Raw genomic sequence first — 55,606 nt, 5'->3', positions numbered from 1 at the left:
ATGACACGTAGTCGCTGTTTTCAGGAAGGGTCTCGGTGAAGTCGATGACCTCAACCTGGGCTGCAACGGCCTGGTCGCGGATCCGCTTGGTCTGTGGGCTTTCGGTCTGCGTGTTGTAGGCCAGCAAGTCGATGGATCCGTCCGAGAGGAGCTTGTCCATCTCGTTGTATGCCTGCGGGGAAACCTCGCCGCCGCCCTCAATGGATTCGCTCAGTCCCTTGGGGGTCGCATCCACCATCCCGGCAGCGTCCAGCAGGTGGAAGGAAACAGGTTCGGTCATGGAGAAGTGCTGTGCTTCCAGTGAACCGTGTAATACCGCGACCCTCGTTTCAAGGTCTTGCAGGTCGCTAGCCAGGGCAGCGGCATTCCCCTTGAACGACTCCGCGGACTCGGGCCTGAGAGTGGAAAGCCGCGTAGTGATCTCATCGCCCAGAAAACGCATCGACTCGAGATCGTACCAGATGTGCTCGTTGTAGCTGGCGTGGTCATGGCCTTCGTGCTCGTCGTGGCTCTCGTTCCCTGGGTGATCGTCCTCGTGGGCCACGGGTGAAAAGTCCACGGCGGTGATGACGGTCGCCTCGTCAAGCTTCAGATCCGTGGCCACTACGTCCATGAATGCGTCGTAGCCGCCGCCGTTGGCTACAACGAGACCTGCCTTGGACAATGCGAGCTTGTCACGCGAGGTTGCCTCGTAGGAATGCGGATCCTGTGAAAGTGAATCGATGACGGGCGAGACTGCGACTTGGTCTCCGCCGATCCTGCTGACAAGGTCGGCGTAGACGGTGGTGCTGGTGACCACCTGGATTCGGTCATCGGTTGGGCCTGCCTGGTCTCCGGACGCGCCGCCTGCGCATGCGCTCAGGGCAAGGATGACGGCAAGTGCCAGTGGTACGGAACGGAGAGGGAGACGATTCATGGTGCATTAGTCCTTTGGGGTGTGATGAAGTGCTGATAGTCATCACATTACCTTAAATGAGAATCATTAGCATTAAAGGTTGGCTTGGACTGTGTCCTCATAGTGCACCGAGCCGGACAGCTCGGCTCCGGGATCTTGCGTGCCTGGCATGGCCCGGCGACCCGATGGTTTTGCCTGCTTCCCGGAACCCGTCGCCTTGACCACTGCCACGGCGATTGCCGTGGTCACCGGGATGGCCAGCACCAGGCCGATGGATCCGACAAGGATGCGAATGACTTCCTCGGCCATCTGGCCGGTGGTGAGCGTATCGACAAGCGGGCGGTCATACAGGCTGACCAAGACCAGGATCGGCAGCGCGGCCCCGGTGTAGGCAAAGGCAATGGTGTAAACGGTTGAGGCGATGTGGTCGCGGCCGATGCGCATTCCGGAAGCGAAAAGCTGTCGAGCCGTGGAATGCGGGGCGATCTCCGCCAGCTGCCAGACAGCGGAGGACTGGGTGATTGTCACGTCGTTCAGCACGCCCATGCCGGCAATGAGGAGTCCGCACAACAAAAGTCCGGACAAGCTCAGTTCCGGAACCACGGTGCTCAAGGTCAGGGCGGAATCATCAGTCGCGCCGGTTAGTGCCGCCGCGTCGGTTGCCCAGCCGGCGATTGCGGCGGTGACCAAAAGCCCAAACAGCGTCCCGAGCAATGCCGTCGAGGTCCTGGCGGAAAAACCATGGGCGAAGTACAACGCGGCGAACATGATGACCGTTGCGCTGGTGAGCCCCACGAGCATGGGGGACTTGCCTTCGAGCAGCGCCGGGATCATGAAGGTGACGATGAAGAACAGGCCGCCTCCAAGACCAGCCAGGGCACGCAGCCCCCGCCAGCGCGCGACAAGGCATACGACAACGGCGTAGAGGATTCCCAGCAAGGCCAACGGGACGGTGCGCACGAAGTCGACGAACACGTAGGGGGCGGAGGAGGTCGTGGTGCTGTGTGACAAATCCAGGTACTTGATCCTGTCCCCGGGCTTCAGCGGGCGTGACTGGGTCGTTTCGGGCGGAACCTCCAGGGCGAAGGACGCGCCACCGGCGTCGGGTGACACATAGGAAACCTCGCAGGGCAGTTCCTTGCCGCCTACTTCATCCAGGCCTTCGGTGGAGGGGCAGGTCTCGCTTTCGGCACGGGTCACGACGCCGGTGGAGAGTTCAACCCCCTCGGCGGTGCCAAAGGGGTTGTCGAGCAGCTGCGCGTTGATCCCGCCACTGGGCCAGAGCACCAGTGTTGCCACGAATGCCAATACCCCCACGGGAGCCAACAGGATCCACAGGATCAGGTTGGCGCGTCTGCGCCTGGCGGGGTCGACGAGAACGTCGGCGTGGTGGTGTCCACCCATAGGGACTTCAGCTCCGGATCATCTGGCACCACGTGGAACCGTGGCTTGCCCAAGGTCATAGTGTACCGATCGCGAAGGAACGGAGGGTTTCGGGCACCAGGCAAAGCGCGGACTAAGTGCTGCCGAAAAACGTGTACTGCCATTGCTTGTGGGCGGCTATGCCATGGGAGATGAGCACGTGCTTGATGGTGGTGTAATCCTCGAAGAAGTAGGTGCTCATGTCCTTGCCGAAGCCCGAGGCCTTGTACCCGCCGTGCGGCATCTCCACGAGGATCGGGATGTGCTCATTGATCCGCACGCACCCCGCCTGGATCTCGGCGGCCGCAGGCACTGCCAGGTTCACGTTGCTGGTCCATGCCCAGGAGGCCAGTCCATAGGGGTGGGTGTCGTTGGCCATCTCGATTCCCCCGTCCGGGATTCCAGCGGCACCGGCGATGGACAACGAAGCACCCAGGAAAAGCGTGGCCTCCCGGCGCCCACGGGCCCATGGCCTGGGCCGCGAGGTCATCTTCGCGGCGTGCCTGGAACTTGCTGCAGCAACGGGGCCCGAGGGACTCTCTTTCGGGAAGATCGGCAGGCAGCCGGGAGCGGACCTGACCGCCGTATACCGCAACTTCGCAGACCCAGATGAGCTGTTGCTGGCGCTCGCCGACCGTGTCATGGCGATGGGGAGGGAAGGCTGCCTGCCCGATCCATGGTGGCGGTAATCCCTGCGTCACCCGCCAGGAAGGTGGGATCGGGTTTGTCAAGGCATTGCTTTCGGTCCTGGAACATGCCGGGTTCGCTCCTCCTCCCAAATGTCCGGGGAACGGTACCCGCTGGCCGTGGCGAGCGTGGGGCTGCTCGCCGAGGTCCACGACGAGGAGAGCTACCGATTTGCCGCTGGACCTGCTGTTGGGCGGGATCGATGCGCGATTGAAGGGCTGAAAGGCGGAAGACCCGCGGCGGGTGCGCAGGGATCAAATCCCTGCGCACCCGCCGCCGGTGGTGATGCCTGCTACCTAGGGCTGAGTGGTGATTCCCAAAGTGTTGCGCGCAGCGGCCAGCCGCAAACCAAGCCCGCAAAGCATGACCATCACCAGCTCCGCTGCCGCAACGGCCAGCATCGCCGCAGCCCCGGCGGTTGCCGAGGTGGCTAAGGTGTCCTCGCCGTGCGCATGTTCATGGACCCCCAAGGCCACGAACATGTGGACCAATGCCATGAGTGCGGACATCGCCAGCAACTCGACCAGGGCTTCGGGGCGGTTCCAGTCTCGGTGCGCGCACTTCAGGCACAGCAGGACCATCAGCCCCAGCAATGTCCCCACCCATGCGCCATGCGGGAACGCCACCATGATCCACACGTGTCCCACACCCAAGAGCGCAGCCAGCACGGCAACGAACCTGGCAAAGAACGGGCTCTCCTCCCGGGTGCCGGCGGTGCTGATGCCAACCGGGATCCGGGGTGCCGGCCAAGGCGCTGTACCCGCGGCTGCTTGGGTGCTCATGGGGCGAGGACTAGCTGTGGCAGGTGGAGCCCATGGCCGGGGCCGGGACATCCAGCACGGGCGAACGGTCGAAGAAGCCTTCCGGGCGCATCTTGAAGCCCGCGGTGTCAACGGGCATGATCGGCCAGTCCTCGGGGCGTGGGAAATGCGTGAGCCCGAAGGTGTGCCACACGACCAAGTCCTGGCCGTCGATGTCCCGGTCAGCCTTGACCCACTCGGGCAGCCCTGCGCCACCGCCATGCTGGTTAGGGAAATCGCCGGTCGGATAGCGCTGGTCCTCGGTGGCCGCGGTGACCCACAGGGCCTTGGTGGCGAAGGTGGCGCGGCGGTGGATCGAGGACCCTTCGTCGGCGAGCAACGTGGGCAGTGCCTGCGGGTGCAACTTGTATGCCACCGGGTGGCCCAGCCGGTTTTCCGATTCGGGGTTGGAGATCACCCAGGTGCGGCCAACGGAATTGTCGGCATCCCGGATAGCCTCGGATTCACGGGTGAACACGGTGCGCTTGCGTGAGAACGCATTTCCGCGCGGGTTCTTGGGCCCGGTGGGAATCCGTACTGCGTCCTCTTCCTCGACCCGTCCCGGCCCGCCGTCCAGTGCGAAGTCCAGCCGCGCGCTGAAGAGGTGCTGGTGGAACGGGGCGCCGAGGCCCGGAGCCAGTTCCGATGCATACGGTGTCTCGCCGTCGGTCAACGCCGAGGTGAAGACGATCCCGGTGGCCTTGGCCTCGAACTCGATGGTTCCATCGAGGTAGAGGTACCAGTAGAACCCGTAGTCGTAGTTTCCGACGGTGGTGAAGAAGGAAATCACCAGGCGGCGGTTGCGCCGGGTGTAGTTGACCCCGCTCCACAGATCCGAGTGCTTGGCCAGGATCGAGAAGTCCTCCTCGTGCATGCAGATGCCGTTGCGGATGGAACGGGCTTCGCCGCGGGCGTTGGAAACGGTGGGGGAGATGTAGTGGATTTCCCCCAGGCAGTCGCAGCCCAGCTCGAGTGAGTTGGCGAACTGGCCGACCAGGTACTCACCGGTGTCGAAGTAGTTCTGCCAGCTGCGCACCGGGGACGGGTCACCATAGGGGACCACCATCTCGGCAATCGAAGCGCGGTTCAGGATGCGACGCGGGGCGCCCTTGTCTTCGAAGGAGATGTTGTGCAGCACCAGGCCTTCGCGTACGTCGAAGCCCACATCCAGGCTCCACTTTTCCCATTCAACGTGGTTGCCCTCGGTGACGGTGAAGCTGGGACCCTCGGGCTGGGTGATGGAGATCGGCTTCTGCGTTGTGCGCAAGGGTCCTGTGAGCTCGGGGTCGGTGTAGTTCCCGTGTTCCGCAGGGATCGGCACGACGCCTAGGTCGATGACCTTATCAACGCTGCGGTTGCCCACATCCACGTAGCCCACCAGTCCGTCGATCGGGTGTGCCCAAGCCGAATCCCCGGGATGGTCCTGCACGAAAGCGAGGCCGCGCAGGATGCGCCGGCCCGATTCCTCCGGGTATTCAAAGACGCCGGCCGAAAGCGGTGCGACGCGGACCTTGGAGACATCAAGGTTCCGTTTGGCCAAGGCGTCGAGCCAGCGCTGGTCCTGGGCAAGGATCTCCTCGACGACCTCGAACTCCTCTTCTAGCACAGGAAGCTCACCGGTAACGGCGGTGTCGAGCTCGATGACGGTCTCCACCTTGTTGCGGGTCACCGAAACAACCATGTCCTTGGGTCGGGCGCCTTTCACATCCAGGGTGAAGATGCGGAAGCGGCGATCGACTTCAGAGCAGTCACGTCGGGGATCCTCAAGCCCAAGATAGGCGATGCGGGCTGATTCCGGGAAGTGGCCGTTATCAAGAAGGATAGAGCGTACGGCATCGATTTCCTCGCTGGTGGCCAGCGAGTAGGCTCCGATATCCGTCAACCGGTCGGTGGCGTTGTTGGGGGTCATGGCTTGGCCTTTCCATAGGTGAGTGCGCGAAGCGCCTGGTGGTACACGGTGACGTGCAGCACATTTATATTCTCTCGATGTAGAGAATAGCCGTGCTTGGCTGGCAAGGCAAGAGGTAGGGATGCAACCGGGGTCGGCCAGGGTGCGTGCGCCGATGCAAGTAGGATGGGCGATATGCCAAAGTTTGTTGACCATGACGCGCGCCGTTTCGAACTAGTAGAGGTCACCTGGCGGGTCATTGCCCGCAGGGGGTTTGACGGGGTGACCTTGCGTGACATCGCCGCTGAGGCCGGTTTTGCCAACGGCGCGCTGAAGCCCTACTTCCCGACCCGCGCGAGCTTGATACGGGCAACGTTCACCCACGTTTTCGGGCGAACCAACGGGCGCATCCAGGCCGCCACGAGGGAGCTCGAGGGGTTGGAGGCGTTGCGGGGCTTTGCCGGGGAAGTGTTGCCGCTGGACGCGGACCGGTTGGATGAAGCGCGCGTGGTGATCCCGTTTTGGCAGATCGCCATCCATGACGCAGCGTTCGCCGAGCTTAATGACCAGGCCATGGCGCAATGGCGGGAGTGGATCGATGGCTGGATCCTCCAAGGCGTCGAGCGCGGGGAGCTCCGGGCGGGGATCGATCGAGCAGCATCCGCGGAGGCGCTGTTGACCTTCCTCTTGGGTGCACAAATAGTGGCGGTACTCGACACCCGGTTCAATGGGCCGTTCCAGCTGCTGGAGCAGCTGGAAATGCAATTGCGGCTACTGGGTGCAGGTAGCGAACCAGGGACCGGAATCTAAAACCTCCAAGCAGAGAAAAACGTGACTTTGTTGGCTGTTTCGCGTACATTGACAGCAATGTGATGCTACTCACGCACCCCTTGGAATTGTTCATCCAGAGATGCGTGACGGAAAACGGGGAAAGGTCTGTCGCTGATGTATCAGGTGCAAAGTGTCGATTCCTTTGGTGATTGGAAGTCGTTGGTTTCCAACGCTTTCGTGCCACTTCATTCCGAGCCGGTTCGTCCGGGAAACTTTGCAGGCAGCATCGCCGGGACACAGCTGGGCCCGGTGGGAGTCATGGAAGTCGCAGCGACGGCGCACGTAATCCGGCGCACCGATGACCTGATGGCCTCGGGGGACGAACCCCAATTCAAGTTGAACCTGCAGCTGAGCGGACATGGCCTGTTGCTCCAAGAAGGACGAGAGACCTTGCTGCGTCCCGGTGAACTGGCCATCTATGACACGCAGCGGCCGTACACGCTCCTGTTCGAGAAGGACTTCCGGACGCTTGTGCTGATGTTTCCGCAGAAGCAGTTGGGGCTTCCCGTTTCAGAGGTGGGTGAGCTCACCGCGGTGGGTCTTGGCGCCCAGCACCCGGTGGGCAGGGCCATCACCCCGTTCCTGTCCCAGCTGGCCGGCATGCTGCCGCAGTTGCAGGGACCTGTCGGCCACCGCTTGGCTGCCAACGCCGTTGACCTGCTCAGCACGCTTTTGGCCTCTGAACTGCATGAACGCGACGAACATCTCGAAGGCGAGATACCGCGCCAGTTGCGCCGGATCCAAGGGCATATCGATGCCAACCTGGCCGATTTCGAACTGTGCCCACGATCGGTCGCCGCGGCCCACTACATGTCGCTGCGTTCCCTGCACATGATTTTCGAGGACTCCGGCCACACCGTCGCCGAATGGATTCGCACCCGACGCCTCGAACACTGCTGCCGCGACCTGCTTGACCCCTTCCAGCAGAAGGTCCTCGTCGGTTCCATCGGGGCACGTTGGGGACTTCCGGACGCCGCGCATTTCAGCCGGATTTTCCGGGCCGCCTACGGTTGTTCACCTTCGGCCTATCGCGTGCAAAACAGCTCGTCCTGACGCACATGGCACAAGAGTGCCAGATGTGACGCAGGTCAAAGAACTGCACGGTTAGCCAAGCTCCACTCACGCAAAGCCAAGCTTCCAGGGCCCCTCGGGGTGCAGGCTGGAGGTAAACACGGCTCAAGGAGGAATCTCGCATGACTACATCCAGCCAAACAACCACCAGCCAAAGCCCTAGCCTTGGTCGCCGCCGGCTTGGGGTGCCGGCGCTGGTCTTCATGATCATCGCCGCATCGGCGCCATTGACTGTCGTCGCCGGCGGAGTGACAAGCAACTACGCGGTCACCGGGGTTTTGGGGATCCCGCTGTCCTTTGTCGTCCTTGGCGTCGTCCTGCTGATTTTCGCCGTGGGTTACACCGCGATGAGCCAGCACGTGCAAAATGCCGGTGCCTTCTATGCCTACGTGTCTCGCGGCCTGGGAAAGCCTGCGGGAATCGGTGGCGCGTGGGTCGCACTGATCAGCTACAACGCCATGCAGATCGGCATCTACGGGCTCTTCGGTTTCGCACTGGGCGATTTCCTCGGGCTGACCTTTGGCCTTTCGGTTCCCTGGTGGGTCTGTGCCCTTGCCGGCTGGGCAGTCGTTGGATTGCTCGGGGTCAACAAGGTGGATTTCTCCGCCAAGGTCCTGGGCATCATTGTTGCCGCAGAATTCCTTGTCGTTATCATCTACGACGTACTCTCACTCAAGATTGCTCCCGAGGGCATCACCACCGAATCCCTGCAGCCAGCTAGCCTGTTCACCGCCGGGGTCGGTGCCGCGCTGGCGTTCAGCATTGCTGCCTTCATGGGTTTTGAATCCGGGGCCATCTACGGCGAGGAAGTCAAGAACCCCAAGACCACACCGCGCCGCGCGACACTGATCGCCGTGGCAATCATCGGGGTCTTCTACGCGTTTTCCGCTTGGGCCATGGCCGTTGGCGAGGGACACAGTGCTGTCATCGACAATTCCAGGGAACTGGGCCCTGGACTCATCTTCGAGTTCTTGGCCGGATATACCCCGGGCTGGTTCGTCACCCTGGGCAACCTGCTCTTCATCACCAGTCTGCTGGCCGCCCTGATCGCCTTCCACAACGTGGTTGCACGCTACCTCTTCTCGCTGGGGCGCGAAGGCGTGCTGCCCACAGCCCTGGGAACGACAAGCTCACGCACCCACGCCCCGGTTGCCGGATCGCTGACCCAGTCGGTGCTTGCACTGATCCTCCTGGTGGTCTTTGCCTTTGCCGGAGCAGGGGGCGACGAGTTGTTCCCTGTCCTTACCCTCTTCACTTGGCTGACCAACACCGGCGCGTTCGGCCTGGTGTTGCTCATGGCGTTGACATCCTTCGCCGTCATCGGATACTTCCGCCGTGAAGACCATGGACTGAGCCAGTGGACGACGATGATTGCCCCGCTGGTCTCCGGAATCGCGCTTGTTGTCCTGTTCGGGGCGATCGTCGTGAACTTCGATGTCCTCATCGGGCTGGAAGAAGCAAGCATCTTGAGTTGGCTGCTACCGGCAATCGTGGTTGTCCCGGGTGTGCTGGCGTTGCTTTGGGCCTTCAGGTTGCGCTCCGTCTATCCCGCCATTTACGCCGGCGTCGGCCGCGGCGGCGACTTGGATGAGATCGAGCTCGAACACGGGGAGAGCGGAAAGCACTCAGCGCACTGATCCGCAACAAGAAGCCACCGATCCCAAGGATTTTCGAGACAGTTCCCCGTTGGCAGGCTGCACGCTCCACCAGCAGTCAACCAAGGGGGAACGAACGGAAAACAAGAGTCATACACGAAGGAATGAGACATCAATGAGCACCGAAACCAACACCGTTGCCACTTACGCCGACGCCAAGGAACTGCTTGCCGTGATCCAGGCCCAAACCGGAGGCCGTGAAATCCTCGATCCCGCCACCGGCGAGCTCGTGGGCCGCGCACCGGAACACGGTGTGGCAGACCTTCAAAAGGCCATCGCCGCAGCGCGGAACGCCCAACGCCCATGGGACGCCAAGGGCCACGATGCGCGCCGGGCCTTGTTGAACAAGGCTGCCGATGCCATCGAGGCCAATGCCGAGGCCTTGGCACACCTGCTTTCACGCGAACAGGGCAAGCCGTTGAACGGGCCCAATGCGCGCTTCGAGGTCGGGGCCTGCTCCGCGTGGCTTCGTGCCGCTGCCGCGTTCGACCTGGAGCCAGAGGTCGTCGTCGACGACGGCGAGACCTACGCCGAGGTGCACTACCGCCCGTTCGGTGTGGTCGGGGCTATCGGGCCGTGGAACTGGCCGATGATGATTTCGGTGTGGCAGCTTGCCCCGGCGCTGCGCATGGGAAACACCGTGGTGATGAAGCCCAGTGAGTACACGCCGTTGAGTGTGCTCGCCCTCATCCACGTCATCAACCAGGTGCTCCCCGCCGGGGTGCTGAACGTAGTGGCCGGGGGCCGCGATGTCGGCGAGGCGTTGACCAGCCACGAGGGCATCGACAAGATCATGTTCACCGGCTCCACCGCTACCGGCCAGGCGATCATCCGCTCCTCGGCTGACACCGTGAAGCGCCTGACCTTGGAGCTGGGAGGAAACGATGCCGGAATCGTCCTTCCCGACGTGGACCCGAAGGCGATTGCCGAGGGATTGTTCTGGGGTGCGTTCATCAATACCGGCCAGACGTGTGCTGCGCTCAAGCGCCTCTACGTGCACCAGGATGTCTACGAAGAAATCTGCCAGGCGCTGACCGAAGTAGCAGGGAACATGCCGATGGGCGTGGGCCTGGAGGAGGCCAACGTCCTTGGCCCGCTGCAGAACAAGGCGCAGTACGACATTGTTGATTCACTGGTGCGTAGCGCCACGGATTCCGGGGCCCGCGTGCTGATGGGTGCCAACCCGCAGCATGACGCAACCGGGTACTTCTACCCGACCACGCTAATCGCGGACATCGACCCGCAGAACCCGTTGGTGCTCGAGGAGCAGTTCGGTCCGGCACTGCCGATCATCAAGGTCGAATCGATCGAGCAGGCGATCGAACTGGCGAACTCCTTGGATGTCGGGCTCGGCGCTTCGGTGTGGTCCGCTGACCGCGATGCGGCCCGCAAGGTGGCTGCACGGATTGAGGCCGGGACCGTGTGGATCAACAACCACGGCGCCGTGGATCCGCGCATCCCGTTCGGCGGTGCGAAGTCCTCGGGGTACGGCGTAGAGTTCGGCGTCGACGGGCTCAAGGCCTTGGGCCAGCCGCAGGTCATCAACGGCTAGGTGCATTCATGGCCATGGGGCCGGGGTGTGGTATACGCATGGTTGCGGATGCCTTCCCCGGCTCTTTGTGTCTCCCGGACACTGCGGGCGGCTGGTTTGCGCTGGGCCGCAGGGACGGGATCCAGCCAAGACACGGGCCCGGGGAAACTAGCGCAGCTCGAGGGAGTGTTCCACGGCGTGCTGGGGGTCCAACCCGTACTCCACGTCCCGCAGGAGCGGGGCTCCCACCGCGTTGAAGGAGACCTCGATTCCCTTGGCGGGTAAGCCCGTACCGTCTGTCAGGTCAACAGTGGCCGAGGAACCGTTCCATTTGGTCATCGCGACGTCACTGACTGCATAACGCGTTTCGATGTTTGCCACGAGATTGTTTGCCGATTGCTTCCAGCCCAGTCCGAAGGCCCCGACGCATATCAAAGCACCGATGAGTCCAAGGGCGGCAATGCCGGACTCTATGCCCAGGTCCCTGCGTTGGGCCCAGTTCTGCGAGCTGGAATTGTCCTTGCGGTATTTTCTCCAGCGCAGCAACGCATGGATCCCCATCGGCAACGCGAACACCGCCAGGACCCCTGCCACGGCGAGGTAGAGCTGCGGCGTCACGAAATCCACTGGCTGGTACATCCGTCCATGCTAGCAACGTGCTTCGAGAAGCGGCATCACCCTTGTGGAGTACTCCCGTGGAACAGCGTTTGGATCCAAGAGAGCGTTTTGGCATGCCCTGAAGCGCCGCACGACGCCGGCACGTGGCAGCGTGGAGGGTGCAAAACCATTTCTCTGTCCACTGGCCATCGTGCCGGGGTGGAATATGATCGCATCATGCATCGCATGAATTTCGATGATGCTGCAGGTCCGGACGAGGCAACACGGAGACATGGGATGGAACGGATGGCATGTTCTTATGGTGGGTTTGCCCGCAGGGCCCTGGCCCTAGTTGGTCTGGCGGGACTGCTTGCCGGATGCGTGGAACTGGGCGGGGAAAGCGCCGGTCCCCCTTCCGCTGACCAGGTGTCCCCGCCGCCGCCGGGATCTTCGGCATTCGCACCCGTGCCCGAGGTTCCGGAACTGCTGCCCGAGGACGGGGAAACCGTGCTTGGGCAGCTCTCGGGCGCCACGGGAGCCTCCGGTGGCCACGTCAAGCTGGGGCCAGGGGAGACATTTGTGACGTGGACATGCGAGGGCGCCGGACCCATCAGCGTGGAGTTCAGCGACGGGGTCGGGTACAAGATGGAATGTGAGGACCTCCAAGCCATGGGATCGAGCCGGAACAGCGATATGACAATGTCCGGGAAAGAGTTCGATGTCATGGTGCAGGCCGAGCCCGGCCAGGTGTGGCAATTGTTGGTTACCCAGAAAAACCCCTAGCGCCGCCAGGGACCGCCGGTCCTCCAGGAAGCGTGGACCGTGGTCCATGGATCCAGGAGGGCAGCAGTCCCTGGTGGGTATCAGGCCTCGACGAAACCGTCGGCGACCGAGAGCGCCTCATCGAGCATCGCCAGGCCGGTGCGCAGGTCCTCGTCGCTGATGTTCAGCGGCGGCACTACGTGGATGCGGTTGAAGTTCACGAACGGGAGCATGCCCGCTTTCTTCAAGGCTCCGGTCACTGCGGCCATGGCCGGCGAGGAACCCCCATAGGGTGCCATCGGTTCGCGGGTCTCGCGGTTGGTGACCAGTTCGAGGGCCCAGAAGCAACCGGTACCCCTCACATCACCCACAGAGGGGTGCTTGGCCTTCAGCTCTTCCAGCGCGGGGCCAATGATCTCGGCGCCGATGCGTGCGGAGTTCTCCACCATCGCCTCGTCCTTCATCGCCGTGATGGTGGCCACCGCCGCGGCGCAGGCCAAGGGATGGCCTGAATACGTCAGCCCGCCGGGATACGCCCGCTCACGGAACGTCTCGTAAATCGCACCCGAAATGGCGACCCCGCCCAAGGGGACATAGCCGGAGTTCACTCCCTTGGCGAAGGTGAGCAGATCCGGGACGACGTCCCAGTGATCAACCGAGAACCACTGGCCGGCGCGGCCGAAGCCGGCCATGACCTCATCGGCGATGTAGGCAATGCCATACTTGCGCGTCAGCTCGCGCACCCCGGCCATGTAGCCCGCCGGAGGCATGTAGATGCCGGCGGTGCCCGGGATGGATTCCAGGATCAGCGCGCCAATGGTGTCTGGGCCCTCGAGGACGATGGTGTCTTCCAGGTGCCGCAGCGCACGCTCGGTTTCCTCGGCCTCGGTGGCAGCGGAGAAGTAGGAGCGGTAGTGGTAAGCGGGCATGAAGTGCACCACCCCGTCGGTTCCATGGTCCGAGGCGAAGCGCCGCGGATCCCCGGTGAGGTTTATCGCCAGGTGGGTTCCGCCGTGGTAGCTGCGGTAGGCAGCCAGCACCTTGTGTTTTCCGGTGTGCAGGCGGGCCATGCGGATCGCGTGTTCCACGGCATCGGCCCCGCCGTTGGTGAAGAAGACATGGTCCAGGTCACCGGGGGTCAGGGAGGCAATCAGCCGTGCTGCCTCGGAACGTGCATCATTGACGTGTTGCGGTGCAATGGTGCAGATGTCCGCGGCCTGCGACTGGATCGCCGCGACGACCTTGGGGTGCTGGTGGCCGATGTTGGTGTTCACCAACTGCGAGGAGAAATCCAGTAGTTTGTTGCCTTCCCCGTCCCAGATCCAGGACCCCTGGGTCTTGAGGATGGTCATCGGGGCAAAGGGGCCCTGCGCCTGCCAGGAGTGGAAGACGTGCTCCTTGTCCAGTTGGTGGGCGCGGACTCCGGCGGCGATCTGCTCCGGTGTTATCGTTTCTGTGCTCACATCGATGCTCATGACGTCTTTCCCCTTTCCAAGGAAGTGCGCAGTCCTAGGCGTTCTGCGGGAAGCCGAGGTTCAGGCCACCGTGGCTGGGATCCAGCCAGCGCGAGGTGACGACCTTGCCGCGGGTGAAGAACTGCACGCCCTCGGCGCCGTAGGCGTGGGTGTCCCCGAAGAGCGAATTCTTCCAGCCGCCGAAGGAGTAGTAGGCCATGGGGACCGGAATGGGCACGTTGATGCCGACCATGCCGACCTGGATCTCGTTCTCGAAGCGACGTGCGGCGCCGCCGTCGTTGGTGAAGATCGCTGTGCCGTTGCCGAACGGGTTGGCATTGATGGTCTCAATGCCCTCGTCGAAGGAATCAACGCGGACCACCGAGAGCACCGGGCCGAAGATCTCATCGGTGTAGATCGACATGTCGGTGGTGACGTTGTCAAAGAGTGTGGGGTTCAGGAAGAAGCCCTCACCTTCGGCATCCGGATCCACGTGTCGTCCGTCCAAGACCATGGTGGCTCCTGCTTCCTCACCGGCATCGATGTAGCCGGCGACCTTGTCTCGGTGCGCTGCGGTGACCAGCGGGCCCATGTCGCAGCCGCGGGTGCCGTCACCCACGCGCAGCGTGGCGGTGCGTTCAGCGATCTTGGCGACCAACTCGTCCGCGATCGAGTCGATGGCCACGATGGCGGAGATTGCCATGCAGCGCTCGCCGGCCGCGCCGTAACCGGCGTTGACCGCAGCGTCGGCTGCCAGGTCGAGGTCGGCGTCGGGGAGCACCAGCATGTGGTTCTTGGCTCCGCCTAGGGCCTGGACCCGTTTTCCGTGTGCGGTTCCGGTGGCGTAGACGTGCTGGGCGATCGGGGTGGAGCCCACGAAGGAGATCGATGAGACACGTGAATCGGTCAAGAGCGTGTCGACGGATTCCTTGTCACCGTGGACGACGTTGAACACGCCGTCCGGGAGCCCGGCTTCCTTCCAGAGTTCGGCCATCCACTGGGCTGCGGTGGGAGCCTTCTCGCTGGGCTTGAGGATCACCGAGTTGCCGGCGGCGATGGCCATGGGGAAGAACCACATCGGTACCATGGCCGGGAAGTTGAACGGGGAGATGATGGCGGAAACGCCCAAGGGCTGGCGCAACGAGTGCACGTCGACCTTGGTGGAGGCGTTCTCCGTGTAACCACCCTTGAGCAAATGCGGGATACCGCAGGCGTATTCGACGACTTCCTGGCCGCGGGAGATTTCGCCCATGGCATCATCGAGCACCTTGCCGTGCTCGGCGGTGATGATTGCGGCCAGCTCTCCCTTGCGCTTGTTCAGCAGTTCGCGGTAGTTGAACAGGATCTGCGTGCGGCGGGTCAACGAGGTGTCCCGCCAGCCGGGGAAGGCGGCGTGGGCCGAGGCGATGGCTTCTTCGGTGGTTGCTGCAGAGGCCAGTGCCACTCGTGATGACACCTTGCCGGTTGCGGGATTGGTGATGTCGGCAAAGCGGGAATCGACGGGGACTTCGAGGTTGGTTCCGTCGATCCAGTGGGAGAGCGTCTGCATGGTGTGCTGTTCCTTCCGAGGGACAAATGAGCTGTTGGATCCATTGTGGCCCCGTCAATGAGCCGTGCAAAGAGACAGTATGTAATGCATTGCGGCGAAATCGATACACTTTGTTTATGAATGATGCGACCAGCCAACACCAGCCCATCGTTGCCGGGATCTTGAGCATCGCCAGGATCCTTGAGCTGCCGGCGGTTGCCGCCGGGGAGCCCGAGGTGCTCGGAGGTGCGGAGTTGCTGGAAAACGCCGTGCGTTGGGTCCACGTTGCGGAGACCCCGGCGCTGGCCGGACTGCTCGCCGGCGGGGAATTGGTGCTGAGCACCGGGATGACTTTCGGGCCGACCGGGCAGGGGGTCGCCGACTTCATCAAACAGGTGAGGGGGGCCAAGGCCTCAGGGATCATCGTCGAGCTGGTGGCCTCGGCCAACCACGAGCAAGACCAAACCATCGAGGCATTGCGGCACGTAGCCCAGGGGAACAACTTCCCCGTCATCCTGTTGAGGCGGCGTGTCAGGTTCGTGGAGATTACCGAAGTGGTGCACCGCATGCTGGTCTCGGACCAGCTTGCCGCCTTGGAACGCTCGCGAATGATCCATGAGGTATTCACGGCGCTGAGCCTGCGCAATGCCACCGAAGAAGGGATCGTCGGGCGGGCTGCCGAGCTCATCGGTGCTCCCGTCATTCTGGAAGACGTGGCCCATCTGGTGCTGGGGTTCAATCCTGGGCCGCAGCCGGTTCCCGGGTTGCTGGAGCGCTGGCCGGAACGCTCGCGCCGGGTGGGGTACCTGGAAAAAACTGGGCGGGGAATGGGCGAGGAGAACTGGCTGCAGACCCCCGTGGGAATACAGGGCCAACGCTGGGGACGGTTGGTGGTCCCCGGTGAACTGGGCAATGACCAGGATGCTGCCATGGTTCTGGAACGGGCCGGGCAAACACTGTCCATTGCCCGCCTGGCCGGGCGCGACCAGCGTGAGCTGCTGCACCAGGCTCGGGCCGGTCTGCTGCACGAGCTGCGGCAACCCCACGCGCTCGTTGCGCAGGAGGTCATCGACCGTGCAGGAGCATTGGGACTGGCCCAATCCCCGCACTACGTCCCGTTGGTGTTCCGCCTTGATGACGACCCGGGACAAACGCCCATGGGAGTGCAGCTGCGCGAACGGGCGCTGCTGGATGCGCTCAATGCCGTGGTGGAGTCTTCCAGATCCACGGCGTTGGCCGCGAGCCTGCAGAGCGGACGCATCGGCATGGTCCTGGGCGTGGGTGCCAAGCAACTTGAGGAGCCGCTGTTGGAGAGGATCTGCCGGAACCTTGCACTCAACCAGCCGCGACTTGACTGGTCGGTGGGCGTCGGACGAGGCAGGGGCAGCGTAAAGGAAGCGGCGCACGGATTGGAGGATGCGATCCAGGTTGCCGAAACCGTGGCGACCTTCGAGACCCGGTCGCGTCCCTTTTACCGCTTCGCCGATGTGCGTCTGCGCGGACTGCTCGCGCTCATGCACCAAGACGGACGATTGAAGTCGTTTGCCGAGGCTGAGCTGGCAGGCATCCTTGATCCCCCCGATGAGCCCGCACTGGAGCTGCTTGGCCTGTACCTGAAACACGGCGGGAACAAATCGGCACTGGCACGCACCGGTTTCCTCAGCCGACCTGCGCTCTACGCCCGGTTGGAAAAGCTCGAGGACAAGCTCGGGGTCAGCTTGGACGATGCCGAGTCGCGAACCTCCTTGCACGTTGCCATGCTGTGGCGCGGATTGGGGCAGTAGTTTCTAGGGGCACCGCCGGGGGCGTGTTTGTCGGGGCCGTTGCCCGGTGGGTGTTTTGCGAACCGCAAAGGGGCCCGCCGAGGTGGCCCGAGGCCCCGGGCTTAGCTGCGCGAGGGCAGGCTGTGTGTGTCGATGTCGCCGGGGTCGTGGCAGCGACCCAGCACCCGGGTGATCGTCTCGAGCTCACCGAGTGGCAAGGCCTGCAGGATTTCGCGGTGCTGGCTCGCGATGGAGGCTTGGTGCTCGGCTCCCAACGCGTAGGCGCGCGTGATCCGCCGCTGGATCGGATGTTCCCAGATGCTGTTCAGGGTCTCACGAAGGTACTGGTTGGGGCATGGCTCTATGAGCTTGAGGTGGAATGCCTTGCCCAGCCGGAATTGCTCTTCGGCGTCCGCGGCATCCAACGTCTCGAACTCGTCGATGAGAGCGCGCAGCTGGACCATTTGGGTCGGGGTGTGGCACCCCAGTGCTTGTTGGATCGCCAGCTGTTCCAAGGCATGTCTCACCTCGAAGACGTCATGTATGTCCTGGGAGGTGAGGTCGTTGACGACGTAGCCGCTGCCGGGCACGAGCGTGGCCAGCCCTTCCATGGCCACTTGGGCCAGTGCGTCCCGCACGGGAGTGCGTGAAACCCCGTATTGGGCGGCAACCTGTTCCTGGACCAGCGAGGTGCCTGGCTTCAGGGTGCCGTCGACGATCTCGGAAGCGATTTGTTCGTGGACCCGCACCGCCAGCGGCCGTGCGTCGTAGACTCCCGTAGCCATGTTTCCCCCTGAGTTCCAGATCCCGCCCGTGCCAGCAGTCTAGCCCGGGTCGGCACGGTGCCATCAAAGCCCGTGGCGTGAGTCACAAATAATCCTTGACGCTTTCGTATCCACTGTATACGGTGAATACAATCTAGAACCGGATACGGAACGACGAAGGAAGAAACATGTATGTCTTGAACACCTGGTACGTGGCGGCGTGGAGCAGCGAGGTCAACCGCAAGCCTGTCCGCCGGGTGATCTGCGAACAGCCCCTGGTGCTTTTCCGTACCCAGAACGGGACCGCCGTGGCACTTGCCGATCGCTGTGCGCACCGCGCCTTCCCGCTCTCGAAGGGGCGTACGCTCGGGGATTCCATCGAATGCGGTTACCACGGCTTTGCCTATGGTGAAGATGGCATGTGCACCCGGGTGCCGGCGCAAAGCACCATTCCCGAACGTGCCAAGGTACGCAAATACCCGCTGGTGGAAAAGGACGGCTGGATCTGGGCCTGGATGGGCGACCCGGAGATGGCCAACCCCGCGGACGTACCGGACACCCACTGGATGAATGACCCCGAGTGGGCCACCGTGACCCACTCAGTCCCCTTCGCCTGCCGCGCCGAGTTGATCCATGACAACCTCCTGGATTTGACCCACGAATCGTTCCTGCACCAAACCACCGTGGGAGATGACTACATCTACGAACACGGCATCACCGTGGAAGTCGAGGGATCGGTGGTCAGCGTCGATAGGTTGATGCCCTCGGTCGAAGCCCCGCCACTCTATGCCGACACCATGGACGCCCGCGGCCTTTTTGACCGATTCCACTGCACCGAGTTCTTTGTCCCGAACCTGCACGTGCTGCACTCCGGGATCACCGGTGAGGGCAAGCCCCGTGCCGAGGGCTACCTGATCAAGGTTCTCAACGGCATCACCCCCATCGACGCCCACAATTCTTGGTACTACTACGCCTTCAGCCGCAACTTCGCAGTCGATGACGCCCAAGCCACCGAGGACCTGCGGGTCGGACTGGAAACGGTCCTTCGCGAGGACGCCGATGCCTTGGACGCCCAGGAAATCGGAATGCAGTCCAGGCCCGCCGGTGAACACGACGTACTGATCGCCCAGGACGGCGGCGTGGCCAAGGCCCGGCGGATCCTGGCCACGATGATCAAGCGTGAACAGGCGGCCGCAGCCTCCGCTTCTCAACCGGTCACCAGCGGGAAGGCGTAGGGCGCCATGTGGCTATTGGTACGTGCTGACTCGCTGGACGAGTACTGGGACCACTCCGGGGGACTGCGCACCTTGGCGGCCTGCCCGGACACCGACGAGCGCGGGGACCCGTGGCGATGGACCGCGCGGTTATCCGAGAACCCGTCGGGTTCCGAGGTGCTCATCGAGGCGGATCCCGAGTACATCGGGGTTGAAACCACGGTGTATACCGATAGCCACACGGGAATCATCGAACGCGCCTCGGGGCACCAGATGGTGTTGACGGCACTCAACGGCCAGATGCTTGTGGCTGCCGCCGATGGACCTTGGGAACGTTGGCTGCACCCGGGGGACGTCTTCATCGTCGAGGGCGAGGATGACGAGAGGCTGCGGATTTCGCTGGCGGGAGCCGACGCCCGGGCCTCGGTCACCATGCTGGCACCACGGAGGGCAGCCGCACTGAGGTGGGTTCCGTGAGCGCCTCCACGAAGCATGATCCGCGCCCGGGCATGTTCAGCGGCATCGACTTCTCCGCCACCGGAAAACAGCTGGGCTACGGGCACGTGGTGCACTCGGACAACGTGCACGACGGGTCGATCATCCCGATGCCCGTCTCGGTCATCTCCTCCGGGCCGGGACCGGTCGTCCTGGTAGTCGCGGGGACCCATGGCGACGAGTACGAGGGCCAGATCCTGGCCCACGAACTGATCCGCGCCCTGGAACCGGAGCAGCTTTCGGGCACGGTGATCATCGTCCCGGCGGCGAACACTGCAGCGGTGCGCGGGGCCGGGCGGGTATCACCGATCGATGCGGGAAACCTGAACCGCAGCTACCCGGGCAACGCCTCCGGCGGTGCCACCGAACAGGTCGCCGCGTTGATCTCGGGGCAGCTGTTGCCGCGCGCGGACTTTGTCATCGACCTGCACTCGGGCGGTTCGAACTCGACCTACCTGCCCTGCACCTTCATCTACCGTGGACCGGACCAGGAGCTGTGGGCGCGGAAGCTGCGGGCGGCGCGGACGCTGGGGCTTCCCTATGCCATGGTGGTCGCTCCGCTGCTGGAACCCGGTTCGCTCTCAAGCGCCGGTGACCGGGCCGGAATCACCACGATATCCACCGAGCTTCCGGGGGCCGGAACGGTGGACCGCTTCGCGCTGGAAACCCTTCGCCAGGGCATGCACCGGATGCTGGGCATGCTGGGGGTTCTGGCGGAAACCCCGCTGCCTTCGGCCGAATGCGCCGAACCGCAATGGCTGGAACTCATCCCCGATTCCCCGGTGACATCGCTGGTTGCCGGGCTTTTCGAACCGCTGGTCTCCCTGGGGGATGAGGTGCGTGCCGGGCAACCGGTGGCACGGGTGCACTTCATCGAGGAACTCGACAGAGAGCCACGCAGCTACACGGCCGGCATTGACGGGGTGGTCGCGATACTGCGCCGTCCCACCCTTGTCACCGCCGGTACCCATCTGGTGCACATCGCACCGTTTCTCGATATCACGACAGTTTCATGAGTTCCACTGCTCCCATACCAATCCCGCCCGGAAACCCACGAAGGAACGACTCGCCATGTTGAAGAAAAACGCTGCACTGCTGTTCGCGGGCGGCATGATCCTCGCCCTTTCCGCCACCGGCTGCACCAACGCCTCCGAGGCAGGAACCTCCCAAGGCCCGCAATCCGGAGGTGGGAACGCCGGGGCATCGGCAGCACTGGGCGTTAACGAGGAGGCCCGCGCCTTACTTCCGGCCGACCTGCGCGACAAGGGGTCGCTGAGCATTGCCTCGGATCCGACATACCCGCCGTTCGAGTACTACGACACGGACAACAAGACCTTGATCGGATGGGACATCGACATGGGTGATGCCATCGGCGCCGTATTGGGCCTGGAAGTCAAGCATGTGCCGGCGACCTTCGACACCATCCTTCCCGGCCTGAAATCCGGAAAGTACGACTTGGGCATGTCCACTTTCAGCGTGACCGACGAACGCCGCCAGGCCGTTGACTTCGTCCCCTACCTCCAAGGCGGCAGCGGCCTGGCCGTGGCACCGGGAAACCCCGACGCACTGGGCGTGGATCCGGACGCCCTGTGCGGCAAGAAGATCGCAGCCCAAAAGGGGTCGACCCAGTCACAGGAAATCCTGCCGGCCTTCTCCAAGACCTGCACCGATGGCGGGAAGAAGGCCATTGACATGCAGCTCTTCCCCACGCAAAACGACGCCAACCTTGCCCTGACCTCCGGTCGTGTCCAAGGTGTCATGGCGGACTCGGTGTCCCTGGCCTACCAGGGCACACTGGCAGGCGGAAAGTTCGAACTCGCCGAGGGCCCCGACTACGAGCCCGTGCTGACAGCAACGGCGCTGGGCAAGGGCAGCGACTTGCTGCCAGCCATCCAGGCCGCGACCAAGGCAATTCTCGAATCCCCGGCGTACGGTGAAATGAACACCAAGTGGGAACTTCCCGAGAGCACCGTCATCACCCCCGCCGACGTCGTGCTGAAGTAGTGCGGGTGCTCTGGAAATGACCATCACTGCCAAACCCACAAACACGCATTTGCCTGCCGATGCCTACAGCATCGTCAAGGCAAGGCACCCATGGCGCTGGATTTCCGCCGCCGTCATTGTTCTCCTTGGCCTGCTGCTACTGCGCTCGGTGGTCTCAAACCCGAATTTCGGGTGGGGGACCGTCGGGATGTACATCCGCGACGCATCCATTGTGCGAGGCATAGGAATCACCCTGGAATTGACCGCCATCTGCATGCTGATCGGCATCGTGCTGGGAGTGGTTCTGGCCGTGATGCGGATTTCGGCCAACCCGGTGGTGCGCACCGCCTCGTTTGCCTACGTGAGCTTCTTCCGCGGCACCCCGGTGTTGGTCCAGCTGCTGTTTTGGTACAACCTTGCCGCGCTCTACCCCTCCATTACCTTCGGGATACCCGGGGTGGACTTGGACGCGAACGAAATCATCACACCGATGCTCGCCGCCATCCTGGGCCTGGGCTTGAACCAGGCGGCCTACATGTCAGAGATCGTGAGGGCCGGCATCCTCTCCGTGGAACATGGGCAGTCCGAGGCCGCCGGGGCATTGGGCATCAACCGCCTGCAGACCATGCGGCGGATCATCCTGCCGCAGGCCATGCGCGTGATCATTCCGCCCACGGGCAACGAGACCATCGGGATGCTCAAGACCACGGCATTGGTCTCGGTCATCTCGGTGCCCGAGCTGCTGTACTCGGCACAGGTCATCTATGCCAGGAGCTTTGAAACGATCCCGCTGCTGATGGTCGCCAGCATCTGGTACATCGTCGTCACCTCCGTCCTGAGCGTCGGGCAGTACTATCTCGAGCGCCACTACGCCAAGGGCGGGCAACGGAGCCTGCCGCTGACACCGTGGCAACAACTCAGGCGCTTCGTGCGGGTCCATGACCCATTGACCACCAAGGGAGCCAAAAAATGAGTGCGCCAACCATGGGCACCACGGCCACCAACCTTGACACGATGATCAAGGCCGATTCGATCCGCAAGAGCTACGGACGTCTTGAGGTCCTCAAGGGGATTGACCTGCACGTCACCAGCGGGGAAGTGGTGTGCTTGATCGGCCCATCGGGATCGGGCAAGTCGACGCTGCTGCGCTGCATCAACCACCTGGAAACCATTGACGCCGGGCGGATGTGGGTCGACGGATCAGTGATGGGCTATGACCTCAAGGGCAGCAAGCTGCACGAGCAGTCGCACGCCCGCATCTGCAGAAGCCGCGTCGAAATCGGCATGGTGTTCCAGCATTTCAACCTCTTTCCGCACATGAACGTGCTGGAAAACCTGATCGAGGCCCCACGTCTGGTATTGCGGGAAAAACGTTCAACGGCCACCGCGCGTGCACTGGCGCTGCTGGAATCGGTGGGGTTGGCCGACAAGGCCAAGGCCTATCCGCGCCAGCTCTCGGGCGGCCAGCAGCAACGCGTCGCGATCGCCCGGGCACTATGCATGAAACCCAAGGTGATGCTCTTTGACGAGCCGACCAGTGCACTTGACCCCGAACTGGTCGGTGAGGTCCTGAAAGTCATGAAGGACCTTGCCGCCACCGGCATGACCATGATCGTGGTGACCCACGAAATGAACTTCGCCCGGGATGTCGCTGACCGCGTGGTCTTCATGGACGACGGCCACGTCGTGGAGCAAGGACCAGCCGCCGAAGTCATTGGCAAGCCGCAGCACGAACGCACCCGGGCCTTCCTGGCTTCCGTGCTCTAACAACACCGACCTACGCATCCCGGAAAGGGGAACGCAACAATGTCGACACTGGATTTCTTTGAAACGGAAGTTCGTTGCCTCACCAGCGAGGCGGACGGCGTGCTGTCCATGGAACTGCGACATCCATTGGGCCACGAATTGCCCGGATGGGGCGCGGGCTCACACCTCGACGTGATGCTGCCCAACGGACAGGTGCGGCAGTATTCACTGTGTTCGGACCCCGGCAAACGCGAGTCCTGGCGCCTGGCGGTCCTGCGTGAGCGTGCCGGACGCGGTGGTTCGGCCTATGTGCACGATGAATTGCGGCCGGGAACCAAGATCCAGGTGCGCGGCCCCAAGAACAACTTCGCCATGGCGCCGGCACGGGAATACATTTTCCTTGCCGGGGGGATCGGGATCACCCCGATCCTGCCGATGGTGAGGGCGGCAGAAGCGGCCGGAGTTCCGTGGCGGCTGATCTACTTGGGTCGCAGCCGCAAGAACATGGCCTTCCTCTCCGAGCTCTCCGTCCATGGGGATCGCGTGCTGATCCACCCCGATGACGAGCTGGGGATCTACCCGCTGGCCGATTTGCTGGTTGATCCGACCGGTGGATTTGACTTGTATGCCTGCGGCCCCGGGCCCCTGCTCAACGTGATCGAAACCATCGCGGAATCTTGGCAGGATCCTTCCCGGCTGCACTTGGAGCGCTTTGCCGTCGACCCCGAGCTGGCCGGTGCCGCCGTGGCCCCGCACCAGGGCGACCACGAATTCACGGTGGAAGGGACCGACGGCACCGAGGTCCTGGTTCCGGTGGGCGTCAGCATCCTTCAGGCTTTGGAGGAATCTGGCAGGAACCCGCTTAATTCCTGCCGGGAGGGAATCTGCGGCACGTGTGAGACGGCGGTGGTTTCCGGGGATATCGAACACCGCGATTCATTGCTTTCCCAGGATGAACGCGACGCGGGGGACACTATGATGATCTGCGTGTCCCGGTGCAAGGGAAAGCGCTTGGTGCTCGAACTGGATTGAGTTTCCGTACTACCCGGCGGGCCGACGTGCTAGGAACCATATGGGTGGCGCTTGTCCTCCAAGGTTTCGCTGGACCACGGGGCGATCCATTCCCCGGTGCCTTCGGAGTTGTCGATGATCCCTGCTTCGAGCCATTGAAAGTCCCCGGCCAGCACCTTCTTGGACAGTTTTCTGTCGGTCTTGTCGCTATTGGCCCACAGGTCCTTGAAGAGCGTCTCGCAACGGTGCTCGGACTGCTCGCAGAACGCCAAAGCTAGCAGTTCGGCCGATGCCGCGTTTTTGGGGTCCTGGGTTCGCATGAGCTCGACGCGGGAAATGCAGGCGGCCATGGCGAAAAGCTCCGCGCCGACGTCCACTACGCGTCCGAGGAACGCCTGGTGGTTTTCCATCCCTGCCTGCCAGGTGGCCATGCCTGCGAAGGTGTGCCGGGCTAGACGCCGCGAAGCCCGTTCGATGAACCGCAGGTATTTGGCCAGGTGGCCGTGGTCCGAGTAGGAATTGGGCAGCAGGCCGGAGCCAAGTGCCAACGTGGGCAACCATTTGGCGTAGAAGCCCGAGGCCCCCAGCGCGGCCTTGGCCTTTGCCTGTAGGTCAGCATCCTTGTTGGCCAGGTCCCCGGCTGCTTTCAGGTGCGCGTCGACTGCTTCACGGGCAATGAGCAGGTGCATGATTTCGGTTGAACCCTCGAAAATGCGATTGATTCGCAAGTCCCTGACGAGTTGTTCCACGGGTACCGCGCGCTCCCCGCGGGCGTGCAGGGATTGTGCGGTTTCGTATCCTCGACCTCCCCGGATCTGCAGCAATTCATCGGCGATCTTGCAGGAGACCTCGGAGGAGAAGAGCTTGGCCAGGGCCGCTTCGATGCGCACGTCCTTCATTCCGGCATCGGCCAGGGCCGCGGAGAGTTCGAAGACGGACTCCAAGGCGAAGGTGCTTGCGGCGATGTAGGCGATCTTCTTGCCGACGGCCTCATGTTTTCCAACAGGCTTGCCCCATTGGACCCGTGCGTTGGACCATTCCCGCGCGATCTTCAACGACCATTTTCCGGCACCCGCACACATCGCGGGAATGGACAGTCGTCCGGTGTTCAGTGTGCTCAGGGCGATCTTGAGTCCCGCGCCTTCCTTGCCCAACCGGTTTTCGATGGGAACGCTCACGTCATGGAAACGGGTGACGCCGTTTTCGATGCCACGCAAACCCATGAATGCGTTGCGGTTTTCCACGATGATTCCGGGTGAGTCCGCTTCCACGACGAACGCGCTGATCCCACCACGCGTTTTGGTGCCGTCACCCGATTCGTGTGGCGGCACGGCAGCCATGACCACCAGGAGCTCGGCCACCACCCCGTTCGTCGTCCAGAGCTTGGCTCCGTTGATTGTGTAGCTCTTCCCGTCATCCGAGAGCGTTGCGGTGGTTCCCAAGCGGGCGGGATCCGAGCCCACATCGTTTTCGGTGAGCAAGAACGCGGAGATGGCACCTTGGGCGCAGCGCGGAAGAAACTTGCGTTTCTGTTCCTCGGTGCCGAACATCTTCACCGGTTCCGGAACGCCGATGGATTGGTGGGCCGAGAGCAGTGCCCCGAGACTCGGGTTCAGCGTCCCCACGAGCATCAGTGCTCGACCGTAGTCCGCGAGGCTAAGGCCGAGCCCGCCGTATTCCACCGGGATCTTCATGCCAAAGGCGCCTAGCTCGCGCAGGATCTTGATGTCTGCGTCGGGAATCCTGGCCTCGCGCTCGATGACGGCGGGATCGATGCTCTTGATGGCTTCACGCAGCTTCTGCATGAACTTGGCCCCGCGTGCCGCCGTTTCGTGGTCCTGCTGCGGATGGGGGTGGATCAGTTCCCAGTCGAAGTCGCCCATGTACAGCCCCTTGGCGAAGCTGGGTCGCTCCCATTTCTGCTCTCGGGCCGCCTCCGCCACCTGGCGTGCTGCCTTCTCGTCGATGGGGTTGTTCACGGGCTTTTCATCAAGGCTCACGACTGTTCCTCTGTTCAGAGTCATGGGCCTGCCATGGGGACTCGCGGGCCCTGAGCTTATTGAAGCCAGCCTAGTCGCGGGGACCGGTTGCCGATAGGGGGCAGGGCTGCGTGGACCTTGTCCTGCACGATCTGCCGCACGGCACTTTCGATACGTACCTGCTGAGGCTCGTTGCGTGGCTAGTCGTCCTCGGGGTCAAGGCGCACGCAGCAGTGGTGTTCGTTTGACGGTGGATCAAAGCATGCGCGGTATGGCGCTTGGGCGCCATCAACCGCAGCCGTGAGCAACTCAAGGTTCATGGAACACACGATGGCCCGATGGTTGGCGGAAAGCTGGTGGAACGGACAATCAAGAAGTCCCACGGAACCGTCCTGGTGAACTTCCGGACGATATCCGTGGTCGGACAACGCCTGCAACAGCGATTCTGAGCGCACGCCAATTGACTGTCCTGTTTCGCGCGCGACTTCCGCCAACACCGTTGCGACAGGCCGGTCCTGGGCACCCGCTATTTCGATGGCCTCGGCCATGATGCTGCCTGCCAACGCATATTCCCGGTGGGGAATGCTTGCGGATACGTCTCGTTGCGCTGTCGAATAGAGTTTTGCCGGACGGCCGGAACCTGGTCCGCCGCGTCCGTTGAGTCGACGGAACTCCACGTGGAGCAGGCCCTGGTCTGCGAGTTTGTCGAGCTGGAAAGCCACGGTGTTGCGCGCTAGCTTGAGCGCCGAAGCACACTCGTCGCGTCCCACGGCGTCTTCGCTGGTCCGGACGAATTCGTACACGGCCTTGCGGATTGGATCCGCCAAGGCCGCCACTGCGTTGAGTCCCGGGTACTCGGCATCTAACTTCATGGGTCAAGTCTAAATCTAAAGTTAGTAACTGTTGACTTAGAGGCAAATAAGTTTCTAAAATGAAATACCACAACTTTAGAAAGAAGGGTCAGGATCATGGCCACCCACACCGTGAACACCGCGACTGATCGAAGCGCCAAGCTTCATCACCAGGCGTTCCTGCTTCTGCGTACGATCTTCACTGTCGCACCCATCATTTTTGGGATCGACAAGTTCACCAATCTGCTCACCGACTGGACCCACTACCTGGCCCCGCTGGCCACGGACATTATCCCGGTTTCCCCGCAGGCCTTCATGTATGTGGTCGGCATCGTCGAGATCATCGCCGGCATCCTTGTGGCGCTTCGCCCCAAGATCGGTTCTCTGGTCGTTTGTCTCTGGCTGCTCGGGATCATCGTCAATCTGATCCTGCTTCCGGGGTTCTTTGACGTCGCCCTCCGCGACTTCGGTCTGTTTGTTGCCGCGTTTGCCCTGAACCGGCTGGCGCTGGCGCGTGATGTGTAGGCGCCCTCGATAGCGGCGAGCACCCTGAGGTACCGGCACGGTGGCTGGCTCATGGAGACGAAGGAAAATTCGTCCACCGGGCCAGCCACGTCCTTGTTTCCTGACGGCGAGGGTATTTCCCGGCGTTCGTGTTCAGACCTGCCGGAGCCACCCATTGCACAGGACGGGACCGGATGGAAGGATTGGCCGGAGCGCCCGAGCTCCAATCCTCCGGGCGTTGTGCCAAGTCAGACCACCGCCACAGCCCCGAAGAGGTAGAGCCCCTTATGTCGCGACCCGAAGCCCTCGCCACCATCCAAATCGACAACGAGCGGCTGCGCGTCACCGAGTGGCGCTTCGCTCCGGGGACGGAAACCGGCTGGCATGTCCACCCGAGCGACTACGTCGTGGTGCCCATGACCACCGGTGCGCTGGTTCTTGAAACCTGCGAGGGATCCATTACGAATGAGCTCACAGCAGGCGTCTCATACACACGCCCTGCAGGAAGTGAACACAACGTGTTCAATGATGCGCAGACCGAATTCGTTTTCGTCGAGATCGAGCTCAAATAGGGCGAGCTGCATGCCGGCTGGGTAGTGCACGCAAGTCATTGTTTCCATGGGTCTGCGGTGCCACGATTGAAGAAGGCTCCGCGAACCGGACAGATGCCCGATTGAGGCGCAGAATGGAAATACGCGATCCGTGCTGATACATGGCTTTCCGTAGTCCTGCATCGGGAGAGTGACTGGTCCGTTCCCGCAGCTGGTGGGAGGGGGCCCGGGAATACGGTCCCTGGCGACTCACGGTTCGAGCAATGAACGGGATGCCATCCAATGACGACTACAAAAGTGCAAGCGGAACGAACCGACGCACAGAAGCAACATCGCAATATCCTACTGGTCTTTGCCGGTCTGGTGATGACGATGCTCCTTGGCTCGTTGGACCAAACGATTTTTTCCACCGCGCTTCCCACGATCGTCGGCGAGCTCCACGGCGTCGACCTGATGCTGTGGGTCATCACCATCTACATTCTTGCCTCCACCATCACGCTGCCCATCTACGGCAAGATGGGCGCCCTTCTCGGACGCAAGGGCATCTTCATGGGTGCCATCACCTTGTTCATCATCGGCTCGATCGTTGGGGGCTTTGCCCAGGACATGACGTAGTTGATCATTGGGCGCGGCGTCCAGGGCCTTGGCGGAGGGGGCCTGATGGTGCTTTCCCAGGCGATTATCGCCGATGTTGTTCCGGCGCGGGAGCGCGGAAAGTACATGGGCATCATGGGAGGGGTCTTTGCCTTGTCCTCCTTGGCCGGTCCCTAGCTGGGGGTTGGTTCACCGAGGAGATGACGTGGCGATAGTGCCTCTGGATGAACATCCCGCTGGGGGTTATGGCCCTGGCCGCGGCGTTCTTCTTTCTCCACTTGCCCGAGACCGACACCGCGCACCGACCGCGAATCGATGTGGCGGGAATGCTGCTCCTGGCCCTGGCTTCGACCGCCTTGGTACTGACCACGACGTGGGGAGGAAGCACGGATGCATGGGATTCGGCCATCGTCCTTTCGCTGATTGCCATCACGCTGGTTGCCGCCGTGCTGTTCGTGGTGGTCGAAAACCGGGCCGAGGCACCGATCATGTCGATGAAACTGTTCCGCGAGCCCAACTTCGTCAAGACCACCGTGGCCGGCCTGGTGATCGGCGTGGCCATGTTCGGGGCGTTGGCCTACTTGCCGACGTTCCTACAAATGGTCACCGGAGCCAACGCCACCCAATCGGGCCTTCTGATGATCCCGATGATGGGCGGGCTGTTGGTCACCTCCATCGGCTCGGGAGCCTTTGTCAGCAAGACCGGACGCTACAAGTGGTTCCCCGTGGTCGGGACCTTCGTGGTGGCCGGTGCGCTGGCATTGCTCTGAACAATGAATGCGGACCTGCCTGTATGGATCATCCGTAGCTACCTGGCGCTGCTGGGTATCGGGCTCGGGCTGGGAATGCAGATCCTGGTGCTGATCGTGCAAAACACGTTCCCCAATTCGCAGGTGGGAATGGCAACCGCGGCGAACAACTACTTCCGCCAGATCGGAGCATCGATCGGTACGGCCGTGGTGGGCAGCCTCTTCGTCACGAACCTGGGAAACCTGTTGGCGCAACGGTTGCCGACCGCCGGCGCCGGAGCGCCCGGTGGCGCCAACTCCTTCACCCCGGACCTGGCGCGCGAACTGCCTAATGCGGTACGCCACATCATCGTCGGAGCCTACAGCGACGCGTTGACCCCGGTGTTCCTCTATATGGTCCCGATTGTCATTGCCGCCGCGATCGTGCTGGTGTTCCTGACCGAAAAGCCTTTGGCCACCTCCATCGAGCACGACGGACGACAAGGCCAGGAGCCGAAATCAAGCTCCGGGACGGATATCGAGGAAACACAATCCGTGGTGGCGGCTGCTTCGGGAGCACGGCGCGGTGCTGGCGGCGCCTCGGATGAGGGCCGCGGCCCAACAACCGATGAGCATGCGCCCCCGACGCCCCGCACCCAGGCACCGCGCGGAGCCGTCGGAAGGAAAACCAACACCGGCTCCATGACGCACATGCGGTGTCCGCTTCTAGAGGTGGTTCTCCGCCTCGGTCAACACCGAACGCAGGATGGATTCGATTTGATCGAACTCCGGCGGGCCCACCGTCAAGGGAGGGGCCAGCTGGATCACGGGGTCCCCGCAGTCATCCGCGCGGCAGTACAACCCCGCGTCGTAGAGGGCGGTGGACAGGAAGCCGCGCAGCAGCCGCTCGGATTCCTCGTCGTTGAAGGTTTCCTTGGTCTTCTTGTCCTTGACCAGTTCGATGCCGTAGAAGTATCCGGCGCCGCGAACATCGCCCACGATCGGCAGGTCCTTGAGCTTCTCCAAGGTGGATTTGAACACCGGGGCGTTGTCCTTCACCCGCTGGTTCAGCCCTTCGCGCTCGAAGATGTCAAGATTGGCCATGGCCACCGCGGTGGACACCGGGTGCCCGCCAAAGGTGTAACCGTGGTAAAACGTGGTGTCCCCGTGCTTGAATGGCTCGAACAGCTTTTCCGAGGCGATCATGGCCCCCAACGGCGAGTAGCCGCTGGTGATGCCCTTGGCGCAGGTGATGATGTCGGGCACGTAGCCAAAGTCTTCGCAGGCGAACATCGACCCAATGCGCCCAAAGGCGCAGATGACTTCATCGGATACGAGCAACACGTCGTTCTCGTCGCAGATCTCCCGTACCCGCTGGAAGTAGCCCGGCGGCGGAGGGAAACAGCCGCCGGAGTTCTGCACGGGTTCCAGGAAGACTGCGGCAACCGAATCGGCGCCCTCGAACTCGATGGTCTCCCGGATGCGCTCCGCAGCCCAGAAGCCAAAGTCCTTCTCGTTGTCGGCGAACTGTTCCGGGGCGCGATAGAAGTTGGTGTTCGGCACCCGGAAGGTGCCGGGGACCAAGGGCTCGAAGGGGGTTTTCATGTCCGGCAGGGAGGTGATGGCCAACGCGCCCTGCGGGGTGCCGTGGTACGCCAACGCTCGGGAGATCACCTTGTGCTTGCCGTGCTTTCCCATGAGCTTGAAGTACTGCTTGGCGAGTTTGAAGGCCGACTCGACGGCTTCACCTCCGCCGGTGGTGAAGAAAACACGGTTCAGGTCACCCGGCGCGTGGTTGGCGAGGCGTTCGGCCAGGTCTATGGCGGGTTCGTGGGCGTAAGACCACAGTGGCATGAAGGCGAGCTTCTCGGCTTGCTTGGCCGCAGCCTCGGCTAGTTCTGCCCTGCCGTGACCGGCGTTGACCACGAAGAGGCCGGCCAGACCGTCGATGTAGCTCTTGCCCTGGTCATCCCAGAGAGTGTGGCCTTGACCCCGGGTGATGATCGGAACCCGGGTTCCGCCCTGCAGGGGGGAGTGGCGTGCCATGTGCATCCACAAATGGTCCCGGGCCGCTGTCTGGCGGTCGGTGCCAAGTGGTGTGGTGCCGGTGCTGGTCGTCGTGCTGGAAATGCTCATCGGGTACCCCAGTTGTATTCCTGTTTGCGCAGCGAGAGGTACATGAACGTTTCGGTTTCACGTACCCCTTCCACGGATCGAATTTCTGTGATGATACGAAGCAGATCTTCGTCATTGGCACAGATGACTTCCGCAATGATGTCCGAAGGGCCCGCCACCACCACGCAGTAATCGACCTCCGGCAGGGCAGCGATCCTGTCGGCGGTGGCGATGATGTCTCCGGTGGAGCGGATGCCCAGCAAGGCCTGGCGTTTGAAGCCAAGCTGCATGGGATCGGTGACGGCGACAACCTGCATGACCTTGCTGTCGATTAGTTTTTGTACCCGTTGCCGCACGGCCGCCTCGCTGAGACCCACTGCCTTGCCGATCGCGGCGTAGGAACGTCGCCCGTCCTGCTGCAGTTGTTCAATGATCGCCTTGGACGTGTCATCCATGCTCAGTGCGTGGGTTGCGCCGTTGGGTGCGGATTGGGTCACTGCCTATCGACCTCCTGATCGAATATTTGGGAGGCCAAGGTTGCTTGCGTGACTCCCGGTCGCTGGTTGGGAACGAGCATAGCCCGAAGGAATCAGTTGTGGAAGAGGGCATTCTCGACGGATTTCCATAGTTCGCGAAATGCATGTTGGTGAAAACTATTGTCACCCTAGTGAATTCCTGACATGATCCAATGTCAACAAGAGAGCGTGATGTGGGTCACGTTCATGTAGGTCGCGTCGGGGGTAGACGCACCGCCAGGTGAAGGGGAAACAGGGAATGTCGAATCATAACAAACGCGAGCTGCCCAGGGATCCGGGCGTACGCGCCTTGATCGCCCAAACACAGCGCATGCAGCTCTCTCGCCGCAAGTTGATGGCCGGGGCAGGGGGACTTGGCCTCGCCGCATTTCTTGCTGCCTGCGGAACAGGTGGCACCGGTGGAGCCAACAAGTCCAGTGACGCAGCCCCCACAGTGAAAGACGTTTCCGAAAGCGATAAGAACGTCATGTGGGCCAACTGGACGCTGTATCTTGACTACGACGACAAGTCCAAGGTCTACCCTTCCCTCGCGGAGTTCACGAAACGTAGCGGTGTCAAGACGCACTACGCCGAGGACATCGACGGCAATGATTCCTATTACGGCAAGGTCCAAGCACAACTGGCTGCAGGCCAGGACATCGGCCAGGACATCATGACGCTCACCGATTGGATGGCCTCGCGCGTCATTCGCCAAGGCTTCACACAAGAACTGAACCACGCAAACATCCCGAACATCGACAAGTTGTTGCCCTCCCTGCAAAACGTCGACTTCGATCCTGGCCGGAAGAACTCCCTGACCTGGCAAAGCGGTTACGCGGGCATTGCCTACAACAAGGCGAAATATCCCAAGGGATTGCGCACCGTCTCGGACCTGTGGAACCCGGATCTCAAGGGCCGGATCACCGTGCTCGACGAAATGCGCGACACCATGGGCTTGTTGTTGCTCGACAACGGGGTGGACATCGATGGACAGTGGTCCGACACCGAGTTCGCCGCAGCCACCGATGTGCTCTCCAAGCAGATCTCCAATGGCCAGATCCGCCAGGTCAAGGGCAACTCCTACAAGGAGGATTTCATTTCCGGGGATGCCATCGCCGGGATCGTGTGGAGTGGCGATATCACGCAGATGAACTTCGAAAATGACGACCAATGGGAGTTCGTCATCCCGGAAGCGGGATGCACTCTCTGGAGTGACAACCTGATGGTCCCGGTTGCCTCCACGCGCAAGAGCAACGCGGAAAAACTCATGGATTTCTATTACGAACCGGAGATCGCTGCACAGGTCGCTGCCTACGTAAACTTCATTTCCCCGGTTCAGGGCGCCAAGGAAGCGATGGAAAAAATCGATCCGGCCCTGATGGACAATCCGTTGATTTTCCCCTCCGATGAGGACCTTGCCAAGGCCTATGCCTTCAGGTCGCTCAGCGCCGAGGAAGAAACCAATTTCAATAGCCAGTTCCAAACCGCGATCGGAGCGTAATGACTCGCCTTGACTGCCAATTCTCGTCCCGTCAGCGGCTGGCCAGGGGAATCGCCCAAGCACGTATCACTCGCAGGGGAGTACTCGCCGGAGCCGGTGGCCTGGCACTGGCAGTGGTGCCGGCGGCGTGTGGAACCGAGGGAGGCAAGAGTGCTGCCGGGCTCAGTGCTGCCGCTGATCTGTCCTGCGAACCGAAGATCGTGAGCTGGGCCAATTGGACACTGTACCGCGACTACGACGACCAGACGAAGAAATGCCCGACCCTCCAACGGGTCGTCAATGAAAGCGGCATCACCACCGAGTACCCCGAAGTCATCGACACCTACTACGGCAAGAACCAGGCACAGCTGGCCGTCGGCAAGGTCATTGGCCAGGACATCAGCACCCCGAGTGACTGGATGTCAGAGTGGTTGATACGCCAGGGGTACGTCCAGGTACTCGACCACGCGAATGTCCCGAACCTTTTGCCCGAGCTGCGCGATGTTCGATTCGATCCTGGAAGCTCCAAGTTCCTGGCCGGGCAATCGGGGTTCACCGGGATCGCCTGGAACAAGGAAGCACTTTCTGAGGACCTGAAGAACGTGTCGGACCTATGGGGCCCCGCGCTGGAGGGCCGGGTGGCGGTGCTCGACGAAACGCGCGACACCACGGCGATGATGCTGCCGGATGAGGGCATCGACATCCAGGGCAACTGGGGCGAGGCCGAATATGGGAACTTGCTGGAGGTCCTGGAGCAAAACATCAAGATCGGGCAGATCCGCCAGGTCAAGGGCAACTCGTACAAGCAGGGTTTCATCTCCGGGAATGCGATTGCAGGACTGGTCTACACCGGCGACATCGCCCAGCTGAACTTCGAAGAGGGCGATAAATGGGATTTCGTGATGTCCGAGGCCAAGGGGCCGGTCTGGAGTGATAACTTCATGGTCCCGATCGGTGCAACGCAGAAGACCAATGCGGACAATCCACTGATCTTCCCGACCGAGGAATTCCTTGCTCGTTCCTCCATCGAACGCGTGATGGGTGTGGAGGAAGAAACCCAATTCCAAGACATGTTCCAGCAAGTGATTGGGGCCTAGGCAATGACCACCACAACCATCCAACAGGGCAAGGAAACCTCCCTCGTCACCTCGGGGGCCGACCTGCACCTGAGCAACGTCACCAAGAGGTTTGCTGAATTCACTGCTGTCGACGATCTGACCCTCACCGTGCCCAGCGGAACTTTCTTCGCCCTGCTCGGGCCCTCCGGCTGCGGCAAGACCACCACTCTGCGCATGGTTGCCGGTCTTGAACAGCCCACCAGCGGCGCCATCAGCATTGGCGGCAAGGACGTCACCAAGCTGCCTTCGTTCCAACGTGAAGTCAACACCGTGTTCCAGTCCTATGCCTTGTTCCCGCACATGAGCGTGCTGGACAATGTGGCCTTCGGGCTCAAGCGCAAGAAGGTGAGGGACGCACTGGCCCGGGCCAAGGAGGCCTTGGAGATGGTGGAACTTGGACATCTCGCCTCGCGCAAGCCGTCCCAGCTCTCCGGGGGACAGCAGCAACGCGTGGCGCTGGCCCGGGCCTTGGTCAACCGCCCGGCAGTGCTGCTGCTCGATGAACCGCTTGGCGCCTTGGACATGAAGCTGCGCCGGCAGATACAGGTGGAGCTCAAGTCCATCCAGACCGATGTCGGGCTGACCTTCATTCACGTGACCCACGACCAGGAAGAAGCCATGACCATGGCAGACACCGTCGCGGTGATGAGCAAGGGCAGGATCGAGCAAATGGGTGCTCCACGCGATCTGTACGAACTTCCCAAAACGATCTTTGTCGCCAACTTCCTGGGTAAATCCAACTTGATGTACGGCTCGGTCTCGGAGGATCTGGGGGACGCGGTCACCGTTGATGTGGCCGGACACCGCCTTCTCATGCCCAAGGACAGGTCCGTGGCACACAAAGGTGCGGCCGTGGTGGGGGTTCGTCCGGAAAAAATGCGGGTGTTGGAGCTGTCCGACGAATACTCCCCCAGCGCCAACATGTTAACCGGTACCGTCTTGGACGCCTCGTTCACCGGGGTCAGCACCGAATACCTGGTCGAGGTGCCGGGAATCGGGACCATCAGCACTTTTTCGCAGAACCTTGGCCAGTCCCCGGCCCAACGCGGAAACACCGTGCGCATGATCTGGGAGCCGGAATTCTCCTTCGGTCTTGACGGTACGGAAGAAGCGGCCGAAGAGCAGGAAGGGGCATGACCTCCACCGTCGGGAGCTTCCGGAAGAAGCCCAACGCATCCCCGGACCTGCGCAGCGAGGAGGAGCTGGCCGCGGAACGCCGCAAGGGCAGGGTTGGGCTATACCTGATCATCCCAGGCATTGCAGTCCTCGCTCTGTTCTTCGCCGCCCCGGTCCTGATGCTGCTGGGCATGTCTCTGTATGCCAAACCGCCGGGCGCGGAAATCGGCGAGTTCGTTCCCGCCCTGGAATTTGGCAACTACGTTACGGTCATCAGCGCTTACTGGGAGGTTTTCCTGCGGTCCTTCTGGTTCGCGTTGATCGCCACGGTCGCGGCTCTGCTCATCGGCTATCCCATGGCCTACCTGGTTGCCGTCCGGTTGCGCGGGCGCCAGCTCTTGCAGGGGATCTTGCTCGTGCTGCTGATTGCCCCGTTCTTCTCAAGCTTCATCCTGCGCACCCAGGCCTGGAAACAGATCCTTTCCGATGAGGGCCCTGTGGTCACGGTTCTGCGTGCCATTGCGATCCTTCCTGCCGATGGCCACTTGACTGCCACTGCCTTTGCCGTGGTCTGTGGCCTGACCTATAACTTCTTGCCGTTCATGATGCTGCCCATCTACGCCAACCTCGATCGGTTGGATACCAACCTGTTGGAGGCCGCGGGGGACCTGTATGCCTCCCCGATCACCACCTTCTTCAAGGTGACCCTGCCGATGTCGATGCCTGGCGTCTTTGCCGGAACCCTGCTCACGTTCATTCCGGCGGCGGGCGACTACGTTAACGCCGCCCTGCTGGGCAATAACAGGGATACCGCCATGATCGGCCAGATCATCGATTCCCGCTTCTTCAAGGTGGTCGACTATCCCGGAGCCTCGGCACTGAGCTTCATCCTGATGATCCTGATCCTCGCGCTGGTCATGATCTATATCAAGCGTTTTGGTACCAAGGAACTGATCTAGGGAAGGCTTGGAATGCGACAAAAATTTGGGCGCTGGTTCATTCCGGTCGCCGGAGGCCTGGCCTTCATCTATCTCTTGGTACCGATTGCTTACATCTTCGTTTTTTCCTTCAACAACGCTGGGCGCACCAACCTTGAATGGCGTGGATTCACACTAGACAACTGGAAAAACCCGTGTGGCGCCCCAAATGTGTGCGAGTCGTTGGTCAACTCGCTTCAAATCGGCGTCGTTGCCACGATATTCGCAACGGTGCTTGGCACCTGTGTGGCATTGGGATTGGTGAGGTACAAGTTCAAGTTCCGCAATACCGCGGACCTTCTGATCATCCTGCCCCTTGCTACCCCGGAGGTCGTGCTTGGCGCCTCGCTGCTGGCACAGTTCCTGAACCTAGGGTGGGAACTTGGCTTTAGCACCATCGTGATTTCCCACATGATCTTCTGTATGTCTTTCGTGGTGGTTACCGTTAGGGCGCGCGTCTCCTCGCTCGATTCTAGGTTGGAAGAGGCCGCATCGGATCTGTATGCCAGCCCCTTCGTGACGTTCTGGAAAGTCACTTTTCCACTCTTGCTACCCGGGATCGTGGCGGCTGCCCTGCTGTCGTTCGCCATGAGCTTCGATGACTTCATCATCACGAACTTCAACTCCGGGAACTTCTCAACCTTCCCTAAATTCATCTACGTCTCCGCAACCCGCGGCATACCTGCCCAGGCCAACGTGATTGGCTCGGCGATGTTCATCCTTGCGCTTGCCGTCGCGGTCACCTGGCAGATCATTGCCTACCGTCGGCGAAAGACACTCGCGTCGCGTTAGTGCGGCGCGCGAACGCTACGCTTTCAGGCAACACCGCCTGAAAGTGCACGGCCGCTGATGTGGTTGAGGCCAGCAATGGCTATGCGCCGCTGGGAGCCATGAGTGAACCGGAGCGGCTGGGTCCATTACTGAAAGGACCGCACCGTTTAGCCGCAACTTGTCACCGAGAGTCTTGGAACAGGTCGTCTTGATGCGGAGGTTGATCTTGCGCGCGCCGGATGGGCGTCATGCCCAGTGAACTCGCACTCATCGGGCAATAATTCAGGGACAGATTGGATGCTTCAATAAACGCGGGTGATCGCGGACCTCGCGGATGTGAGGTAGATCGCCTGGCAGGAGGCGCAAAGGACGGTTATCGATTTGGTGGCCGATGTGTTAATCGCCTAGAATGGTTAGGCGTTAAGTCGTACATACCCATTTGGGTTTGTGCGGTAACCCGTAATACCGAATATCGTGGTCAACCGAGTAGGGAAAAATACTCACTGACCACGAGGTTCACCGTCTTTCACGCTAATAAAGGCGCTTCGGTTGGTTCTCACCCAGCCTGGTTACCTTCAAGGTGTGCAGTAATAACGGTGTCACAACTGGTGGCGGGACTCTTATACGCAGATTCAGAGGCAGCAGTTTCCGCTGTATCAGCCAACGAGTACCGCCAATATTTACTACAACTGAGGAGTGATCATGGCAGCTGTATGCCAGGTGACAGGTGCAGTTCCGGGCTTCGGACACAGCATCTCCCACTCGCACCGTCGCAACAAGCGTCGGTTCGACCCGAATATCCAAAAGAAGCGCTACTGGGTTCCGACCCTGCGTCGCAACGTCACGTTGACCCTGTCAACCAAGGGCATCAAGCTCATTGACGTTCGCGGCATCGATGCCGTTGTAGCCGGCCTGCTTGCGAAGGGTGTGAAGCTCTAGTGGCTAAGGATAAGGACGTACGTCCGATCATCAAGCTCAAGTCGACCGCCGGTACCGGGTTCACCTACGTGACCCGCAAGAACCGTCGTAACAACCCAGACCGCATGGTTCTGAAGAAGTACGACCCGGTAGTCCGCAAGCACGTCGAATTCCGAGAGGAGCGCTAAAGATGGCCAAGAAGTCCATGATTGCTAAGAACGAGCAGCGCAAGGTCATCGTTGAGCGTTACGCCGCAAAGCGTGCCGAGCTGAAGAAGACCCTCGTTGACCCGAAGGCAACCGACGAGGCACGCGAAGAGGCTCGTCTGGGCCTGCAGAAGCTGCCCCGCAATGCTTCGCCGGTACGTGTACGTAACCGCGATTCCATTGACGGCCGCCCCCGCGGCACCCTCCAGAAGTTCGGTATCTCCCGTGTTCGCTTCCGCGACATGGCACACCGTGGCGAGCTTCCGGGCATCACCAAGTCTTCCTGGTAAATTCCAGAAGCTGTCGAAGGCCCCAACCGATCCGGTTGGGGCCTTCGGCCATTTAACGATGGTTTAGGCTCGTTGGTTGAACGCTTTCGGTGCGACGTTGCGGCTCTCCCGGGCGCGGCGACCGGTAGGGGGAGCCGAGGACGGATCAGCCCGCGCCAAACCGCCGTTTCCACCACGGGGAGCGGTCCGGCACAGGCTCTGTTGTCGCGGCGCCCGTGTCGGATATTCGTTGGAGGCGGCGCTGCACCCAGCACCCAAGCTCGGCTTCGATGCCACGCAACTTTGTGATCACCGGGTGACGGCCGTTGAGCTGTCGCCGGGCCTCGATGATTCAGGCATTGAAGTCCTCAATCAGGTCATGTTCCTGGGCGGTGGAACGCAGACCGTCCATGGTTGGCGCGAGTTCGGCCTCTTCCGTGCGCGGCATCAATGCCGGCTGACCCACGCCTATGATGTTCCCTGGTTGCATCATGCCCTCGACCCACCGGTCCGGGTCCGCTTCGGATCCCAACCCCGAGATGGGTTTGCCCGCGTCGGCGAGATTCTCGAAGTCTTCCCGGGCAAAGGCAGCAGCCACGGCGCTATTGGCCACTTCGAAGGCCTCGTGATGGGCATGTATGTGCGGTGTGGCGGGAGGCTCATCGCTGTCGTCAATGAATTTCGGACTCGTGGTCTGGAGATATTCGTCAACTGGGAGGTCTTCACGCGCTGAATCCCGCGCCAAGCGGCAGAGCGGCTTGCCACGAGGCATCCCGGTCTTTTTCTGCGTTGCGTCGTGGCATTTTGGCCCTGCCGCCTTTCGATCCGTCCTGTCACAGGCCTAAGGAGCCGGGCCCTGCAGCGGCAATGGCCACAGCATTTCCTTCACGCCCTGCGGTGCTTCTGGCGCAGGACAAAGGGGAGTTGCAGGTAGCTTTGACTGTCATGAGCACCAATGGATCAGGCAACGCAGAAGAAATCCCCGACGTCAGGACAGCGGCGGCAGGAGACAGCCCCGCAGCGGGAGACGCCTCGGGCAAGCGCGTGCTGGTGACCGGGGCGAACGCCGGGATCGGTTTCTGGACCAGCCTTCAGTTGGCCCAGCGCGGTGCGGAAATCATCATGGGCTGCCGCGATGCCGCGAAGGCTGGCGCCGCGATGGCGGCTATCAGGGCCAGGGTGCCCGAAGCACGGCTTCGAATCGTTTCCATGGATGTTTCCGATCTTGGATCCGTCGCTGAGGCGGTGAACGAGCTTGACGCGTTGAACCGCCTCGACGTGCTCATCGCCAACGCCGGCATGGTGCACACCCCACGAAGCCGGCAGCAGAGCGTGGACGGACTTGAGCTGGTGGCGGCCACGAACTACTTTGGACACTTCGCCCTTGTCGCCGGACTCCTGCCACTGCTGGACCGGACACCGGGGGCCCGGGTCCTCACCTTGGGTTCGCTGTCCACCCTTCTGGTTCGCCCGCACCTAGGGGATCCGCAATTACTGGAGCATTACACCTCTTGGCGGGCCTATGCCCGCTCGAAGATCATGGTTCAGTCCTTCGCTTTTGAGCTCGACCGGCGCTTGCAGCGAACCAGGAGCACGACTCGAGCCCTGTGTGCACACCCGGGCTACTCGATTTCGGGTCGCACGCCTGCGGTCTTTGGGGTCAACGAGCCAAACACGTTCAAACGGGTCGTCGACACGCTCCAGGCCCCGTTCACCCAAGGCAAGAACCAAGGGGCCTGGCCGGTGGTTCGGGCGGCACTGGACCCGGCGGCCTTCGCCACTGCCGGGCCGGTCTTTTACGGGCCACGTGCCTGGGTGAAGGGTGCCGCGACCAAGTTGGTTCCGGCAGCGATCACCACTGAAACCGATGCCGCCCGAACGATCTGGAAGGCGGCGGAATCGGCCACCGGGATCAGCCTGCTGAGCTAGGGAAGCATCGCGGGGAGCAGCGGTGACCACGGGCGCCGCATGCCTGGGAGGACCGTCGGGAACGATGAAAACCGTCCATGGACGGTCGACCGCCCAAGAGACGCCCGGCGTGCGATTGGTCTCTCTTTGGGCGTGAAATATACCGCTGAGCGCGAAAATCAGGGGAAACTTCAAAAATTTCCCGGGATTTCGGCCCATTTCGGGCGTTTCGCGCAGGAACATTTGGTAAGTTCTCACACAGAAGTCCCCGCGAACGCGAGGCGACCCGATCCGAAACCGGTCGGGAAGATGAAGTCCAGGAGGACATACTTTGGCTATGAACCGTAGTGAACTTGTTGCAGCTGTCGCAGAGAAGACTGGCAACTCCCAGGTAGCCGTCAACGGTGTTTTGGATGCAGTGTTCGACGTATTCGTTTCCCAGATCTCCCAGGGCGAAAAGGTCTCGATCCCGGGCTGGCTCGCAGTTGAGCGCACCGACCGTGCAGCTCGCACCGGCCGCAACCCGCAGACCGGCGAAGCCATCCAGATCCCGGCAGGCCACTCGGTCAAGCTGACCGCTGGTTCCAAGCTGAAGGCTGCCGTCACCGGCAAGTAGCCTGCACTGCAGAAAACTGCTTTCAAGCCGCCCGGTGCGCGGGTCCACGGACCCGCGCACCGGGCGGCTTTGGCGTTAACGCCAAGAGCCCCTCGCAAGATGGGTTCTACCGATCGTAGAATCACGTAGACTGGCTCGTTGAACCAGTCGGCGATATTTCGAAATTCTCCCAGTGGAGGAAAACAGCATGAAGGATCATGGCTTGCGCATTGTGCGCGGCTGGATAGGTGCATTGATCTGCACCGGCCTTGCTGCTGCCTCGCACGCGCTGGCAGACGGCCAGCTACCGCCGTTGCCGATTCTTGGTTTGCTGCTGTGCGTGAGCGCAGTGGTGTGCACGGCCCTGGCGGCGAACAAGATCTCGTGGTTGCGCACCGCCTTGGCCGTCGGGGTGAGCCAAGGAATCTACCATGGGGCATTCGCATTGTTCGGACGCAACCACCAAGCCTCCGCACTGGCCAGTGAAGGTGGCATCCATGCCGGACACGCGGCCCACGGCGTTTCGCTGGGCCTTGAGGTTCCGGTGACCGCGGTGGCAGCTGTCGACCTGCACAGCTCCGGACTGATGGCAACAGCGCACCTTGGTGCCGCCCTGCTGACTGTCATCGCCCTGCGCAAGGGTGAAATCTCCGTTCGGGCCATTGCCGATGCGATCTTCCTTTACCTTCCCCGGTCCATCCTCTTCATCTGCGGTTTCCAAGCTGCTTGGGGAAAACAGCCGCTGCTTGATATCGCTTACGAATCGTTGGTGCTTCGGGATGTCTTGCGTCCCGCGCTCCGCAGACGTGGTCCACCGGCAGGTCCCGCTTTCGCGATCCTGTAAAAGCACACCACGATCCGTGATGCACCAGCACTGCGGAGAACAAGGACCAAAGACACCCATGACTGATTCAATCAAAGCCCCAAGCGCCACCACCCGCATCGGCGTCCTCTTCGCAGCAGTCTTGCTGTGCCTGATGAGCTTCTTCGGAGCATCCAGCGCACAGGCCCATGACGAGCTGATCTCATCCATTCCCGCCACAGGCGAAGTGCTCGACAGCGCACCGAAAACCTTAGTACTCACCTTCAGCGGCGACATCAAGAAGATCGGCACGATCCTCCAACTCAAGAACTCCGAGGGATCGGAGATCGGCACTTCATTCGAGATCAATCGCCGCGAAGTGGTTGTCACCCCCGATGAGACCTTGGGCAACGGCAAGTACACGCTAGTGTCTCGGGTCGTCTCCTCCGACGGCCACCCGATCGACAAGAAGATCGACTTCGAGATCAAGGCGCCCGCCACCGAGGCCAGTTCGACCCCGGCTGCATCCGGCGCACCAGAAACCAGTGCAGCAGCCACAGCACCGGCAATGATGGCCGCACCGAGCACGGAACCGAGTGCAGAGGCCGACGACAGCAGCAAGACCGTGGCCGGAATGCCTGCCGGCTTGGTGTGGACGATCATCGGCGTTGCCGGGATTGGCATCATCGTGCTTGTCCTGCTCAAGGTCCGCCGCCAAACCAAGTAGCTGGCTACAGCGCCCTCCTTGGCTCGTTTGGTGCAGCAAGATCCAGCACCCTGTGTTCCGCCCTGAACCGACACCCAAGGTGCGCGTTCCCAACACCACGTATCGGCACTGCTTTCCTCCCACGAGGCAACGATGCCCAGCGGACGCCGCACGCGGCGCCATCGGGCCTACCCCGGTGCGCCCGCTCCCAGACAAGATTTTGGAGTATTTTCCATGAGCATGAAAATTCGTTCCTTCCGATTCGCCACCCCTCTCATCTCCGCAGGCTTTGCCACGGCGCTGCTCAGCGGCTGCGCAGCCGCGAACACCGCGGAACCGGCCTCCACCGGTCAAGACGCGGCCACGCAGGCATCGTCGGTACAGATCTCCGAAGCCTGGATCAAGGCAGCCCATGACGGGATGACCGGTGGTTTTGCAATCCTCGAAAACACCAGCGACAAGGACATCGACCTGGTCAAGGTCGATACCGGTCTTGCCAGAAGCGTTGAGCTTCATGAAATGGCGGGAAGCGGTACCGCGATGTCCATGAAGGAACTCGATGGCCCGTTGAACATCCCGGCGCATGCGACCGTAGAACTTGCTCCCGGCGGCAACCACGTGATGCTGATGGGCCTGAAGCAAGAACTGAAGGTCGGCGAGAGCCCGAAGCTTGTCCTCACCTTCGGCGATGAGAGCACCAGCCAGGTCCCTTTTGAGATCAAGAGCTACACCGGGGCCAAGGAATCCTACGATCCCGGGGTGGGGGACCCTGAAGAAATGGGCCACTCTGAGCGCTCGGATGACTAGGGCCATGACGGAAACCAACCCAGGAACCCCGCAGGAAAATACACCGGATTCGGGGCCGAGCCGGCGGGGCTTGCTGTTTGGAGGGGCTGGCGCTGCCGTGGGTGCGGCAGCGGGCTTTGCCGCGGCCAGCATTCCGGGCAATGCTAAGGCCGTTGAGCCGCAAGGCCTTCTGTACGGGGGGCACACCGTGGCGTTCCATGGTCGACGCCAACCCGGCATCATCACCGATGCGCCGGCTTTTGTCTCCTTCCTTGGCCTGGACTTGGAGATGGATTCCGCCGACGGGAAAGCGGCCCAACGCGATCTCATGCGACGGATCCTGGGCATCATCAGCAAGGATGCGGCCCGGCTGATGGCAGGGCGCGGCATCCTTGCCGATACGGATCCTGAGATGGCAGAAAACCCTGCGCGCCTGACCCTGACGGTGGGGCTGGGCCCCGGAGCCGTGCGCATCATCAACAAGTCCTTGGTGCCAGCTTGGCTCAAGGAACTGCCGGCCTTTCCCATCGACAAACTTGAGGAGGCCTGGGGGCAAAGCGACGTGGTGGTGCAATTCTGCGGGGATGACAAGATCTCGCTTCTGCATGCGCGCCGGTCGATCCAGAAGGACCTGCGGACCCTGGCCAAAACCGTTTGGATACAGGACGGGTTTCGCCACTCCCGCGGCTCCATGGCCGAGGGCGCGACTATGCGCAATCTCTTCGGCCAGCTCGACGGCAGCGGGAACCCGCGCGATGCGATGGCCGAGCGTGCAGTCTGGGGCGGTGAAAACCTCGAGCCCTGGGTAGAGGGAGGTACCTCGCTGGTGTTGCGGCGTATCGAGATGGACCTTGATACGTGGGATTCTGTGGATCGACCGGCCCGGGACTTTTCCATGGGCCGGCGCCAGGACAACGGGGCCCCGTTGACCGGCCACCACGAGTTCGATACCCCCGACCTGCGGGTGCGTGATGATTCGGGGTTCCCGATGATCTCAGCGGATTCACACGTGGCCCGTGGGCAGGCGCGCGAGGCCGATGAGCACATCCTGCGCCGAGGTTACAACTACCTGGAGGGGGAGAAAGCCGGATTGCTCTTCGCTTCCTACCAATGCGACGTGCAACGCCAGTTCCTGCCGATCCAGGAACGAATGGCCGAACGGGACATGCTCAATGAGTGGACAACACCGGTGGGTTCGGCCGTTTATGCGATCCTGCCGGGGTGTGCGCGCGGCTCCTTCCTGGGCCAGGAGTTGTTCGCCGCCTAGCCGCGGTCGATGGCAAGCGTGGTGTCGAGGTGGCGTGTGCCACCCCGGCACCCCGCGGCCGGGGTATTGGTGGGAGAATGAATGGGCGAGGAAGCTGAAAGGACATTGTGAACAAGTCACGCACTACGCTGGAGCAGGCCCCACGGGACCGAGCCACGACACCCACACGGCGGCTGTGGCCCCTGTTGACACTTCCCGCGTTGGTGGTTGGGGTGCTGGTCTTGGTTGCCGCCAGCTACTTCGCCGGAACCGCGCAGGCCAGCGAGCTGGGGGACTCCGGAGCACTGGTCCGTTGGGCCCTGCCCTTGTCCAAGGCGCTGCACCACTCCTCCATGGCGATCACCATCGCAGCACTGGTTTTCGCCTCAACGATCCTGCCGCGGTCCACCAAGCCCAAGCGCCCGGGCCCGGGGGAGCACAACACCGACGGCGGGGCCGTGCACCCGGCCTTCGCCCGCGTGATGAACCTCGCTGCTGCCTCGGGCATGGTCTGGACGGTATCGGCGGCCGCTGTTCTGATCTTCAACTTCTGGGATCTGGCGGGCATCCCCATAAGCTCCGATCCCAGCTACACCTCCGCCATGCTCGACTACGTGCTGAACATTTCCGTGGGACGGGCCTGGGCATGGATGATCGTGATTGCCGCGATCGTCTCCTCGCTGGCGCTCGGGGTGCGCTCCTCCACATGGGTGGGTGCCACCACGCTATTTTCCTTCGTCGGGATCCTGCCGCTTTCCCTGATCGGCCACGCGGCCGGCGGGGACGACCACTGGGGCGCAGTCAACTCGATCATGCTGCACCTGGCCGGAGTGAGCCTTTGGTTCGGCGGAATCGTGGTCCTTGCCGCACTTGCCCCGCTGCTGGCATCCAAGGCCCCGGGGCGCTACCCGGGTACCCGGCCGATCCTGGCCGGCACCGTGCTGCGCCGCTTCTCCGCGCTGGCGACGATCTCCATCGTGCTGGTCGCAGGCTCGGGCATCGTGAACGCCACGATCCGCATCACCGACCTTGACCAGTGGTTCACCCGTTACGGGTTTTTGGTGATGGCCAAGATCGCGGCCACCCTGGCGCTGGGTGCGCTGGGCCTGATCCACCGCCAACGGGTGATCCCCGCGCTGGAGGCCGGCAAGATCGCGGCCACGCGTGCCGCCTGGAAGGTTGTCGGCGCCGAGGTGATCATCATGGCAGCGGTGATGGCCCTTGCCACGGTGCTGGCCCGCACTGCCCCACCGACCCCCGATGCCCCACCCGTCGAGCCCACCCCGGCGCGATTGCTCACCGGGTATGAACTGCCGCCCCCGCTCACCAGCGCCAGCTGGGCAGAGGTCTGGCGTTTTGACTGGTTGTGGATTGCGATCGTTGTTTTCCTGGCCATCGCCTACCTCTGGGCCGTCATCAAGGTCCGCAAGCGCGGGGACAAATGGCCAATCCTGCTGACCATCTCCTGGATGGTGGGCCTGGCAGCACTGTTCTACTTCACCTCCGGTGCCATGGCCGTCTACGGAAAGATCCTGTTTTCCGTACACATGGTCGACCACATGGCCCTGACAATGGTGGCTCCCTTGTTCCTGGTCATCGGTTCGCCTGTCACCCTGGCGCTGAAGGCGCTGACCTCGCGCGCAGACGGAACCCGCGGGCCGCGTGAATGGATCCTGGTGCTTGTCCACTCGAAGTACTCGGCCGTGATCACCCACCCGTTGTTCGCCGCTGCCAACTTCGCCGGGTCCATCATCATTTTCTATGGCACCGACGCCTTCGGCTTCGCCTTGCGCCAGCACATGGGCCACGAATTGATGAACGTGCACTTCCTGATCACCGGCTACCTCTTTGCCTTGAGCATGATCGGAACGGACCCGGTCCCGAAGCGCGCCCCGTACCCGTTCCGCCTGGTGATCCTGCTGGCCACCATGAGCTTCCACGCCTTCTACGGCGTATCGATCATGAGCTCCACCTCGCTGATCCAGGCCGACTGGTTCGGCAACATGGGCCGTACCTGGGGCGAGACCGCGTTGGAGGACCAACGCCTGGGCGCAGGGGCTATGTGGGGCATCGGGGAGATACCGACGCTGCTGATTGCCCTCGGGGTAATGGTCTCCTGGAATCGGGACGACACCAAGGAATCCAAGCGCAAGGATCGTCAGGCGGATCGCGACAACGACGCCGAACTACACGCCTACAACGATATGTTCGCCCAAATGAAAAAGCAGGACGAGGAGATTTCGCGCCATGGCCGCTAAGACCACAAAGGGCGGGCTTCGAACCTTCGCCCTCGCCATGGCCATGGGGCTGTTGCTCGCAGGTTGCTCCAGCGACCCGCAAGGGGTCGAACTTCCCGAAGGACACGCACCGCTGAGCACCAATGCCACCGAGACCGCACCGGCACCGGCTTCGGCGGAAGCGGCAGAGCTGAATGTCTCCGAGCTTTCAGTGGCCTCGGGGATCTCCATGGCCGCACGGTTGGGCTTCGAGAAGGCCCGGGTGATCTCCGGGGCGGAGCTCAGCGACCTGAAGAAGGCGCCCGAAGACACCTTGGGCGGGATCACCGTGCTGCCCACCCAATGCGCCGAGACCATTGAATCGCTAAATTGGTCACCGGTACAGATGGGCGGTGAGGGGGCCCGGACCGATTTCCTGGCGGACAAGGTCGCTGCCACCGGCTCGGTAGAGGTGGCCAAGATCACCGACAACTCCTCCCTGGATGCCCACTATGCAACGGTGCTGGCCATGCTCACCGAATGCAAGAAGGTCACCATGCACCAAGAAGCCGATACGGTTCCCTTCACCACGGCAAAGCCCAAGCTCAAGTCCGATGAAGCCGACTCTGCAATCATGTGGACCAGGGGCGCCAAGGGCCAGCAGATGCGCCAACAGGCACTTGTGTTGATCAAGGCCAAGGGCGACCACGTGGCAATGGTTTCATTTATCGCCGGAGATGGCCTTGACTCCCCGGAATTCGCCGAAATGGCGGCGCAGATCCTCAACGCGGCCTTGGCCCAGACAGGCTAAACCTGCGATGGGATGACCATCGCGGCCCTGCGGGGCGCCTGGCCGGGTTGGGAGCCGCCGGGTGGGACGATCGGGGATTTCATCGGCCCCGACCAGCCATCTGTTGGATCGCCCATCCGTTTCCGTCGGGGTCCGAAAGGAAGATCATTCCGACGTTGTCGAGGGGATGTGCGTCCGGGTCCGGGTTTTCGCCAAGGACCTGCACCCCGCTGGTTTCGATGCCGCGTTCGGTGAGCAACCGGTGCGCCCGTTCAATGTCGGGCACCACCAGTTGCAGGCCTTTCACCGAGCCGGGTGGCATTTCGACGACCACGCCGCCGGTTCCGAAAACGTTTGAACACCACGACCCCGGGGGAGTGAGTTGGATGACTCGCCGGCCCTCGCCCAGGTCGTAGTCGTTGTCAACGCGGAACCCAAGCCTGTCCCTGTAGAACGCCTTTGACCGATCGAGATCGGATACCGGGACCACCACCACCTCAAGGGTCCAGTTCATTTCGACGTCTCTTTCGGTCTCTTCCATGCCGCGAACGTACCAACCGGTCGGGGCCGGGGCAAGAGGAACATCGCTGCGGCAATTGAACATCGGCAGGGAATCCGCCGGTTCGCAAACCGGTCGGTTCCGCTCAGCCCCGCATGAGCAGCTCGTCGAGTGCATCCCAAGGCCGGTCGATCTCAGGACCGTGCGCGAAGAGCATCCTCGCGCCACGCAGTTCAAGTAGCAGACGAAGCGATCTCTCGGTTTGCGCACGGTCCGAGGTGAACCGTGCCGGAGCCCTGACCAGTTTTCCGTCAATGACGCCGAGGTAATCCCCGACGAGCAGTATCGAACGATCCTCGTCGTACAGGCTCATGTGTCCGGGGGTGTGCCCCGGAGTGGCAAACGCCCTGAGGCTTCCGATGATCGCGCCATCGGTGAGCGGCTGCGCGCCGTCGATCATTTCAAGGGGACTCGCGCGCACAACAGCGCTCGGAGCCGATGACCGGGCGTGGTGAAGTCCCCCGATATGGTCTAGGTGTCCGTGGGTGAGGACAATCTGGCGTACGTCGGACCAATCGGCACCGCCGCCCTTGAGCGCCGCGTCAATCGAACTTCCGCTTGGGTCCATGCCGGTATCGACCAGGACGAGCCCCGCGCCGTAGGCAACGAGGTAAGCACGGATGTCCAACGCCACGGGGAAGGGCCCGAGCGCACCCGCAGGAAGGTGCTCCTCCATCCGTATACCGAGGATGTGTTCCAACAAGGGGCAAGCGTAGCTCGTGCCTCCCGCTCTCGAAAGACTGCCGCAGTGCCAGTGCAAAGGATGGCACAATGTCCTTCGCATCGGCATCCTTGGGGCGTGAGAAGAATGCCCAGAGGCACGGAACGACGATTCGCCATCCCCGAAGATCCTTCCGGAGCGGACTACGTGCTTCCACCCGATGACGTGGGCATGCGGGGAGCCCGCGTGTCCGGGCGCCGGCTGCGATGCCGGGTTTCCTGTGGTTTGGCCGACGGCTTATCGCCGGGCAGGTAGCTGCCGTGCTGTGGGTGGTTCCGGTATGTTGATACCACCAGCGGAACTATCCGGGGTCCTCGGACGCCGGCCAACATCGATGGAGGGATGAAATCTATGAGTGGACTTCTCGGCATTGCGCACTTCAAATTTCATGAGGGCAAGATTGAGGAGTTCAAGCGCTTGTCAGGCAAGTGCAGGCAGATCGTGCAGAAACATGATACCGGCACCCTGCGATACGACATCTTTATCAACGCGGAGCAATCCGAGGCCATCGTCGTCGAGGAGTACGTCGATGCCCAGGCCTTGATGGATCACTCCACGCACATCGGCGATGAGCTCTCGGCCGCCATCATGGCCACAGCCTCGGTCCACGGCGAACTCCTCGGGGAGCTCAGCGACGAGTTCCGCGCACAACTGAAGGGCAGTCCCGTCCAGCCGTTCGCACCATTTCTCTGCTTGGACTAGGCAGCGGACAAATTCGGACCAACCTGCATGGGACATTTCAACCGCCGCAAGCGCTGGTGCCCGGTCCCGAAACGGTTGCTCGCCAGCGCCCGTGAAGTGGTGCCGAAGCGGTGCCTGGTTCAGTGACCGCAGGCTCCTATGATGCGCCCTCGCCCAAGGGATCGGCCTTCACTGGAGCCAAGGGCACGGATCACGGGTAGGCTCCTAGCCAAGTGGAACGGGGCCGGGCGCTCTTTTTGACCGCGGATGTATCACCGTCGAGCCACGCCCCTCCTAAGACTCAGGTACAACTTCTGAGAGGACCGCCATGATGGAGCAAAGGAACGTCGCCAGCAATCCGTTCCCGTAGATCGACCTGCAGGTCGCAGCGGCCTGGAACCTGAGGGCCGTGGTTCCGCCGGGCGGCGGGGCGACCTCCTACGTGGCTGATTCCCTCCTGCTCTCTGCTTGGCCGGGCGAGATCCCCGGCCGCCTCGAATCAATCAACAAGGTGGCTGGGGAGCTGGGAATGAAAGTTGAGGCCCAACCGCTGGGCATCGTACTTGAGTGGGAAAGGTCCAAGGTCAAACTCCCGCCGCCGGCCAGCAGGCTCGTCCTGCACGGCGACGTGGAAGAAGTCGACGCGTGGCGGTTGCTCGGTCGGCTGGCCAAGACCGGAGCCGACGCCGGGGTCGCTTTGGACCACGCGATGGTTGCCACCCCGTACTACGCGGGAGTTCCCTACTATGCGGGCGTCGGGGGAGTCCCGGCAACCAGCTACGGTTCACCCGGCATGGGAGGGCGCTCGCCGGTATCCGTGGTGCTGCCTGACCCCGCCGCGGGCATCAGGGACGCCGGGCGCACGCCGGTCGTCGTGGTTCCGGACACCGGGCTTCAAGAGCACCCATGGTTCCAGGACCCCGCCACCGCAACATCCGAGGTCTACCTCGAGGGACAACTGCTCGGCCGTTATGGGACGGTGGGTGGTTCGGCAACCCCGGAGCCGGTGCGCAACCCGCTGGACGGCACGCTGCTGCCCTTCGCCGGACACGGAACCTTCATCGCCGGAATCATCCGCCAACGCTGCCCCGAGGCCCGCATCCTGGGCATTCCGGTGATGGCCGATGACGGTGTGGTCTCCGAATCGTGCCTGATCGCGACGCTCCAGTCACTGCTCACCCTCCAACACGAAGCGGTTGCCACCGGGGATGCCACCAACCTGATCGACGTGCTCAGCCTGTCCCTTGGCTACTACCACGAGGCACCGGGCGACCACCTTGCCGATGCCCCGCTGCGCCTGATGCTCGAAGGTTTCGGGCGACTCGGGGTCATGGTCGTCGCCTCGGCAGGCAACCACTCCACCACCGCTCCAATGTACCCGGCAGGGTTTGCCGATGGACCGGCCGATCCCGCGTTGCTGCCCCTGGCCGGGGTGGGTGCGCTGAACCCGGACGGAACCGTCGCGTACTTCTCCAATGCCGGACCGTGGGTGAGTTGCCACCGCCCCGGTGCCGCACTAGTCTCCACGATGCCCACGCACCTGCGCGGGGATCGACAGATGATCGCTGCCCTGCAGGACTCCGGGATGGCACGCGCCACGCTGGACCCCGATGACTACTCCGGGGGCTTCGGCATCTGGAGCGGCACCTCCTTTGCCGGGCCGGTCCTTGCCGCGGAGCTGGCACGTTCGGTGGCCGGATCCACCGCCGCGGGGCTTGCCGAACGCCTTGAGACCGGCTGGAAGGCGCTGGAGAACACGCTGGGATGGGAACGGCCATGACACAGGGCACTGGTCTTGTCGACGAGGCCGCGGCATTGTTCCAGGAGTTCCGTGAGGGCCGGCGCGGGAAGATCGAACCACTGGTGAGGCTGTTGAACCCCACCCTGTGGCATCTGGCCCGGGCCTGCAGGCTCGAGCGCACCGATGCCGAAGACGTTGTCCAGACAGCGTGGCTGCGCCTGGTCGATGCGGCCGACGGGATCCGGGACCCGCAGACGGTGCTCGCCTGGTTGGGCACCACGGTGCGCCGTGAGGCATGGCGCGTGGCTCGCGAGCGTGGGCGCAGCACGCCCTGGGAACCACCGGCACTTGAAAACATGCCGCAGGATCCGCGCCCCGGTCCGGCCGATGCCCTGCTTCGCAACGAATCCCAGCGCGCGCTCTGGAGCCACGTTTCAAGCCTGACCCCGCGATGCCAGGCGATCTTGCGCGTCATCAGCCGCGGGGGGCCGCCGGACTACGCTTCGCTATCGGCAGCGCTGGGCATCCCGGTTGGTTCAATCGGCCCCACCCGAGGCCGTTGCCTGGCTGCGCTGCGGATCTCACTCGCCGCCGACCCCACTTGGAGCACACCATGAACAACTCGCACGAGCAGCCTCCGGACGAGCTCGACGCCGATCTGCTGGAGGGTATCGCCGAAATCTACGATGCCATCGATCCGCCGCCATCCTCATTGGACGGGGAAGTTCTTTTCGCGCTGTCCCACGCCGCACTCGACGCGGAGCTGGCGACCCTGTTGGAAGCTCAGATGCCGGCACTGCGTTCCACCGACGCCAGTCCCACCGATTCGATCACCTTCACCAGCTCGGCTCTGCAACTGATGGTCCGCACTGCCCCGGACGAGGACGGCGGGCTGCGCGTGGACGGATGGGTCACCGGCGGCGGACTCCAAGTCGCCCTCTACGCGGGCAGCATCGCGCATTGGGCCACCTCGGATGCGCACGGCCGCCTGCTCTGGCGAGCGATCCCGCATGGCCGGATACGGTTCCTGCTCCAACCTGCCGACCCGCAGGCCAAAGCTGTCCTGACGCCGGTGATCGAGTTCTGAGATGCCATCAGCTGACCACCTCGACGCCGCAGCCAATGCATACCGCCAGGCACGGATGGCCATCGCGGCTTACCGGCTCACCGAGGCACGCCAACGGCTCGACGAAGCCCGGTGGCAGCTGGGACGGGCGCCGGAGGCGGACGGGTTCGAACTTGGCCTGCGTATCAGCCTCACCGGGTCCTGGCTGACCTTTGATGATCGAGGGCTTTCGGCGGCGCATGAAGAGATCGAGACGGTGCTCTCCAAAGCGGTCGCGGCGGGACGCGAAGATATCCGGGCGCTCGCCCATCTCCAGGCCGGAGTGCTTGAGGCTCGTGCGGGAAACTTCGAGGACGCGCTGGGGCAGCTGCGGTCCGCCGCCCGATTCTCCTCGGCGCTGACGCGCGAAGACCGGGTCCGGTTGCTGCTGAACAAGGGAACGATCGGGTCGCGGACCGGTGCGCTGGCGGAAGCCGCCGAGGACCTGGGCTCAGCGGCCGAGCTGGGGCGCGAGACCCCCGCGTACAGGTTCATGGCGCTGCACAACCTCGGCTTTGTCCAATACCTGCGCGGAGATCTGCCCGGCGCCTTGGGTGCCATGGCGGAGGCGGACGCGCTGGAGATTGATGTGGACCGCTCGGTCGCCCGGCATGACAGGGCCCGCGTGCTGTTGGAGGCAGGCCTCATCGAGGAGGCCGCCGAGCTCTTCGAGATGGCAGCTCACGGCCTGCGCCTGGCCGGCCTGGCCGAGGAATGGGCCGAGGCCCGGCTTGACCAAGCCCGATGCGCCGCACTGGCCGGGCGTATCCAAGACGCTGTCCGCCTCGCCGAGGAGGTCATTCACGATGCCGCGGTGCGCGGGGAAGACACCCGAGCCCAAGAAGCCCGTACCGTCAGGCTCGAGGCACTGCTCCTGGGCCCCGGCGATCCCGCAGCAGGGCTCGCCGCCCAAGCCGCGGACCTCGCCGCCGACGCCCGTGCAGCTGAGCGGCCATGGCTTGCTGACCGGGCCTCCGCCCTGGAACTCATCGCCGCTGCCCGCAGTCCAAATGCAGTCCCGGACCCGCAGGTTGCCAGCTGCCTGCGGCGGATGCGATCCTCTCCGTACCTGGCCACCAGGGTATTGGCCATCTTGGCCCAGCTTTCAACGGCTACCGACCCGTCAAGCCGAGGCCGGCTGCTTCGTGCGGCGGCCGCTGACACTGCCGCAGTGAGGGCAGGCATGGCCAGCCTGGATCTGCGTACCGCCGTCGCCATCCATCTGGCCCCCGTCGTGCGGGTCGACCTGGAACGAGCAGCGCAAGGTGGTGGCTGGGAAGCCTTGCTGGCGACCGAACGCTGGAGGGCGGCGCTGGGCGCGGTGCCCTCGGTCGTCCCGGCGACCGACGCGTCGGTCGCCGCGTTGTTCTCCGACCTTCGACGCCACCACGAGGAGCTGCGCACCGCGGACCCCGTCCGCGCCGTGGAGCTGCGCACGATCCTCGGCGGTGTCGAAAGGGCGCTGCGCGAACTCCACTGGGGGCACCGGGCACGCCAGGAGGTGGGTAAGCCAGGGCGGCTGACCCGCGCGTCACTTGGAACGGCAAGCGTGCTGAGCTACTTCTGGTCCAAGGACACGCTGCACTTGGTGCACGTGGAACCGGGCTCACCGGCAAGATTGCTGCGGCTCGGGAAACGTGCGGAGATCTCCTTAGCGGTGGAGCAAACCATCGCCGATGCCTCCGCGGCCGGCCATGCACCTCCCGGTGCCCTCGTGGCGGCGGTGCTCTCCTCCCTTCATGCATCGCTGGAATCTCTCGATGGGTTGCTCCTGCCCCGCGAGCTCGGTGCAGGAGCACTGGTCATCGTCCCGAGCGGCGAACTGGCCCGGCTGCCTTGGGGCATGCTGCCGAGGTTGCAGGAACGCGCCGTGACCCTCAGCCGTTCAGTAGGCACCTTCACCACCGGAGCCGTCCGTCTGGCTGGGGCGCCGCGGGTGGCAGTGGTCGCCGGTCCCGGACTCGCCCAGGCCGCGGCGGAGTGCGCCGCGGTGGCCGGCAGCTGGGTCGATGCCCACACGATCGAAGCTGAACCCGTTGCCGTCAAGGCGGCACTGGCTTCCTGTGATGTCGTACACATCGCGGCCCACGGGCAGCACCGGGAGGACAGCCCGTTGTTCTCCTCGCTGTGGCTGCACGGCGGAAAGCTATTCGCCCACGAGCTGGAACATGTGGGGATCCGCGCCTCGCTGGTGGTGCTCTCCGCATGTGGTGCCGGCCGAGGCCGGTTGCGTCCCGGGGATGAGGCGCTGGGCCTGACCTCAAGCCTGCTTGCGATGGGGGTGCGCGCCGTCGTGGCACCGCTGACGGACGTTCCCGATGCCTTGGCTGCAAGGACCATGGGCCGGCTGCACAGTAGGCTCGCCGAGGGCCAAGACGGCGCCGAAGCCCTTGCCGCGGCATCCGACGGGCTGCTGGAGCGAAGCTTCGCCTGGTTCGGTTCCAGCTGGCGGGCAGGGACGAAGGACTGATCCGATGGTTTCGGCCCGCCATGTATCACCGGCGGCACCGGATGCTCCTAGGGTGTGTGACGCAAAGGGGCGTTGCACGAAATATCCTTAGAGGAGCAGTCCCATGTCCGAGAACATCCAGGCCCCGGCCTACTACTACGCCGACGGCGAGCGGGTCCCGCTTGCAGCATCGAGGCATTTCATTGCCGTGAGAGCGACTCCCGAGGAAGCCGAATCCATGGTTTCCCGCTCCGCCGCGGCATCCGCGGACCCGCAGCGACCTTTGCAGGTGCTCAGGATCGAAGACAAGGATCTCGTGGTCTTCCGCGTCGAGGACGCCGCGGCCGCCTCTGCGTCGGCTGCCGGGATGCGCGCTGTGGCAGGGGAAGCCGCCGGTCCGGATATCTATGAACCGGCCCAGGACGGCGCGAATGCGCCGACGGCACTGATCGACCAGGGCGAAATCATCATCAAGTTCAAACCCGGAACCGATGTCGCCGCGCGTTTGCTCA

At 62.8% G+C, this 55,606-nt stretch carries 57 protein-coding genes (2 of these 57 running past the window's edge); 42 read left to right on the top strand and 15 right to left on the bottom strand.

Annotation, left to right across the window (positions count from 1 at the left end):
- The 3 genes from ABEA12_RS14155 to ABEA12_RS14145 form a co-directional block, all read right to left on the bottom strand.
- Positions 1-916: the 5' portion of a metal ABC transporter solute-binding protein, Zn/Mn family gene (locus tag ABEA12_RS14155; protein ID WP_210099819.1), read on the bottom strand. 44 nt of this gene lie to the left of the window's left edge; 916 of the gene's 960 nt are visible here — the first part of the coding sequence; the start codon lies at positions 914-916; the stop codon falls past the left edge of the window.
- A gap of 72 nt (positions 917-988) precedes the next feature.
- On the bottom strand, positions 989-2,299 hold the full coding sequence (locus ABEA12_RS14150) for a YibE/F family protein (protein WP_210099820.1): 1,311 nt from the start codon (positions 2,297-2,299) through the stop codon (positions 989-991).
- A gap of 112 nt (positions 2,300-2,411) precedes the next feature.
- Positions 2,412-2,741, bottom strand: a complete 330-nt coding sequence (locus tag ABEA12_RS14145) for an aldehyde dehydrogenase family protein (RefSeq protein WP_345468698.1) — start codon at positions 2,739-2,741, stop codon at positions 2,412-2,414.
- A gap of 19 nt (positions 2,742-2,760) precedes the next feature.
- Here ABEA12_RS14145 and ABEA12_RS14140 point away from each other — a divergent pair, with 19 nt between their 5' ends.
- On the top strand, positions 2,761-3,006 hold the full coding sequence (locus tag ABEA12_RS14140) for a TetR/AcrR family transcriptional regulator (protein ID WP_345468696.1): 246 nt from the start codon (positions 2,761-2,763) through the stop codon (positions 3,004-3,006).
- A 294-nt stretch (positions 3,007-3,300) separates the two neighbouring features.
- Here ABEA12_RS14140 and ABEA12_RS14135 read toward each other — a convergent pair whose 3' ends face one another.
- Both ABEA12_RS14135 and ABEA12_RS14130 read right to left on the bottom strand, forming a co-directional pair.
- Positions 3,301-3,786 (bottom strand): hypothetical protein, encoded by a 486-nt coding sequence (locus ABEA12_RS14135; protein ID WP_210099822.1) that lies wholly within the window; start codon positions 3,784-3,786, stop codon positions 3,301-3,303.
- 10 nt (positions 3,787-3,796) lie between these two features.
- Positions 3,797-5,713, bottom strand: a complete 1,917-nt coding sequence (locus ABEA12_RS14130; RefSeq protein ID WP_210099823.1) for a primary-amine oxidase — start codon at positions 5,711-5,713, stop codon at positions 3,797-3,799.
- 174 nt (positions 5,714-5,887) lie between these two features.
- Between ABEA12_RS14130 and ABEA12_RS14125 the strand changes: the two genes are divergently transcribed.
- The 4 genes from ABEA12_RS14125 (at position 5,888) to ABEA12_RS14110 (ending at position 10,801) form a co-directional block, all read left to right on the top strand.
- Entirely contained in the window at positions 5,888-6,502 is a 615-nt protein-coding gene (locus tag ABEA12_RS14125) for a TetR/AcrR family transcriptional regulator (protein WP_210099824.1), read from the top strand.
- Between the two features lie 135 nt (positions 6,503-6,637).
- Positions 6,638-7,576, top strand: a complete 939-nt coding sequence (locus tag ABEA12_RS14120) for an AraC-like ligand-binding domain-containing protein (protein ID WP_210099825.1) — start codon at positions 6,638-6,640, stop codon at positions 7,574-7,576.
- Between the two features lie 140 nt (positions 7,577-7,716).
- Positions 7,717-9,231, top strand: a complete 1,515-nt coding sequence (locus ABEA12_RS14115; protein ID WP_210099826.1) for an APC family permease — start codon at positions 7,717-7,719, stop codon at positions 9,229-9,231.
- Positions 9,232-9,364: 133 nt separating this feature from the next.
- A complete protein-coding gene (locus ABEA12_RS14110; protein WP_210099827.1) occupies positions 9,365-10,801 on the top strand; it encodes an aldehyde dehydrogenase family protein in 1,437 nt (478 codons plus the stop codon).
- A 147-nt stretch (positions 10,802-10,948) separates the two neighbouring features.
- On the opposite strand, the gene ABEA12_RS14105 is transcribed toward ABEA12_RS14110, so the two are convergent.
- Positions 10,949-11,419 (bottom strand): hypothetical protein, encoded by a 471-nt coding sequence (locus ABEA12_RS14105; RefSeq protein ID WP_210099828.1) that lies wholly within the window; start codon positions 11,417-11,419, stop codon positions 10,949-10,951.
- Between the two features lie 264 nt (positions 11,420-11,683).
- On the opposite strand from ABEA12_RS14105, the gene ABEA12_RS14100 reads away from it, so the two are divergent.
- Positions 11,684-12,160, top strand: a complete 477-nt coding sequence (locus ABEA12_RS14100; RefSeq protein WP_210099829.1) for a hypothetical protein — start codon at positions 11,684-11,686, stop codon at positions 12,158-12,160.
- Positions 12,161-12,240: 80 nt separating this feature from the next.
- On the opposite strand, the gene ABEA12_RS14095 is transcribed toward ABEA12_RS14100, so the two are convergent.
- On the bottom strand, positions 12,241-13,614 hold the full coding sequence (locus ABEA12_RS14095) for an aspartate aminotransferase family protein (RefSeq protein WP_210099830.1): 1,374 nt from the start codon (positions 13,612-13,614) through the stop codon (positions 12,241-12,243).
- Positions 13,615-13,648: 34 nt separating this feature from the next.
- The gene (locus ABEA12_RS14090; RefSeq protein WP_210099831.1) at positions 13,649-15,142 is read right to left on the bottom strand and encodes a CoA-acylating methylmalonate-semialdehyde dehydrogenase; all 1,494 of its coding nucleotides are present in this window, start codon (positions 15,140-15,142) and stop codon (positions 13,649-13,651) included.
- A gap of 116 nt (positions 15,143-15,258) precedes the next feature.
- On the opposite strand from ABEA12_RS14090, the gene ABEA12_RS14085 reads away from it, so the two are divergent.
- Complete coding sequence (locus ABEA12_RS14085; RefSeq protein ID WP_210099832.1) at positions 15,259-16,905, top strand: PucR family transcriptional regulator ligand-binding domain-containing protein; 1,647 nt, start codon at positions 15,259-15,261, stop codon at positions 16,903-16,905.
- Between the two features lie 101 nt (positions 16,906-17,006).
- On the opposite strand, the gene ABEA12_RS14080 is transcribed toward ABEA12_RS14085, so the two are convergent.
- Positions 17,007-17,669 (bottom strand): GntR family transcriptional regulator, encoded by a 663-nt coding sequence (locus ABEA12_RS14080; protein WP_210099833.1) that lies wholly within the window; start codon positions 17,667-17,669, stop codon positions 17,007-17,009.
- A 167-nt stretch (positions 17,670-17,836) separates the two neighbouring features.
- Here ABEA12_RS14080 and ABEA12_RS14075 point away from each other — a divergent pair, with 167 nt between their 5' ends.
- From ABEA12_RS14075 to ABEA12_RS14045, 7 genes are read left to right on the top strand one after another with little or no spacing between them, the layout of a single operon-like run.
- Entirely contained in the window at positions 17,837-18,883 is a 1,047-nt protein-coding gene (locus ABEA12_RS14075) for a Rieske 2Fe-2S domain-containing protein (RefSeq protein ID WP_210099834.1), read from the top strand.
- A 6-nt stretch (positions 18,884-18,889) separates the two neighbouring features.
- On the top strand, positions 18,890-19,339 hold the full coding sequence (locus tag ABEA12_RS14070; protein ID WP_210099835.1) for a hypothetical protein: 450 nt from the start codon (positions 18,890-18,892) through the stop codon (positions 19,337-19,339).
- A complete protein-coding gene (locus tag ABEA12_RS14065; RefSeq protein ID WP_345468686.1) occupies positions 19,336-20,373 on the top strand; it encodes a succinylglutamate desuccinylase/aspartoacylase domain-containing protein in 1,038 nt (345 codons plus the stop codon). The genes ABEA12_RS14070 and ABEA12_RS14065 overlap by 4 nt, the downstream gene beginning before the upstream one ends.
- 55 nt (positions 20,374-20,428) lie before the next feature.
- Positions 20,429-21,361: an ABC transporter substrate-binding protein gene (locus ABEA12_RS14060; protein ID WP_210099836.1), complete on the top strand. Its 933-nt coding sequence runs from the start codon at positions 20,429-20,431 to the stop codon at positions 21,359-21,361.
- A 16-nt stretch (positions 21,362-21,377) separates the two neighbouring features.
- Positions 21,378-22,313, top strand: a complete 936-nt coding sequence (locus tag ABEA12_RS14055; RefSeq protein WP_210099837.1) for an amino acid ABC transporter permease — start codon at positions 21,378-21,380, stop codon at positions 22,311-22,313.
- A complete protein-coding gene (locus tag ABEA12_RS14050; RefSeq protein WP_345468683.1) occupies positions 22,310-23,107 on the top strand; it encodes an amino acid ABC transporter ATP-binding protein in 798 nt (265 codons plus the stop codon). Before ABEA12_RS14055 ends, ABEA12_RS14050 begins: the two co-directional genes overlap by 4 nt.
- Positions 23,108-23,146: 39 nt before the next feature.
- A complete protein-coding gene (locus ABEA12_RS14045) occupies positions 23,147-24,118 on the top strand; it encodes a PDR/VanB family oxidoreductase (protein WP_210099838.1) in 972 nt (323 codons plus the stop codon).
- Positions 24,119-24,147: 29 nt separating this feature from the next.
- Here ABEA12_RS14045 and ABEA12_RS14040 read toward each other — a convergent pair whose 3' ends face one another.
- Positions 24,148-26,121 carry an acyl-CoA dehydrogenase family protein gene (locus tag ABEA12_RS14040; RefSeq protein WP_210099839.1) on the bottom strand — a complete coding sequence of 658 codons (1,974 nt, stop codon included), beginning with the start codon at positions 26,119-26,121 and terminating at the stop codon, positions 24,148-24,150.
- 155 nt (positions 26,122-26,276) lie between these two features.
- Positions 26,277-26,948 carry a helix-turn-helix transcriptional regulator gene (locus ABEA12_RS14035; protein WP_210099840.1) on the bottom strand — a complete coding sequence of 224 codons (672 nt, stop codon included), beginning with the start codon at positions 26,946-26,948 and terminating at the stop codon, positions 26,277-26,279.
- Between the two features lie 96 nt (positions 26,949-27,044).
- Here ABEA12_RS14035 and ABEA12_RS14030 point away from each other — a divergent pair, with 96 nt between their 5' ends.
- The 5 genes from ABEA12_RS14030 to ABEA12_RS14010 all read left to right on the top strand — a co-directional run bounded on the left by ABEA12_RS14030 (position 27,045) and on the right by ABEA12_RS14010 (position 29,346).
- Positions 27,045-27,452: a DoxX family membrane protein gene (locus tag ABEA12_RS14030; protein WP_210099841.1), complete on the top strand. Its 408-nt coding sequence runs from the start codon at positions 27,045-27,047 to the stop codon at positions 27,450-27,452.
- Between the two features lie 266 nt (positions 27,453-27,718).
- Positions 27,719-28,003, top strand: a complete 285-nt coding sequence (locus ABEA12_RS14025; protein ID WP_210099842.1) for a cupin domain-containing protein — start codon at positions 27,719-27,721, stop codon at positions 28,001-28,003.
- A 261-nt stretch (positions 28,004-28,264) separates the two neighbouring features.
- Positions 28,265-28,597, top strand: a complete 333-nt coding sequence (locus tag ABEA12_RS14020; protein WP_345468679.1) for an MFS transporter — start codon at positions 28,265-28,267, stop codon at positions 28,595-28,597.
- Positions 28,598-28,753 (top strand): MFS transporter, encoded by a 156-nt coding sequence (locus tag ABEA12_RS14015; protein ID WP_345468677.1) that lies wholly within the window; start codon positions 28,598-28,600, stop codon positions 28,751-28,753.
- Positions 28,754-28,800: 47 nt separating this feature from the next.
- Complete coding sequence (locus tag ABEA12_RS14010) at positions 28,801-29,346, top strand: MFS transporter (RefSeq protein ID WP_345468675.1); 546 nt, start codon at positions 28,801-28,803, stop codon at positions 29,344-29,346.
- A gap of 684 nt (positions 29,347-30,030) precedes the next feature.
- Here ABEA12_RS14010 and ABEA12_RS14005 read toward each other — a convergent pair.
- Positions 30,031-31,440 carry an aspartate aminotransferase family protein gene (locus ABEA12_RS14005; RefSeq protein ID WP_210102448.1) on the bottom strand — a complete coding sequence of 470 codons (1,410 nt, stop codon included), beginning with the start codon at positions 31,438-31,440 and terminating at the stop codon, positions 30,031-30,033.
- Entirely contained in the window at positions 31,437-31,874 is a 438-nt protein-coding gene (locus tag ABEA12_RS14000; protein ID WP_210102449.1) for an Lrp/AsnC family transcriptional regulator, read from the bottom strand. The genes ABEA12_RS14005 and ABEA12_RS14000 overlap by 4 nt, the downstream gene beginning before the upstream one ends.
- A gap of 319 nt (positions 31,875-32,193) precedes the next feature.
- Here ABEA12_RS14000 and ABEA12_RS13995 point away from each other — a divergent pair, with 319 nt between their 5' ends.
- From ABEA12_RS13995 to ABEA12_RS13915, 17 genes are all read left to right on the top strand, one after another.
- The gene (locus ABEA12_RS13995) at positions 32,194-33,435 is read left to right on the top strand and encodes a polyamine ABC transporter substrate-binding protein (RefSeq protein ID WP_210099843.1); all 1,242 of its coding nucleotides are present in this window, start codon (positions 32,194-32,196) and stop codon (positions 33,433-33,435) included.
- Positions 33,435-34,511 (top strand): ABC transporter substrate-binding protein, encoded by a 1,077-nt coding sequence (locus ABEA12_RS13990; RefSeq protein ID WP_210099844.1) that lies wholly within the window; start codon positions 33,435-33,437, stop codon positions 34,509-34,511. Before ABEA12_RS13995 ends, ABEA12_RS13990 begins: the two co-directional genes overlap by 1 nt.
- 3 nt (positions 34,512-34,514) lie before the next feature.
- Positions 34,515-35,669: an ABC transporter ATP-binding protein gene (locus ABEA12_RS13985; RefSeq protein ID WP_210099845.1), complete on the top strand. Its 1,155-nt coding sequence runs from the start codon at positions 34,515-34,517 to the stop codon at positions 35,667-35,669.
- The gene (locus ABEA12_RS13980; protein ID WP_210099846.1) at positions 35,666-36,607 is read left to right on the top strand and encodes an ABC transporter permease; all 942 of its coding nucleotides are present in this window, start codon (positions 35,666-35,668) and stop codon (positions 36,605-36,607) included. Before ABEA12_RS13985 ends, ABEA12_RS13980 begins: the two co-directional genes overlap by 4 nt.
- 12 nt (positions 36,608-36,619) lie before the next feature.
- Complete coding sequence (locus ABEA12_RS13975; RefSeq protein WP_210099847.1) at positions 36,620-37,417, top strand: ABC transporter permease; 798 nt, start codon at positions 36,620-36,622, stop codon at positions 37,415-37,417.
- Between the two features lie 681 nt (positions 37,418-38,098).
- Positions 38,099-38,335 carry a 50S ribosomal protein L28 gene (gene rpmB, locus ABEA12_RS13970; RefSeq protein ID WP_210099848.1) on the top strand — a complete coding sequence of 79 codons (237 nt, stop codon included), beginning with the start codon at positions 38,099-38,101 and terminating at the stop codon, positions 38,333-38,335.
- A complete protein-coding gene (rpmG, locus tag ABEA12_RS13965) occupies positions 38,335-38,502 on the top strand; it encodes a 50S ribosomal protein L33 (RefSeq protein ID WP_007270730.1) in 168 nt (55 codons plus the stop codon). The genes rpmB and rpmG overlap by 1 nt, the downstream gene beginning before the upstream one ends.
- Positions 38,503-38,504: 2 nt before the next feature.
- The gene (gene rpsN / locus ABEA12_RS13960; protein WP_210099849.1) at positions 38,505-38,810 is read left to right on the top strand and encodes a 30S ribosomal protein S14; all 306 of its coding nucleotides are present in this window, start codon (positions 38,505-38,507) and stop codon (positions 38,808-38,810) included.
- A gap of 229 nt (positions 38,811-39,039) precedes the next feature.
- Positions 39,040-39,522, top strand: a complete 483-nt coding sequence (locus tag ABEA12_RS13955) for a hypothetical protein (RefSeq protein ID WP_210099850.1) — start codon at positions 39,040-39,042, stop codon at positions 39,520-39,522.
- Between the two features lie 212 nt (positions 39,523-39,734).
- Entirely contained in the window at positions 39,735-40,718 is a 984-nt protein-coding gene (locus tag ABEA12_RS13950) for an SDR family NAD(P)-dependent oxidoreductase (RefSeq protein WP_210099851.1), read from the top strand.
- 310 nt (positions 40,719-41,028) lie between these two features.
- Positions 41,029-41,313, top strand: coding sequence for an HU family DNA-binding protein (locus ABEA12_RS13945; RefSeq protein ID WP_345468669.1), 285 nt, complete (start codon positions 41,029-41,031; stop codon positions 41,311-41,313).
- A 187-nt stretch (positions 41,314-41,500) separates the two neighbouring features.
- The gene (locus ABEA12_RS13940) at positions 41,501-42,136 is read left to right on the top strand and encodes a hypothetical protein (RefSeq protein WP_210099853.1); all 636 of its coding nucleotides are present in this window, start codon (positions 41,501-41,503) and stop codon (positions 42,134-42,136) included.
- 58 nt (positions 42,137-42,194) lie between these two features.
- Entirely contained in the window at positions 42,195-42,821 is a 627-nt protein-coding gene (locus tag ABEA12_RS13935; RefSeq protein ID WP_210099854.1) for a copper resistance CopC family protein, read from the top strand.
- 213 nt (positions 42,822-43,034) lie between these two features.
- Entirely contained in the window at positions 43,035-43,607 is a 573-nt protein-coding gene (locus tag ABEA12_RS13930; RefSeq protein WP_210099855.1) for a copper chaperone PCu(A)C, read from the top strand.
- A gap of 4 nt (positions 43,608-43,611) precedes the next feature.
- The gene (locus ABEA12_RS13925; RefSeq protein WP_210099856.1) at positions 43,612-44,853 is read left to right on the top strand and encodes a Dyp-type peroxidase; all 1,242 of its coding nucleotides are present in this window, start codon (positions 43,612-43,614) and stop codon (positions 44,851-44,853) included.
- Between the two features lie 107 nt (positions 44,854-44,960).
- Positions 44,961-47,090 carry a bifunctional copper resistance protein CopD/cytochrome c oxidase assembly protein gene (locus tag ABEA12_RS13920; protein WP_345468666.1) on the top strand — a complete coding sequence of 710 codons (2,130 nt, stop codon included), beginning with the start codon at positions 44,961-44,963 and terminating at the stop codon, positions 47,088-47,090.
- A complete protein-coding gene (locus ABEA12_RS13915; protein WP_210099857.1) occupies positions 47,080-47,859 on the top strand; it encodes a hypothetical protein in 780 nt (259 codons plus the stop codon). The genes ABEA12_RS13920 and ABEA12_RS13915 overlap by 11 nt, the downstream gene beginning before the upstream one ends.
- 79 nt (positions 47,860-47,938) lie before the next feature.
- Here the strand turns inward: ABEA12_RS13915 and ABEA12_RS13910 are convergent, their stop codons facing one another.
- Complete coding sequence (locus ABEA12_RS13910) at positions 47,939-48,379, bottom strand: VOC family protein (RefSeq protein ID WP_345468664.1); 441 nt, start codon at positions 48,377-48,379, stop codon at positions 47,939-47,941.
- A 103-nt stretch (positions 48,380-48,482) separates the two neighbouring features.
- Positions 48,483-49,100, bottom strand: a complete 618-nt coding sequence (locus ABEA12_RS13905) for an MBL fold metallo-hydrolase (RefSeq protein ID WP_210099858.1) — start codon at positions 49,098-49,100, stop codon at positions 48,483-48,485.
- A 360-nt stretch (positions 49,101-49,460) separates the two neighbouring features.
- On the opposite strand from ABEA12_RS13905, the gene ABEA12_RS13900 reads away from it, so the two are divergent.
- The 6 genes from ABEA12_RS13900 to ABEA12_RS13875 all read left to right on the top strand — a co-directional run.
- Positions 49,461-49,820 (top strand): putative quinol monooxygenase, encoded by a 360-nt coding sequence (locus ABEA12_RS13900; protein ID WP_345468661.1) that lies wholly within the window; start codon positions 49,461-49,463, stop codon positions 49,818-49,820.
- A 421-nt stretch (positions 49,821-50,241) separates the two neighbouring features.
- A complete protein-coding gene (locus tag ABEA12_RS13895) occupies positions 50,242-51,579 on the top strand; it encodes a S8 family peptidase (RefSeq protein ID WP_210099859.1) in 1,338 nt (445 codons plus the stop codon).
- Positions 51,576-52,157 (top strand): RNA polymerase sigma factor, encoded by a 582-nt coding sequence (locus ABEA12_RS13890; RefSeq protein WP_210099860.1) that lies wholly within the window; start codon positions 51,576-51,578, stop codon positions 52,155-52,157. The genes ABEA12_RS13895 and ABEA12_RS13890 overlap by 4 nt, the downstream gene beginning before the upstream one ends.
- Positions 52,154-52,627 carry a hypothetical protein gene (locus ABEA12_RS13885; protein ID WP_210099861.1) on the top strand — a complete coding sequence of 158 codons (474 nt, stop codon included), beginning with the start codon at positions 52,154-52,156 and terminating at the stop codon, positions 52,625-52,627. Before ABEA12_RS13890 ends, ABEA12_RS13885 begins: the two co-directional genes overlap by 4 nt.
- A 1-nt stretch (position 52,628) precedes the next feature.
- A complete protein-coding gene (locus tag ABEA12_RS13880) occupies positions 52,629-55,115 on the top strand; it encodes a CHAT domain-containing protein (protein WP_210099862.1) in 2,487 nt (828 codons plus the stop codon).
- A 103-nt stretch (positions 55,116-55,218) separates the two neighbouring features.
- On the top strand, positions 55,219-55,606 hold the 5' portion of the coding sequence (locus ABEA12_RS13875; protein ID WP_210099863.1) for a S8 family serine peptidase. The gene runs 1,712 nt beyond the window's last position; only the first 388 of its 2,100 coding nucleotides appear in the window; it begins with the start codon at positions 55,219-55,221; its stop codon lies off the right edge, out of view.

Origin of the sequence: Paeniglutamicibacter antarcticus (assembly GCF_039544305.1) — a bacterium.
GTDB lineage: Bacteria > Actinomycetota > Actinomycetes > Actinomycetales > Micrococcaceae > Paeniglutamicibacter > Paeniglutamicibacter antarcticus_C.
The sequence above is the reverse complement of the archived record's forward strand: the minus strand, read 5'-3'. Positions and strand labels throughout refer to the sequence as shown.

What these genes read in the sequence shown, in the direction of transcription:
- ABEA12_RS14150 (WP_210099820.1), bottom strand. Translation starts at nt 2,299, where the DNA reads ATGGGTGGACACCACCACGCCGACGTTCTCGTCGACCCCGCCAGGCGC.
- ABEA12_RS14135 (WP_210099822.1), bottom strand. Translation starts at nt 3,786, where the DNA reads ATGAGCACCCAAGCAGCCGCGGGTACAGCGCCTTGGCCGGCACCCCGG.
- ABEA12_RS14130 (WP_210099823.1), bottom strand. Translation starts at nt 5,713, where the DNA reads ATGACCCCCAACAACGCCACCGACCGGTTGACGGATATCGGAGCCTAC.
- ABEA12_RS14125 (WP_210099824.1), top strand. Translation starts at nt 5,888, where the DNA reads ATGCCAAAGTTTGTTGACCATGACGCGCGCCGTTTCGAACTAGTAGAG.
- ABEA12_RS14120 (WP_210099825.1), top strand. Translation starts at nt 6,638, where the DNA reads ATGTATCAGGTGCAAAGTGTCGATTCCTTTGGTGATTGGAAGTCGTTG.
- ABEA12_RS14115 (WP_210099826.1), top strand. Translation starts at nt 7,717, where the DNA reads ATGACTACATCCAGCCAAACAACCACCAGCCAAAGCCCTAGCCTTGGT.
- ABEA12_RS14110 (WP_210099827.1), top strand. Translation starts at nt 9,365, where the DNA reads ATGAGCACCGAAACCAACACCGTTGCCACTTACGCCGACGCCAAGGAA.
- ABEA12_RS14105 (WP_210099828.1), bottom strand. Translation starts at nt 11,419, where the DNA reads ATGTACCAGCCAGTGGATTTCGTGACGCCGCAGCTCTACCTCGCCGTG.
- ABEA12_RS14100 (WP_210099829.1), top strand. Translation starts at nt 11,684, where the DNA reads ATGGCATGTTCTTATGGTGGGTTTGCCCGCAGGGCCCTGGCCCTAGTT.
- ABEA12_RS14095 (WP_210099830.1), bottom strand. Translation starts at nt 13,614, where the DNA reads ATGAGCATCGATGTGAGCACAGAAACGATAACACCGGAGCAGATCGCC.
- ABEA12_RS14090 (WP_210099831.1), bottom strand. Translation starts at nt 15,142, where the DNA reads ATGCAGACGCTCTCCCACTGGATCGACGGAACCAACCTCGAAGTCCCC.
- ABEA12_RS14085 (WP_210099832.1), top strand. Translation starts at nt 15,259, where the DNA reads ATGAATGATGCGACCAGCCAACACCAGCCCATCGTTGCCGGGATCTTG.
- ABEA12_RS14080 (WP_210099833.1), bottom strand. Translation starts at nt 17,669, where the DNA reads ATGGCTACGGGAGTCTACGACGCACGGCCGCTGGCGGTGCGGGTCCAC.
- ABEA12_RS14075 (WP_210099834.1), top strand. Translation starts at nt 17,837, where the DNA reads ATGTATGTCTTGAACACCTGGTACGTGGCGGCGTGGAGCAGCGAGGTC.
- ABEA12_RS14070 (WP_210099835.1), top strand. Translation starts at nt 18,890, where the DNA reads ATGTGGCTATTGGTACGTGCTGACTCGCTGGACGAGTACTGGGACCAC.
- ABEA12_RS14060 (WP_210099836.1), top strand. Translation starts at nt 20,429, where the DNA reads ATGTTGAAGAAAAACGCTGCACTGCTGTTCGCGGGCGGCATGATCCTC.
- ABEA12_RS14055 (WP_210099837.1), top strand. Translation starts at nt 21,378, where the DNA reads ATGACCATCACTGCCAAACCCACAAACACGCATTTGCCTGCCGATGCC.
- ABEA12_RS14050 (WP_345468683.1), top strand. Translation starts at nt 22,310, where the DNA reads ATGAGTGCGCCAACCATGGGCACCACGGCCACCAACCTTGACACGATG.
- ABEA12_RS14045 (WP_210099838.1), top strand. Translation starts at nt 23,147, where the DNA reads ATGTCGACACTGGATTTCTTTGAAACGGAAGTTCGTTGCCTCACCAGC.
- ABEA12_RS14040 (WP_210099839.1), bottom strand. Translation starts at nt 26,121, where the DNA reads ATGACTCTGAACAGAGGAACAGTCGTGAGCCTTGATGAAAAGCCCGTG.
- ABEA12_RS14035 (WP_210099840.1), bottom strand. Translation starts at nt 26,948, where the DNA reads ATGAAGTTAGATGCCGAGTACCCGGGACTCAACGCAGTGGCGGCCTTG.
- ABEA12_RS14030 (WP_210099841.1), top strand. Translation starts at nt 27,045, where the DNA reads ATGGCCACCCACACCGTGAACACCGCGACTGATCGAAGCGCCAAGCTT.
- ABEA12_RS14025 (WP_210099842.1), top strand. Translation starts at nt 27,719, where the DNA reads ATGTCGCGACCCGAAGCCCTCGCCACCATCCAAATCGACAACGAGCGG.
- ABEA12_RS14020 (WP_345468679.1), top strand. Translation starts at nt 28,265, where the DNA reads ATGACGACTACAAAAGTGCAAGCGGAACGAACCGACGCACAGAAGCAA.
- ABEA12_RS14010 (WP_345468675.1), top strand. Translation starts at nt 28,801, where the DNA reads ATGAACATCCCGCTGGGGGTTATGGCCCTGGCCGCGGCGTTCTTCTTT.
- ABEA12_RS14005 (WP_210102448.1), bottom strand. Translation starts at nt 31,440, where the DNA reads ATGAGCATTTCCAGCACGACGACCAGCACCGGCACCACACCACTTGGC.
- ABEA12_RS14000 (WP_210102449.1), bottom strand. Translation starts at nt 31,874, where the DNA reads ATGGATGACACGTCCAAGGCGATCATTGAACAACTGCAGCAGGACGGG.
- ABEA12_RS13995 (WP_210099843.1), top strand. Translation starts at nt 32,194, where the DNA reads ATGTCGAATCATAACAAACGCGAGCTGCCCAGGGATCCGGGCGTACGC.
- ABEA12_RS13990 (WP_210099844.1), top strand. Translation starts at nt 33,435, where the DNA reads ATGACTCGCCTTGACTGCCAATTCTCGTCCCGTCAGCGGCTGGCCAGG.
- ABEA12_RS13985 (WP_210099845.1), top strand. Translation starts at nt 34,515, where the DNA reads ATGACCACCACAACCATCCAACAGGGCAAGGAAACCTCCCTCGTCACC.
- ABEA12_RS13980 (WP_210099846.1), top strand. Translation starts at nt 35,666, where the DNA reads ATGACCTCCACCGTCGGGAGCTTCCGGAAGAAGCCCAACGCATCCCCG.
- ABEA12_RS13975 (WP_210099847.1), top strand. Translation starts at nt 36,620, where the DNA reads ATGCGACAAAAATTTGGGCGCTGGTTCATTCCGGTCGCCGGAGGCCTG.
- rpmB (WP_210099848.1), top strand. Translation starts at nt 38,099, where the DNA reads ATGGCAGCTGTATGCCAGGTGACAGGTGCAGTTCCGGGCTTCGGACAC.
- rpsN (WP_210099849.1), top strand. Translation starts at nt 38,505, where the DNA reads ATGGCCAAGAAGTCCATGATTGCTAAGAACGAGCAGCGCAAGGTCATC.
- ABEA12_RS13950 (WP_210099851.1), top strand. Translation starts at nt 39,735, where the DNA reads ATGAGCACCAATGGATCAGGCAACGCAGAAGAAATCCCCGACGTCAGG.
- ABEA12_RS13940 (WP_210099853.1), top strand. Translation starts at nt 41,501, where the DNA reads ATGAAGGATCATGGCTTGCGCATTGTGCGCGGCTGGATAGGTGCATTG.
- ABEA12_RS13935 (WP_210099854.1), top strand. Translation starts at nt 42,195, where the DNA reads ATGACTGATTCAATCAAAGCCCCAAGCGCCACCACCCGCATCGGCGTC.
- ABEA12_RS13930 (WP_210099855.1), top strand. Translation starts at nt 43,035, where the DNA reads ATGAGCATGAAAATTCGTTCCTTCCGATTCGCCACCCCTCTCATCTCC.
- ABEA12_RS13925 (WP_210099856.1), top strand. Translation starts at nt 43,612, where the DNA reads ATGACGGAAACCAACCCAGGAACCCCGCAGGAAAATACACCGGATTCG.
- ABEA12_RS13915 (WP_210099857.1), top strand. Translation starts at nt 47,080, where the DNA reads ATGGCCGCTAAGACCACAAAGGGCGGGCTTCGAACCTTCGCCCTCGCC.
- ABEA12_RS13910 (WP_345468664.1), bottom strand. Translation starts at nt 48,379, where the DNA reads ATGGAAGAGACCGAAAGAGACGTCGAAATGAACTGGACCCTTGAGGTG.
- ABEA12_RS13900 (WP_345468661.1), top strand. Translation starts at nt 49,461, where the DNA reads ATGAAATCTATGAGTGGACTTCTCGGCATTGCGCACTTCAAATTTCAT.
- ABEA12_RS13890 (WP_210099860.1), top strand. Translation starts at nt 51,576, where the DNA reads ATGACACAGGGCACTGGTCTTGTCGACGAGGCCGCGGCATTGTTCCAG.
- ABEA12_RS13885 (WP_210099861.1), top strand. Translation starts at nt 52,154, where the DNA reads ATGAACAACTCGCACGAGCAGCCTCCGGACGAGCTCGACGCCGATCTG.
- ABEA12_RS13880 (WP_210099862.1), top strand. Translation starts at nt 52,629, where the DNA reads ATGCCATCAGCTGACCACCTCGACGCCGCAGCCAATGCATACCGCCAG.